Here is a 55,103-nt window from a genome sequence, read left to right as displayed (position 1 = left end):
CGGGCAGGCTCTCCCCGGGCTTGAGCGTGACGAGGTCCTCGGGGCGAGCAAGGAGCGGCGCCGAGAAACGATCCGTGCGCGCGAGGGCCCCGTCGAACTCGGGCTCGTAATATCCGGTGAGAAAGCCCTCCCCGTCGGGCAAGACCACGGCGTGCGGCATGAAATGACGCTCGAAGAAGGCTCTCGCCGTGGCAGCGTCAGGTGCCGCGGGCAGCGTCACGGCCGCCCGGCAGACGGCCTGCAGCCGCTGCGACGCGGCGAGCCCCCGGCGCAGGGCCGCCCTGCCGGCGACGATGGCCTCGCAGGTGCGGCGGAAGGCGCGGAAGGCAGCCCCGTGGTCGTCCGCCGCCCAGCCCGCAAGCGCACCGAAGGAGGAGGCTTCGAGCCGGGCAGCGCCGACATGCGTCGGTGCGTCGGCGAAGGCGGGCGGGGCGCTCGTCACGGTTGCGGCCGACATGAGGGCGAAAAGACCGGAACACCAGATGTTCCGGCGTCGTGCGGTCATTGGCCGGATTCGGTCGCCACGAGCTGCCAGTTCGGGTCGCGGCTTCCGAGCACACGCGAGAAGGTCCACACGTCAGTGACGTCGACCACTTCGCCGGGATTACCGTCGACGACCGCGCCGGTGGCATTGCGCGTGGCCGTGATGAGCTTCGACAGGAAGCGTACTGTCACCTGCGCCGTCTTGCCCCGCAGCTCGACATGGGTGATGTCGGCGGTGTCGATCGACACGAAGGTCGTCTCCACCTTCTCGCCGCGCCTGTCGCGCTCGCTGATGGCGCGCTCGAAGCCTTCGTAGACCTCCTTTGACAGGAGGTTCTTCAACGTCTTGCGGTCGCCCGAGGCGAAGGACATGACGATCATTTCGTAGGCCATCTTGGCGCCGTCCAGGAAACTGCGCGCGTCGAAGGCGGATTCGATGCGGGCGATGCCGTCCAGCCCCGCCGCGACAGGCGAGCCGGGCTCGGCGATCCCCTTCCAGCGGTCGGCGAGCACCACCTGTTCAGCCGGCGCGGGGGTGGCGCGATCGTTGGCCGCACCGGGCAGGCGCACCACGTTGTCCTCGCCCCGGCGCGCGTCGGCTCCGGGCTTCATCGGCGGATCGCGGCGCGCGAAGGGATCGTACGGTGGCCGTTCATTGCCGGTCTTCTGGCCGAGCACAGAACGCAACCGCCAGATCACGAACACGGCAAGCGCGAGAAAGACGATCGTCGTTATGTCGAATGAATCTTGCATGGCTGTCCAGGTCGTCTCGCGCTCCGCCGCCGGGCCCCGGGAGCTCGGCGGCGACGAAGGGATCATCGATGGCCCCTGCGATATGGGTTCTTGCGCTCGTAACATCCACCTCATGGGCGAACAAGGCCGCCGCCCGGTGCAGGCGCCGCCGCGGCCCCATCCCGCGGTGCGCGCCGGACCCCTTCCGGCATCTGCGCCTTGTCGCTAACCCGCCTTCCGTGCTAGCCCCGCGGGCTGCCGGGTCGCGGCGGATTGCGCGGCGGCCGACGGCATCGATGGTTCTCACCTGCGCGGACCCGGCCCGAGGCGACCGGCCGTTCGGCAGAACCGGTCGACGGACCGCGGATGTCCGTTGAGCTCAGGTCCGTACATTTCCAGCGATCCGGAGGACGCGCTTCACATGACCGACACCACCGCGAACGGCGGCGCCGCCGAGGACAACGCTCCGTCTCTCAACGCGCTCGCGCAGTATATCAGGGATCTATCCTTCGAGAACCCGAATGCGCCGCGCTCGCTCGCGCCGCAGCAGCAGGGCCCGCAGATCTCGATCCAGGTCAATGTCGGCGCCAACCAGCTTGCCGACAACGACTTCCAGGTGGAGCTGACCCTCGAGGGCAAGGCCACTTCCGGCAATGACACGCTCTTTGCCTTCGAGCTCGTCTACGGCGGCGTCTTCCGCATCCGCAACGTGCCCCAGGAACAGCTGCATCCGATCGTCATGATCGAGTGCCCGCGCCTGTTGTTCCCCTTCGCCCGCCAGATCGTGGCGGACGCGGTGCGCAACGGCGGCTTCCCGCCGCTGTTCATCGACCCGATCGACTTCGCCGCACTCTACCGCCAGAAGCTCGCCGAGCTGCAGGCGGCCGAGACGCCCGCCACGGTCTCCTGATCCGACTTGTGATCCGACTTGCGCAACGATGTCGCGGCCCGGTGGCTCACGCTTCCGGGCCGCTGTCGTTTTCGCCGAGATAGTCGCGCCAGATCGCCTGCGGGCCGAGGGTCGCGACGAAGGCGGCGTGGGCCGCTCGCTCGGCTTCGGTGAGGCGCGGGGCGAGCGGCAGGGGCCGCTGCGCCGCGCGTTGTCCTTTCGCCACCGCGACGGTGAGCACGCGCGCGCTCGCCGGGCCCACGAGGCCGAGGTCGGCCTGCTTGCCGCCGATCAGCTCGATATAGACCTCGGCCAGGATCTCGGCGTCGAGCAGCGCGCCGTGCTTCGTGCGGCGCGAGTTGTCGATGCCGTAGCGGGCGCAGAGCGCGTCGAGGCTGTTCAAGGCACCCGGATGCTTGCGGCGCGCCAGCGCCAATGTGTCGACCACCAGCTCCGGCTGGATCGGGCTGTGGCCGAGCCGCTTGAGCTCCATGTCGAGGAAGCCGACGTCGAAGGCGGCATTGTGGATGACGAGGCGAGCGTCGCGGGCGAAGGCGATGAAATCATCGGCGATGGCCGCAAAGACCGGCTTGTCCGCCAGGAATTCGTCCGAGAGGCCATGCACCTCGAAGGCCCCGCGCGAGACGGGGCGCTCGGGATTGATGTAGACGTGGAATGTGCGCCCTGTCGGGATGTGGTTGAGCAGCTCGACGCCGCCGATCTCGATGATGCGGTCGCCCCTGGCGGCGTCGACGCCGGTCGTCTCCGTGTCGAGAACGATCTCCCTGAGCACCTTCAATCTCCCGTTCCGGCAAGGATCCGTGCCGCGGCCGTGCCATTGCGCCCGCTCAGGGCGCGCAGGATATCGCCGACCTGCCGCTCGGCGGCAGCGAAGCCGCGGCCGGTATCCACGAGGAAATGGGCACGGGCACGCTTTTCGGCATCGGGCATCTGTTTCACGTGAATCAGCCGAAATCGCTCCTCGGTCATACCCGGCCGGGCGAGCACGCGGGCACGCTGCACCTCGGCCGGAGCGGTGACGACGACCACCGCGTCGCAGCGACCCTCGCCTTGTGTCTCCAGGAGAAGCGGGATGTCGAGAACGGCGACCGGCCGGTTCGCGGCGACGGCGCGACGCACGAAATCCCGCTCGCTTTCCCTGACCAGCGGATGCACGATCGCCTCGAGGCGGGCGATCTTCTCCGCATTGCCGAGCACAGCAGCGCCAAGCTTGGCACGATCGACCACCCCGTCGACGGTCGTACCGGGAAAGGCCGCCTCGACGAGCGGAGCCGCCTCGCCGCGATAGAGGGCGTGGACGGCGGCATCTGCGTCGTGCACCGGCACCCCGAAGGCACGGAACATGGCCGCCGTCGCCGACTTGCCCATGCCGATGGAACCGGTGAGGCCGATGAGAAAGGTCACGGGTTGGTCCTGACTATGTCGGCGACGATATGAGCGCGCAGGGCCGCCGAAACCTGAGGGCGGACACCGAACCAGCGTTCGAAACCCGGCACCGCCTGATGCAGGAGCATGCCGAGCCCGTCCACCGCGAGCAGGCCCCGGGCGCGGGCAGCGGTGAGGAGCGGCGTCTCCAGAGGCACGTAGACGATGTCGTTGACGACGGCGCCGGATGGCAGGGGCTCGAGGTCGATCGCAAGCGGGGGCTGGCCGCTCATCCCGAGCGAGGTGGTATTGACGAGGAGCTTGGTTTCGCCGAGGAGGGCGGGCAGGGCTTCCCACGGAGCCGCCAGGACGCGCGAGCCGAAGCGCTCGCGCAGGGCATCAGCCCGCTCAAAGGAGCGGTTGACCACGGCGACGCGCTCCATGCCGCGCTGCAGCAGGCCGTAGACCACGGCCTTCGCCGCGCCGCCCGCGCCGAGCACGACCACGGTCCGCGTGCGGGCGTCCCAGCCCGGCGCACCTTCGTCCAGATTGGCGAGAAAACCGACGACGTCGGTGTTGTCGCCGCAGAGCCTACCGCCTTCGAACCACAGCGTATTGACCGCGCCCATGGCCTGCGCCGTTTCGGTCACGGCATCGAGGCAGGCCATGATGCTCTCCTTGTGCGGCACGGTGACATTGCCGCCCACGTAACCCTTGCCCGCGAAGCCGGCCATGAAGGAGGCGAGATCTTCGGGCGCCACTTCTGCCCGTTCGTACGCGCCATCCAGCCCGTACTCGTGCAGCCAGTGCCCGTGCAACAGGGGCGACCGCGAGTGCTTGACGGGATAGCCGATGATGCAGGCCTTGCGCAGTTGCAGCGTCATGATCCTCTCACGCAGCGAGGCAGCGCTCGCGGCGAAGCGCCGCGAGGAGCGGAATGAGGGGCAGGCCGAGGATGGTGAAATGATCACCCTCGATCCGCTCGAAGAGGTGCACGCCGAGCCCCTCGAGCCGATAGGCCCCGACGCTCCCCGTCACTGCAGGACCGACGGCGGCGACATAGCGGCGCACAGAGCTTTCGTCCAGCGGCCGCATGGTGAGAGCGGCGCTCGTCACGGTCTCGAAGAGGACGTCGCCGTCACGCGTCAGGGCGACCGCCGAGTGAAGGTAGTGCGTGCGTCCGGCGAGCGCCAGGATCTGCGCCACCGCTCCCTCCGCATCGGCGGGTTTTGAGAAGGCGCGGCCCTCGCAGTCGAGTGTCTGGTCGGCGCCGACGACGAGGCGCCCGACCCGCCGACGGCTGACAGCCAGGGCCTTCTCGCGCGCAAGAAGCGCGGCGATGCGATCCGGAGCGGCGCCGGCGGCGCGATGCGGCGCCTCCACCGCCCGTTCGTCGAGGCCGGGGTTCTCCGTCTCGACGGGCAGGCCCGCGGCCTCCAGCATGTCACGGCGCGTCTGGCTGGTCGAGGCGAGGAGAAGAGCCTGTTCGGCGATCCACAGTCCGGCTGTCATGGCGCTTCAAGTCGGCTGGTCGTCAGGTCAGATGGCGATGAACTTCATGCGGTGGTCGCGATAGAGATCGATGATCGCCGCGGCTGTCTCCTCGATGGAGCGGCGCGTCACGTCGATCACCGGCCAGCTGTTGCGCGCGAAGAGGCGCCGCGACTGGGCGATCTCGTCGGCGACGGCGTCGCGGTCGACATAGGGCGATGCATCGTCGGCACGCAGGCTGAGCAGCCGGTTCTGGCGGATCTGAACGATGCGTTCGGGCGAGGCGACGAGGCCGACGACGAGCGGCTTGCGCACTTCGTCGAGCTGCGGCGGCAGTGGCAGGCCGGGCACCAGCGGGATATTGGCGGTCTTGATGCCACGGTTCGCCAGATAGATCGAGGTCGGCGTCTTGGACGTGCGGCTGACGCCGACGAGCACCACATCGGCCTGTTCGATGTCCTCGGCCATCTGGCCGTCATCGTGCAGCAGCGTGAAATTCATCGCGTCGATGCGCTTGAAGTACTCGGCATTGAGGACATGCTGAGCACCGGGGCGCGCGGTGGAGGCGGCGCCGAGGTAAGACTGGAACAGGCCGAGCACCGGCTGCAGCACCGACAGGCAGGGCGATCCGGATGTGCCGCAGGCCGCTTCCAGGCGCTCGGCGAGGTCGGGTTCGACCAGCGTGTACAGCACGATGCCCGGTGCGGCCTCGATCTCGCTGATGACGCGCTCGAGCTGGGAGTCGGAGCGGACGAGCGGATAGACATGCTCGATGGCCGAGATGCCCTCGTACTGCGCCGCAGCCGCACGCGCGACGGCAATCAGCGTCTCGCCCGTGGCGTCCGAGACGAGATGGAGATGGAAATAGCTGCGGCCCAAGAGAGGCTCCAGAGGCTCCGGATCCGTGGGACGGGGAGTCGAGAGATGTGGACAAACGCGCACCCGGCCGGCGGCGTCGGGCGGCACTGTGACCTGTGGCGCGTCCGCGATCAACAGGCGAGCCCCTGTGCGGGAATTGCGCCTGCCAGCAGCGGCATCCGTGGATGGTTACGATCCCTTAACCATTCCCCCACGGAACGACGGCCATGGTTAACAAGCCATAAATCTTAAGGATTCGTTAAGGTCCCGCGAAGGGGCGGCGGCGACCGTCGCCCGGGCAGTGCGTCCGCCCACCCGCTGCCTGCGACTCCGGGACCACCTGTTGAACGATTGTGGATGGCGTTGGGGCGCGGTAATCCGCAGCTCAAACAAAACCAACAGAGTCCTTTTCCAAGAATCTTAGATCTTTGAGGGAGCCTCCGTGGACGGGACTGCCCAAACCCGCGCCGTGATGCGCGTACTCGCCGGCGAGGCGCTTCCCCGTCCGCCGGTCTGGCTCATGCGACAGGCGGGCCGCTACCTGCCCGAATATCGTGCCGTGCGGGCGCAGGCCGGATCCTTCCTCGACCTTTGCTACAACCCGGCGCTCGCCACCGAGGTCACCCTGCAGCCGATCCGCCGCTTCGGCTTCGATGCGGCGATCCTGTTCAGCGATATTCTCGTCGTGCCGCATGCGCTCGGGCAGGACGTGCGCTTCACCGAGGGCGAGGGCCCGCGCCTCGATCCGGTGACGGGCCTTGCCGACCTGGCGCACCTCGACGAGGAGCTCGACCTCGGCCGCCTTTCACCCGTCTTCGAGACGCTGCAGCGGCTGCGCGGCGATCTGCCGGGCGAGACGACGCTCCTCGGCTTCTGCGGTGCACCGTGGACGGTGGCGAGCTACATGATCGCCGGCAAGAGCACGCCAGACCAGGCACCGGCGCGGGTTCTCGCCTATCGAGATCCGGTCTTCATCGAGCGGCTCATCGACCGGCTGGTCACAGCCTCCGTCCGCTATCTCGTAGCCCAGATCGATGCGGGTGCGGACGCCGTGCAGATCTTCGAGAGCTTCGCCGGCGCCCTGCCCCCGGCACTTTTCGACCGCCTGTCGCTCGATCCGGTGCGGCGCCTCGTGGAAGGCGTGCGTGTCGCCCGGCCGCAAGCCCGCGTCATCGTTTTCGCGCGCGGGGCCGGCCCGCGTCTCGAGGTTCTGGCGAAGAGCGGCATCGCCGATGCGGTGGGCCTCGATTGGGCCGTCGACCCCGCTTGGGCGCGCGACGTGCTGCAGCCGCTCAGGCCTGTTCAGGGCAATCTCGACCCGCTCGCGCTCGTCGCCGGCGGGCGCGCCCTGGACGAGGCCGTCGACGCCATTCTCGCCGCTTTCGCGGGGCGGCCGCACATCTTCAATCTCGGCCACGGCATCCTGCCGGAGACGCCGATATCCCATGTCGAGCGGATGCTGCGGCGCGTGCGCGGCGATTGAGGGACGAACCATGCTCTACGACTGGCTCAAGGCCCTGCATGTCGTCGCCGTCATCGCCTGGATGGCGGGTCTGCTTTATCTGCCGCGTCTGTTCGTCTATCACGCCGATGCCGCTCCCGGGTCCGACAAGTCCGAAACCTTCAAGGTCATGGAGCGCCGGCTTCTCAAGGCGATCATGACGCCGGCGATGGTGGCTGCCTGGGTTCTCGGTCTGGTGCTCGCCTGGCAGGCAGGCTGGTTCAAGGCGGGATGGTTCCACGCCAAGATGGCCCTCGTTGTCGCCCTGTCCGGCGTTAACGGCTTCCTCGGGGCCACCGTGCGGCGCTTCGCCGAAGATCGCAACACGCGTCCGGCAGGCTTCTATCGCGTTCTCAACGAGGTCCCGACGATCCTGATGATCGGCATCGTCGTGCTCGTCATCGTGAAGCCGTTCTGACGGTCCGACGCATCATGGGGGGTTGAGCCCCACAGGAAAAGACGTTACGAAAGGAAGCCTTCCCGACAACAGGCTCGCGCAGCGGTTTCTTCCAGCCGACCTCGCGCGCAGCGGTGGCGGCCGGTTCGCCCGCGTGCTGCCTCGGCCTGTTTTCCCGCCTCGTTTTCCCGGCCGCTCACCGCGGCCTTCGCAGGATCAGCCTCAAGAGAGTCCCCATGCGGGAGATCAAGCTCCAGGACCTCAAGTCCAAGTCGCCGACCGAGCTTCTCACCTTCGCGGAGGAGCATCAGGTCGAGAACGCGAGCACCATGCGCAAGCAGGAGCTCATGTTCGGGATACTGAAGCAGCTCGCGGCGGTCGAGACCGAGATCATCGGCGAGGGCGTCGTCGAGGTGCTGCAGGACGGCTTCGGGTTCCTGCGGTCCTCCGATTCGAACTATCTGCCGGGACCCGACGACATCTACGTGTCCCCCTCGCAGATCCGGCGCTTCGGCCTGCGCACCGGCGATACCGTGGAAGGGCCGATCCGGGGGCCGAAGGAGGGCGAGCGCTATTTCGCCCTGCTCAAGGTCAACACCATCAATTTCGAGGACCCGGAGAAGATCCGGCACAAGGTCCACTTCGACAACCTCACGCCGCTCTACCCGGACGAGCGCCTGAAGCTCGAAATCGAGGACCCGACGAAGAAAGACTACTCGGCGCGCGTCATCGACATCGTCTCGCCGATCGGCAAGGGCCAGCGCGCGCTCATCGTGGCGCCACCGCGCACCGGCAAGACGGTTCTCCTGCAGAACATCGCCAAGTCGATCACCACCAATCATCCCGAGTGCTATCTTATCGTGCTGCTCATCGACGAGCGGCCCGAGGAGGTCACCGACATGCAGCGCTCGGTGAAGGGCGAGGTCATTTCCTCGACCTTCGACGAGCCGGCCGCACGACATGTGCAGGTGTCGGAGATGGTGATCGAGAAGGCGAAGCGCCTCGTCGAGCACGGCCGCGACGTCGTCATCCTGCTTGATTCGATCACCCGGCTCGGACGCGCCTACAACACCGTGGTGCCCTCGTCGGGCAAGGTGCTCACGGGCGGTGTCGACGCCAACGCCCTGCAGCGACCGAAACGCTTCTTCGGCGCGGCGCGCAATATCGAGGAGGGCGGCTCGCTGACCATCATCGCGACCGCGCTCATCGATACCGGCAGCCGCATGGACGAGGTGATCTTCGAGGAATTCAAGGGCACGGGCAATTCCGAGATCATCCTCGACCGCAAGGTCTCGGACAAGCGCGTCTTCCCGGCGATCGACATCACCCGCTCCGGCACGCGCAAGGAGGAGCTCCTGGTGCCGCCGGACGTGCTCAAGAAGATGTACGTGCTGCGCCGCATCCTCAATCCGATGGGCACGGTGGACGCGGCCGAGTTCCTGCTCGACAAGCTGCGGCAGACCAAGACGAACGGCGACTTCTTCGAATCGATGAACACCTGAGCCGGAGCCTCGCGAACTCGGCAAGGGAATGGCGATCAGACGGGCGGGGGTACCCCCGCCCGTTCTGCATCGACGGCCGCGTGCAATCGATTCGGGTCCGTTACGGGCAGGGAGCAGCGGTCTCCGGCACAGACGAAGGCGGTCGCTGTTCCCGGACTTGCGGAAATCTGGGCCTGTCGTACTTCGTCGAACGAGGCGCCGCTCGCAGGATCGAGATCCAGCACCGTTCGATTCGGGTACGGAACGCTGCGCGCCGCGCGTAGCATCGTCTCTCGGCCCGACCCGGTGACGACGATGGAGGCCCCGCAAAGGTGCAGATCAAGGGCATTGAGGATTGATCCGTGCGCGACGGGGGCGGCGCGCGCCCGGCGCGTGAGAGCGGCGAGGAGGCGGTCAGCCCGCTCACGGTCATCCGCCCGCCCGCTGAGCAGGGCGAGCCGTACGACATTCTCGGCATGCATGCCGTTGGCGTTCGGTACCGCGTCATCGTGCAGCGGCTGCGGGCGCAGGAACAGATCCGCGGCGTCGGCGGCGGTCATGAAGAGGATACCGTCGGCATCGGCGAAATCCCGTTCGGTGACACTGACCCAGAGGCGTGCCCGCTCGAGCCAGCTTGCATCGCTGGTTGCTTCGTAGAGTGCCATGGCTGCGCGCGCCATCGCCGCATGGTCGCTGGCGAGTCCGGGAAACAGCAGGCGTCCGGCGCGCCAGGAATGTCCGAGACGATCCTCTCGCATCATCGATTCGGTTATGAAACGAAAGGCCCGCTGGGCGGTGGCGAGCCAGTCCGGCCGGTCGAGGAGCACGGCTGCGCGCGCCAGTGCGGCGATCATGAGGCCATTCCAGTCGCAGAGCACCTTGTCGTCGCAGGCCGGCCGCGGACGCTTCCCGCGATGCGCCAGGAGCCGCTGCCGCAGTTCGGCGAGCCGCGCTGCCGTCGGGGCGTCCGGATCGGCTGAGTCGAGGCGGTTGAGGATGACCCGGCCTTCCCAGTTGCCGTCGGGCGTGACCCCGTAGTGCCGTGCGAAGAGGTCGGCATCGGCGCCGAGGAGGGCGCGGATCTCGGCATCGCTCCAGACGTAGAAACGCCCCTCCTCGCCCTCCGAATCGGCATCGAGGCTGGCGGCGAAGGCTCCCTCCGGCGTGAGCATCTCGCGCAGCGCCCAGGCGACGATGCCTTCCGCCGCCTCGCGCAGGATGGGCCGGCCGGTCTCCGCCGCCGCAAGGGCATAGAGCTCGAGGAGCTGGGCGTTGTCGTAGAGCATCTTCTCGAAATGCGGCACGAGCCAGCGTGCATCGACGGCGTAGCGGGCGAAGCCGCCGCCGAGATGATCGTGGATGCCGCCGCACGCCATGCGCTTGAGGGTGTGGAGAAAGGCACTGCTGGCCACCGCGTCGCCGCAACGGTCGGCCTGACGCCAGAGCAGTTCCAGGAGCGGAGGGTTGGGAAACTTCGGTGCGCCCGGCAGCCCGCCATCGACGGCGTCGAAGGTGCGGGCAAGCTGGGTGCCGATGCGGTCGAGCTCCGGCCGGCCGATCGCCTCCTGGGCCGCGGCCTGCCCTTGCCGGGCAAGGCCCGCCGCGAGGACGCGGCGGTTGTGCTCGATGCGTTCGGGCTCGTCTCGGCAGAGGCGGGCGACTTCGCGCAGCACGGCGACGAATCCGGGGCGGCCGAAGCGCGGCTCCTTCGGGAAATAGGTACCGCCCCAGAACGGTTCGCCGGTCGGAGTGAGGAACATGGTCAGAGGCCATCCGCCGGCTTCGCCAAGCGCATGCAGGGCCGACATGTAGAGGTGGTCGACGTCGGGGCGCTCCTCGCGGTCGACCTTGATGTTGATGAAGAGGTCGTTCATGACGCGGGCGGTGGCTTCGTCCTCGAAGCTCTCGTGCGCCATGACGTGGCACCAATGGCAGGCAGCATAGCCGACAGACAGGAGGATGGGCTTGCGCGAGCGGCGCGCCTCGGCGAGTGCATCCTCGCCCCAGGGCCACCAGTCGACCGGATTGGCACTGTGCTGCAGCAGGTAGGGGCTTGTTTCCTGGGCCAGTCGATTCATGGTGCTGCCCTCCCGCGCCTTGCTCCGAGCTTGGCATTGGAGCCGCCCGCTGGCCAGCCCGCAGACCCACGAGCGCGTGTCCGAACGGGGGTCAGGGAGATGCACAAGATGAAGTCACGGGGCACGCCGGTTGACATGCGACGTCTTGCCGCGAAACGGCTGCCTGTCGTCAGAACGGCGCGCGGCATCGATTCGGATCCGTCTCAATGACCCGTTCCACGGACACCATCGCGGCACTTGCGTCGGGCTTTGGCCGATCCGGGGTCGCCGTCGTGCGCATCAGCGGCGCAGGGAGTCGATTCGTTCTCGAAACGATGGTGGGCGGCCTGCCGGAGCCGCGCCGCCTGAGCCTGCGCCCGATCAGCGATCCCGCAACGGGTGAGCTGCTCGACCGGGGGCTGGTCGCCTGGTTTCCGGGGCCGCACAGCTTCACGGGCGAGGACGCCGCGGAGTTCCACCTGCACGGCAGTCGTGCCGTGATCGCCGCGGTGCTCGCCGCCGTCACGGGGCTGCCGGACTGTCGCGTAGCCGAGCCGGGCGAGTTCACCCGGCGGGCATTTCTCGCCGGCAAGCTCGATCTGAGCTCTGTGGAAGGCCTCGCCGACCTCATTGACGCCGAGACCGAGGCGCAGCGCCGGCAGGCGCTGCGGCAGATGGACGGAGCGCTCGCTCAACGGGTGGAGAACTGGCGGGGCCGTCTGCTCCATGCCCTGGCCTTGGCGGAGGCAGAACTCGATTTCGTCGATGAAGCCGACGTGCCTGAGGATCTGTTGGGCGAAGCCCTGGTCGATGCGGCGTCGGTGCGCGGAGAGATCGCGGTGGAGCTCGCCAAGGGTCGGGGCGGCGAGCGCCTGCGGGAGGGCTTCACCGTCGTCATTACCGGTCCACCCAATGCCGGCAAGTCGACCCTGCTGAATGCGCTCGCCCACCGTCCGGCGGCCATCGTCTCGCCGATTCCCGGCACGACGCGCGACATCATCGAGGTGCACTGCGACCTCGGCGGGTTGCCGGTCGTGCTTGTCGATACCGCCGGGCTGCGCGACACGCGAGACCCGATCGAGCAGGAGGGTGTGGATCGCGCCCGCGCCCGCGCGGCGACCGCTGATCTCGTCTTGCGGCTATCGGCGATCGATTCGCCTCCGGAACTTCCTTGCCAGGACGATGCGGGCGTCCTCCACGTGTGCACGAAGGCCGACCTCGGCACGACGACCGATGGGAGGGGCCTCGTCATCTCCGCGCTCACGGGAGCCGGTCTCGATGAGCTGCTTGCCGCCATTCGCGAGCGCGCGGCGGGGGCACTCGGCGGCGGACAGGCGCTCATCACCCGCGAACGTCACCGGCATGCCCTCACCGATACCGTCGAGGCCCTCGATCGTGCGGCGTCGGCAGCAGAGCAACGGCTGCCGGCCGAGCTGATTGCCGAGGACCTGCGCCTTGCGGCTCGCGCGCTGGGCCGCGTCACCGGACGGGTCGACGTCGACGACGTGCTCGATCGCATCTTCTCCTCCTTCTGCATCGGCAAGTGACCCACGCCATGCCAATGGCGCACGGCAGGCGTTGAGCAGGAACATGGCGCCGGCGATGGAGTCCGCGTGACGATGCCCATTCCTGTTTCATGTGAAACGTCGGGTAAAAACAGCCATTCAGGTTTGCCGGCATTTGACCCGGGTTGCGTCGTGCGCTAGCCACTGACCACTCCGAGAGGTAAGGCGATGGACGCCAGATACGATGTCATCGTGGTCGGCGGGGGACACGCCGGCACCGAGGCGGCTGCGGCTGCAGCCCGCGTCGGGGCGCGCGTGGCGCTCCTGACGCACCGCTTCGATACGGTCGGAGCGATGTCGTGCAATCCAGCGATCGGTGGCTTGGGCAAGGGCCATCTGGTGCGTGAAATCGATGCGCTCGACGGCCTGATGGCTCGCGTTGCCGACCAGGGCGGCATTCAGTTCCGCGTGCTCAACCGACGCAAGGGGCCAGCGGTGCGCGGCCCTCGGGCCCAGGCCGACCGCAAGCTCTATGCGGCCGCCATGCAGGCCGCCTTGCGCAGCATCGACAATCTGACGGTCGTCGCGGCCGAGGTGGACGATGTGGTCGTGGCCGATGGACGCGTGACCGGGGTGGTGACGACGGATGGGCGTCGATTCGGCGCCGGTTCGATCGTGCTGACCACAGGTACCTTCCTGCGCGGCGTCATCCATATCGGCGAAGTGAGGATTCCAGCCGGACGCATGGGGGAGGCGCCGGCGAGAGGCCTGTCCGCCACCCTGGAGCGGTTCGGCTTCACCCTGGGGCGGCTGAAGACGGGGACGCCGGCACGGCTTGACGGCCGCACCATCGACTGGGCTTCGCTCGAGCGCCAGGCGGGCGAGGAACCACCCGAGCCCTTCTCGACGATGACCGAGCGGATCACCAATCCGCAGATCGAATGCGGCATCACGCGCACGACGCCGGCGGTGCATGATCTCATTCGCGCCAATCTTCATCGAACGCCCATGTATTCCGGCGCCATCGAAGGGCGCGGGCCGCGCTACTGCCCCTCGATCGAGGACAAGGTGGTGCGTTTCGGTGACCGGGAGGGGCACCAGATCTTCCTCGAGCCGGAAGGGCTCGATGACCATACGGTCTATCCGAATGGCATCTCCACCTCGCTGCCGGAAGAAGTGCAGCGGGCCATGATCGTGCAGATCCCCGGCTTGGAACGGGCAAGCGTTCTGCGGCCTGGTTATGCCATCGAGTATGACTATGTCGATCCGCGCAATCTCGAGCCGACGCTGGAGAGCAAGGCCGTGCGCGGGCTATTCCTCGCCGGCCAGATCAACGGCACGACGGGCTACGAAGAGGCCGGGGCGCAGGGGCTGGTGGCTGGCCTGAACGCGGCGCGGAGCGCCGCCGGGGCCGACGGCGCGGTCTTTGACCGGGCCGAATCCTATATCGGCGTGCTGATCGACGACTTGGTGACGCGCGGCGTCAGCGAGCCCTATCGCATGTTCACCTCGCGGTCGGAATATCGCCTGTCCCTGCGCGCCGACAATGCCGATGAGCGTCTGACCCCGCGGGGGGAGTCGCTCGGCTGCGTCGGACGGGAGCGCAGCGCGCATTTCCGCAAGCGTCTGGCGGCGCTCGACGCGGCGCGCACTCAATTGCTGCAGCGGTCCCTGACGCCGAGCGAGGCGGCGCGGCACGGCCTGCAGCTCAACCGCGACGGACAGCGGCGCACGGCATTCCAGCTTCTGTCCTATCCGGACATCGATCTGGCGCGGCTCGCGGCCATCTGGCCGGAGCTCGCGACCATCCCGGCGCCGCTTGCCGAGCGGCTGGAGACGGATGCCACCTATGCCGTCTATCTCGACCGGCAGGCGGCGGATATCGCCGCCTATCGTCGCGACGAGGCTATCGCCCTGCCCCTTGATCTCGATTTCGGCGGTCTGGCCGGCCTGTCGGCGGAATTGCGCGGCAAGCTCGCCGCCGTGCGGCCGCGTAATCTGGGGCAGGCGGCCCGCATCGAAGGGATGACGCCGGCGGCGATGACCTTGCTCGCGGCGCAGGCCAGGCGCATGAACCACGCGCCGGCGGACGACCGATTCGGCTCCGTTCCGGATGAGGCCCTGTGATGGGGCGGCCGATCGCAGGGGCAGATGATCGGGCGGCAGCGCTCGCCCTCATGTCCGTTTCACGTGAAACGGAGGAGCGTCTGGCCCGATTCGTCGATGAGCTTCGCCGCTGGCAAGCTGTGAAGAACCTCGTCGGACCGGCGACGCTCGATCGCGTGTGGACCCGGCATATCGCCGATTCGGCCCAGCTCGTGGCGCTCGCGCCGCAGGCGCGGCGCTGGCTCGATCTCGGCTCCGGAGCCGGCTTTCCGGGCCTTGTCGTCGCGATCCTGCTCGCCGATACGCCGGGCGCGCAGGTCGATCTCGTCGAGAGCAACGGCCGCAAATGCGCATTCCTCCGCGCTGTGTCACGGGCCACGGGCGCGCCAGCGCGGGTGCACAACGTGCGCATCGAGGATGTGATCCCGGAATTCGTTGGCAAGGTGGACGTGGTGAGCGCCCGAGCACTGGCGCCGCTGACCGTGCTGCTCGGCATGACGAAAGATCTGTTGAGAACCGGGACCCTTGGCCTCTTTCCAAAGGGACAAGATCTAGAGGTCGAATTGACCGAGGCTTCTAAATCTTGGAGAATCCAGGCCGATGCGGTAGCCAGCAAGACGGATCCGCAGGCCCGCATCCTCGTCGTCCGGGAACTGAGCGAGCGGCAGGCTCATGACTGACAACGGCAATCCTCTCCACCGCCCCTTGCGGGGGGGCGCCCCGCGCGTCCTGGCGCTCGCCAACCAGAAGGGCGGCGTCGGCAAGACCACGACAGCGATCAATCTCGGGACGGCGCTGGCCGCCATCGGCGAGCGGGTGCTGATCGTCGATCTCGACCCGCAGGGCAATGCCTCGACGGGATTGGGCATCGACCGGCGCAGCCGCCGCATCTCCACCTATGACGTGATGATCGGCGCTGTCAGCCTGGGGCAGGCGGTGCTCGAGACCGCGGTTCCCTGCCTGTCAGTGGCGCCCTCGACTCTCGACCTCCTCGGCGTCGAGCTGGAGATCGCGGCCGACAAGGACCGGGCCCACAAGCTGCGCAAGGCGATCGACGACCTGATGCAGCATGCGGATGAGGGCGAGGCCTTCACCTATATCCTCATCGACTGCCCGCCGTCGCTCAACCTGCTGACGATCAACGCACTCGCCGCATCGGACGCGGTGCTCGTGCCGCTGCAATGCGAGTTCTTCGCGCTGGAAGGCCTCAGCCAGCTCCTGACCACCGTCGAGCAGGTGAAGACCGCGCTCAATCCGCGTCTGACCATCCACGGCATCGTGCTGACGATGTACGATCCGCGCAACAACCTGTCAGGCCAGGTCGTCGCTGACGTGAAGCAGTTCATGGGCTCGAAGGTCTACGACACCATCATCCCGCGTAACGTGCGTGTCTCCGAGGCGCCGTCGCACGGCAAGCCGGTCCTGCTCTACGACCTGAAATGCGCTGGAGCGCAGGCCTATCTGCGGCTCGCCTCGGAGATCATCCAGCGCGAACGCGCCCTGCGCGCTGCCTGACCCGCTCGTTTCTCACAAGGTTCATGATCTGTTCGCGTTCGGAGGTGTCGCCCATGGCCGAAGAACTGGCCCGTTCCCGCCTCGGCCGAGGACTTGCCGCTCTCATCGGCGACGTCGGTGACGAGGTCGCTGCCGTCGGCCGCGCCCGCGGCCAGCGCCAGGTGCCGATCGAGTTCCTGCGTCCGAACCCGCGCAATCCACGCAAGAGCTTCGCCGAGGCCGAGCTCGAGGATCTCGCGGCCTCGATCCGCGAGCGCGGCATCATCCAGCCGATCATCGTGCGCACGGTGCCGGGGCTCGCCGATGTCTACGAGATCATCGCCGGCGAGCGCCGCTGGCGGGCGGCGCAGCGCGCCGGCCTGCACGAGGTCCCCGTTCTGCTCGTGGAGGCAGACGACCGCGTGGCGCTCGAGATCGCCATCATCGAGAACGTGCAGCGGGCGGACCTCAATGCTCTCGAGGAGGCGGCGGGCTATGAACAGCTCATTGCCGAGTTCGGCTATTCGCAGAACGATCTCGGTCAGGTCATCGGCAAGAGCCGCAGCCATGTGGCCAATACGCTGCGCCTGCTCAAATTGCCCGAGCCCATCAAGGTCCTGGTGAACGACGGACAGCTCTCGGCGGGCCATGCCCGCGCCCTGCTTGCCGTCGCCGATCCGATGGCCGTCGCCCGGAGGGTCATCGAGCAAGGTCTCAACGTGCGCGATGTCGAGCGCATCGCGCAGGAGGAGGCGCAAGGCGAGGCAACGGCACAACCCGCCACCCGGCGCACGAAAAAGGAGAAGGACCCGGATACGCGCGCCCTCGAACAGGCGCTTGAGGATGTGCTCGGGCTCGTGGTGAACATCGACCATCGCGGCCAGGGCGGCGAAGTGCGTGTGCGCTACAAGACCCTCGAGCAGCTCGACGGGCTCTGCCGGCGCCTGCGGGCCTGAGCGAAGGCGCCCGCGGGCGGGTTAAGGGTCGGAGCATCGGTGCCAATGACGGCGGGGCCGCCTCGGACAGGGGCGGCCCCGCGCCGTTCAGGCCCGACGGAACAAGCCTCCCGGCGAAGTCTCGCCGGCGTCCGGAGTGTCGGGGGCAGGGGTATGGAAGCCGAGTCAGCGCCCGCCGCGGCGGGCGAGGAGCGCTAGGCCCCAGAGCGCCTTGAGCGCCAGCTGGTTGCCGAGGGCCGCGTTGCGGCGCGTGGCCGTCACGGCCTCGCCCAGATTGACGACGGCCTGCCGCAGCGCCTCGCTCGTCCACAGGCGCAATTGCCGCTCGACGGCGCTCTTGCGCTTGAAATGGAGCGTGCGCAGGCCCTCGACCGCCGCCTGCGGGCTTGCCCCACGATCAATGCCGCTGCGCGCGCGCGCCAGTGTGAGAGCGTGCCGCAGGGCGGAGCCGAGAAGCACGCCGGCATCCATCCCCTCGGCGCAGAAGCGGCCGAAGGCGCGGTCGAGGGCGGCAAGATCGCCGAGGAAGGTCGAATCCACGACCGCGTCGATGGCGAGTCTCGAGACGTCGCCGACCACGGTCTCGACGTCCTCGGCGGTGACCTCGCGCCGTCCGTGGGCATAGAGAGCGAGCTTGGCGAGTTCGTTCCGGGTTGCGATTCGATCGGCGCCGAGGAGGCCAACCAGCATCTCCCGCGCCTCCCGGCCGATAGCGAGCCCGGCGGCGCGCATGGTTTCGTCGACGAGCCCCGCGATGTCGCGCGCCTCGTCGGCATAGCAGGGGAGCGCAAGCGCCACAGGCGACTTCTCGCAAAGCGTGCGCAGCGGCGATGACCGCTGCAGTTCCCCGGCTTCTATGACGACGATGGCATCGCGGGGCGGGGCAGCGATGAGAGGCGAGAGCGCCGGCACGAGATTGCGGCTCGTCGGCTTGATCCAGATGGCGCGCCGGCCGCCGAAGAGCGGCACGGTGTTGGCCTCGTCAGCCAGACGAAGAGGATCGGCGGCGACCGCATCGCCATCGAGCTTCACGAGCTGGAAGGGATCGGCCGGATCCTCGACAGCGCCCTCGGCGAGTGCCTTTGCCCGCTCGCCGACGAGGCCCGTGTCCGGCCCATAGAGCAGGTAGACGACGATGCGCGCGTCCCGCCTGCGCAGGACCGCATCCACCTCTCCCGCCTTGACTGCGACCATGGACCGTCCGGCTGAGCTGATGACGAATTCGAGATCCGCTCCGTGCGGCGGAGGAGCGTGCGACCGCTCGGGCCGAGCAGCCCTCCGCCCCGGGGGCCGGGCTATTCGTGCTGCCCCCTCGTTGCAACCGCGATGGTGCTTGCACCGCCGCATGGCTGCGCCGTGAGCGCGCCTCCTGTTTACGAGCGCGTCGCAAGCATGGCGGCGATGCGTGTCTTGATTTGCTCGGCGAGCAGGCTCGCGACGCGGATCTCAGCGTCGCGAGCAGCCCGCAGGGTGGTGAAGCGCTGGGACGAGCGGTCGTAGGAGGCCGAGGCGATGGCCTTGCCGGTGGTGACGGCCGGGCCGTCGCCGAGCGGCTTCAGCGTATAGGTCGCCTCGGCGATCAGCGTCGCGGAATCGGCGCGACCGGTCTGCGTGTCCACGATGGCCGTCTGCACGCGTTCGGTCGTTGTGATCTCGAGCCGGTAGCGCTTGGCCTGCACCGGGGCACCGCCGCCGAGGTCGAAGGCGAGCTCGTTGCGCAGGTAGTGGCCGAGGCGTCCCTCGTTGGGCGATCTGATCTGCGGCACGTCGATGGCCGCCAGCGTGTCCTGCACGGACGTGCCGGCCGCTGTGGTGCCGTAGAGGGGCCGGAAGCATCCGGCGAGGCCGAGGGCGAGCGTGCCGACGACGGCGAGTGAGAGTGCCCGGCGGCGCAGGCTGACGTGATCAGGCGACGACATTCACGATCCTCTGCGGAACGACGATGACCTTGCGCACGGGGCGGCCCTCCGTGGCGCGCTGCACGGCCTCGAGCGCAAGCACGGCCGCCTCGATCGTGGCGGCGTCGGCGTCGCGGGCGACCGTCACGTCCGCCCGCTTCTTGCCGTTGACCTGCACGGGCAGGGTGATCTGGTCCTCGACGAGCAGGGCGCGCTCGACCGCGGGCCAGGGCGTCTCGGCGACCAGTGTCGTCGCGCCAAGGGCGGCCCAGCATTCCTCGGCGAGGTGCGGCATCATGGGGGCGATGAGCTGCACGAGGACGGTGGCCGCTTCGCGCAGCGCGAAGCGCATGTCGGCCGACACCTCGCCCTGGCGCGCGCCGGCGAGCGCCGCCTGCAGGGCGTTGGCGAGCTCGTAGATCTGCGCGACGCAGCGGTTGAAGCGCAGGCGTTCGATGTCCTCCTCAACCCCGGCAAGGGCCCGGTGGGTCGCCTTGCGCAGGAGGAGGGAGGGCTCGTCCAGCGTCGTCCCGACGGCGCCGTTGCCGGTGCCGGCCACCTCGACCACCTCGTTGACGAGGCGCCACAGGCGCTGGACGAAGCGGTAGGCGCCCTGCACGCCCTCCTCCGTCCACTGCACGTCCCGCTCGGGCGGAGAGTCGGACAGCATGAACCAGCGGGCCGTGTCGGCGCCGTAGGTGCCGATGATGTCGTCCGGGTCGACCGTGTTCTTCTTCGACTTCGACATCTTCTCGACCGGCCCGATCTCGACCGGGGCCCCGCTCGCGGCGTGCACGGCCCGCCGGACACCGCTGTCGGTCTCGATGCGGACCTCGGCGGGCTGCAGCCAGGCGCCGTTCGCAGCTCGGTAGGTCTCGTGCACCACCATGCCCTGGGTGAAGAGGCCGGCGAAGGGCTCTTCCAGGCTGCAATGGCCGGTCACCTTCATGGCGCGGGTGAAGAAGCGTGAATAGAGAAGGTGCAGGATCGCGTGCTCGATGCCGCCGATGTACTGGTCTACCGGCAGCCAGCGGTCGACGACGGCGCGGTCGGTCGGCGCGGCGGCCAGATGCGGATCGGTGAAGCGGGCGTAGTACCAGGACGAATCAACGAAGGTGTCCATGGTGTCCGTCTCGCGGCGCGCGGGCTTGCCGCAGGACGGGCAGGCGACGTGCTTCCACGTCGGATGCCGGTCGAGCGGATTGCCCGGCACCTCGAAGCTCACATCCTCCGGCAGGGTGACCGGCAGCTGATCGTCCGGCACCGGCACGACGCCACAGGCGTCGCAGTGGATCATCGGGATGGGGCAACCCCAGTAGCGCTGGCGGGAGATGCCCCAGTCGCGCAGGCGGAAGTTAACCTTGCGCTGGGCGACGGGCCGGCCGGCGCGCAGCTCGCGCTCGAGGCGGCGCGCCACCTCCTCCTTCGCCTCGGCCACTGTCATGCCGTCGAGGAAGCGCGAATTGATCATCCGGCCTTCGCCGTCATAGGCGGTGTCGGTGATCGTGAAGGTGGCGGGGTCGGTGCCGGGCGGGCAAACAACCGGCGTCACGCCGAGGCCATGGGCATTGACGAAGTCGAGGTCGCGCTGGTCGTGTCCTGGGCAGCCGAAGATGGCGCCGGTGCCGTATTCCATGAGCACGAAATTCGCGACATAGACCGGCAGGGTCCAGGAGGGGTCGAACGGGTGCACAGCGCGCAGCCCTGTGTCGAAGCCCTTCTTCTCCGCCTTGTCGATCAGCTCCTGGGCCGTGCCGGTGCGCCGGCACTCCTCGACGAAGGCGGCAAGCATCGGATTGGCGGCGGCCGCGGCCCTGGCGAGGGGATGGTCGGGCGCCAGCGCGACGAACTTGGCGCCGAACAGCGTATCGGGCCGCGTCGTGTAGACCTCGATCTCGCTGATCGTTTCGGCGCCGGTCAAACCATTCGATTCGAGTTCGAAACGAACGGTCAGCCCCTCCGACCGGCCGATCCAGTTCTTCTGCATCAGCCGGACCTTCTCCGGCCAGCGATCGAGACCATCGAGCGCGGTGTAGAGCTCCTCGGCGAAATCAGTGATCTTGAGGAACCACTGGGTCAGTTCGCGCTGCTCCACGAGCGCGCCCGAGCGCCAGCCGCGACCGTCGATGACCTGCTCGTTGGCGAGCACGGTCTGGTCGACCGGGTCCCAGTTCACCTTGGCCGTCTTGCGGTCGACGAGCCCGGCGCGGAAGAAGTCGAGGAACATCTTCTGCTGCTGGCGGTAGTAGGCCGGATCGCAGGTGGCGATCTCACGGCTCCAATCGAGGGACAGGCCCATCGACTTCAGCTGCGCCCGCATGGTTGCGATATTGGCGTAGGTCCATTCCTTGGGATGAACCTTGTTGGCCATGGCGGCGTTCTCCGCCGGCATGCCGAAGGCGTCCCAGCCCATGGGATGGAGGACGTTGTACCCCTTGGCGCGCATGAAGCGCGCCACGACGTCGCCCATCGTGTAGTTGCGCACGTGGCCCATGTGGATGCGCCCCGACGGATAGGGGAACATCTCGAGGACGTAATACTTGGGGCGCGGATCATCGTTCCGGGTGTGGAACAGCCCGCGCTCGTCCCAGGCCGTCCGCCATTTCGGTTCGGATTCCTTGGGGTTGTAGCGCTCGACCGTCATGGCTCGTCGTGTTCGGATCGGATGAGAAGGGCTCGCGCGCGAGCCGGCTCGGACGCAACGTCACCGCGCCGCCGTTCACTGCGGGTGAACGACGCAGCACGGTTGTCTTGCGCGTGTCGGGCGGACTAGGGCACGAATGCCGTTGTCGGTCAACGGTCGCCCGCCACGCGAGAGGCAATGCGTCGCGGCCGCGCCAAATCCCGGAGCCGAAATCTTGTCCGATCTGCCAGACGTGTCGCTCGAAGCCTCTTCCGCCGTCGATCGCCTCGCCGCCGTCAGGGCGGCCATCGCCCGCGCCGCCCGCGAAGAGGGGCGCGATCCGGCCGAGGTCACGCTCGTCGCGGTGTCGAAGACCTTTGCGGCGGGTCAGATCGAGCCGGTGCTCGCGGCTGGCCAGCGTGTCTTCGGCGAGAACCGCGTGCAGGAGGCCAAGGCCAAGTGGCCGGCGCTCAAGGCGCGCTATCCGGACGTGGAGCTGCATCTCATCGGCCCTCTGCAGTCGAACAAGGCGCAGGAGGCTGTCGCTCTCTTCGACGTCATCCATTCGCTCGACCGGCCCTCCCTCGCCGCGGCGCTCGCGAAGGAGATCGCCAGGGAGAAGGCGAAGAGCGGCCGGCAGCCGCGCCTCCTCGTCCAGATCAACACAGGCGAGGAGCCGCAGAAGGCCGGTGTCGTGCCGGCCGAGGCGGATGCCTTCATCGCCGCCTGCCGCGGCGTCCACGGCCTCGTCATCGACGGTCTCATGTGCATCCCGCCCATCGACGAGCCGCCGTCGCCGCATTTCGCGCTTCTCGCCCAGATCGCCCGGCGCAACGGCCTGAGCATGCTCTCCATGGGAATGAGCGCTGATTTCGAGCAGGCCATCATGCTCGGCGCCACGCATGTGCGCGTTGGCAGCGCCATCTTCGGCCATCGCGGCTGACGTCCGTCAGGCCGCTTCGGCAGCCGCGAGGCGCGTCTCCAGGAGGGCGTAGATCCGGGGATCGATGTAGTTGCTCGCCGCGAAGGAGGCGCCGGCGGCGAGCAGCGGCTCGGCGGCGAGCGACGTTGTCAGGCCGACGACGGGCAGTCCCGCAGCTGCAGCCGAGGTGACGCCCGATATCGAGTCCTCGAAGGCCACCGAGCGTTCCGCCGCCGCGCCGAGCCGCTCCAGGCCGGTGAGATAGGGCAGCGGATCGGGCTTGGCACGTCCGACCTCGTCGCCGATGACCAGTGTGCGGAACCGGCCCTCCAGGCCGAGCGCGGCAAGCATCGCCTCCGCATTGGCACGCGGTGCGTTGGTGACCAGGGCGCAGGGCACCTCCCTCCGGTCCGCCCAGGCGAGGAGATCGAGCAGCCCCGGCATTGGCTGCACCTTGCCCGCGGCGCGCTCGCGAAAGGCCGCCTCCTTGCGGTCGGCGATGCGCCGGTGCTCGCTCTCCGGCAGATCGGGAAAGAGCGTCTGCATGATGACGCTGTTGGCGCGCCCGAGCACGGTCGTCTCATAGGTCGCCATGTCGAGGTCGCGGCCAAATTCGGCCATCAGCGCCCGGAAGGTCTCGAAATGCAGGTGGTCGGTCGCCGCGAGCGTGCCGTCGAGATCAAACAGCAGGGCGGGGGCCGTCGGTATGGCGGTCATGCGATCTCCGGTTCGAGGGGGAAGTCGGAGGGAGGAAGCCCTCTCCGCTAGCCGATGATCAAGGTCGTTTCGGGGCCGAGCAGGGCGAGGAGCCGCCGCGCCGCACGGGGTGCTATGGCAATGCAGCCGGCGGTGGGCGCGAAATCCTGCCGTGCGAGATGCAGGAAGATGGCGCTGCCGCGCCCGCGCAGGATCGGCCCGCGGTTGAAGCTGATGTCGAGGACGAGGTCGTAGAGGTGATCATCGCGCCACAGCCGCTCGTGCCCCGCCCGATAGGGCAGCTTCACGGGACGATTGTAGCGAGTGTCGGCGGGATCGTCGCACCAGCCGTCGTTCGGGCGGAGCGGCAGGAGCGGCAGACGGGTGCGCGGCCGGCGCAGGCGGTCCGCGCGGAAATAGAGAGCACCCAGCGCGAAACGGCCGATCGGCGTGCGGCCGTCGCCCTCGCGCCGGGTGCGGCCCGTGCCGGAACGGCCGAGGGCACAGGGCAGAGCGAGAGGCCCGGCGAGGATGACACCGCGACGCCGGTCGCCCGGGCGCGGCAGGACGCGGATGCTGCGCAGGGTCGTTCGTTTCATAGCGAGTGGGCGCCTTTCCTCGACGATCAACGCCGCGCTTGTTGCCGTTCGTGGGGCGCGTAGTCTAAGCAAGGCGACGCAACCCCGCCACGCGTGGCGGGGCTGCAAATCCTGCAAGACTCTCGGGGTCCTGCAGGTCCGCCTCGGTCGGGTCGCGCGGCCCGAGCGAAGCGAGCCTGTCCTGACCTCTCCAACCGAGGGACAGCCGGAGAATCAAGACGCATGGCCAATGCCCGCCATATCCTCGTCGTCGACGACGAGCCGGACCTGCGCGACACGCTGTCGGAACAGCTGGCGCTGACAGAGGAATTTGCTGTCTCCACCGCAGAAACCGCCACTCAGGCGCTGTCGGTGTCCAAGGGCGAGCGCATCGATCTGGTCGTCATGGACGTGGGCCTGCCCGACATGGACGGGCGCGAGGCCGTAAAGCTTATGCGGCGCAGCGGCTTCAAGAGCCCCATCATCATGCTCACAGCCCACGCGAGCGACGCCGATACCGTGCTCGGCCTCGAGGCCGGCGCCAACGACTACGTGGTGAAGCCGTTCAAGTTCGCGGTGCTGCTCGCACGCATCCGGGCGCAACTGCGCCAGCACGAGGCGAGCGAGGATGCGGTCTTCAACATCGGCCCCTATACCTTCAGGCCGAGCGCCAAGCTCCTCGTCAGCGACAAGGGCTCCAAGCTCAAACTCACCGAGAAGGAGACGGCCATCCTGCGCTTCCTCTACCGCGCATCGCAGCGCGTCGTGACGCGCGACGTGCTGCTCGCCGAGGTGTGGGGCTACAACGCGGCGGTCACCACCCATACGCTGGAGACGCACATCTACCGCCTGCGCCAGAAGATCGAGAAGGATCCCTCCAACGCCCAGATCCTCGTAACCGAGGCCGGCGGCTACAAGCTCATTCCCTGATCGTCCACGGCATGTCGCTCAACGATGACATCGCGCTTCTCGCCGGGGTCCCGACGCTCGCAATCTTCGATCGCGAGGCCCTGCGCCTCATCGCCTTCGCGGCCGAGACGCGCAACCTCAGGGCGGGCGACGTGCTGTTCCGCCGAGGCGAGCCGGCGAATGCCGGGTTTGTGGTGGTGCGGGGCTCCATCGCCCTTGACGCACGCGACGACGGATCGCCCGCCGGCTATGTCGCGGGCCCCGGAACGCTGATCGGGGAACTCGCCCTCATCGTGCGGACCGATCGGCCGGCGACGGCGATCGCGCGCGAGCCCTCAACGGTGATGAAGCTGACGCGCAATGTCGTTCACCGCGTCCTCGGCGAGTTTCCAGAGGCGGCGGTCGCGCTGCGCCGCGTCATGGCCGAACGGCTGTCGACGATGACGCATGATCTCGCGCGTGTGCGTGGCGCGCTCATGGCCATCGACGAGCGGCGGTAGCGAAGGAAGGACGCGGAAGCGGCGGCGCCTCAGAAGTCGAGCGTGACCGTCACTGGCGCGTGGTCGGAGGGCCGCTCCCAGCCGCGGGTGTCTCGGGTGACGTGCGCCTCCTGCAGGGTCGACTGCAGAGAGGGCGCAAGCCACACGTGGTCGAGCCGGCGGCCCTTGTTTGCCGCCGCCCAGTCGGGTGAGCGGTAGCTCCACCAGGTGTAGACGGGCTCCGGCTCGGGCTTGAGGTGGCGCACGGCGTCGACCCAACCGGCGGTCTGCCGCCATTCCTCGAGCCGCGATGTCTCGATCGGCGTATGGCTGACGACGCCGAGCAGCGCCTTGTGATTCCACACGTCCGTCTCGTAGGGCGCGATGTTGAGGTCGCCGACGAGGATGCTCGGCTCCGCCGCCGGCCTTTCGCGCCCGGTCCAGGCCATGAGCTCGTCGAGGAAGGCGAGCTTGTGGGCGAAGCGCGGGTTGACCGCCGGGTCCGGGATGTCGCCGCCCGCCGGCACGTAGAAATTATGGATGGTGATGCCGGCGGCCTGTTTTGCCTCCTTGCCGAGCGTCACGGCGATGTGGCGTGCGTCGTTCTTGTCGCAGAAGCCCATAGCCCGCGTCTCGGCGAAGGGCAGGCGCGAGAGCACGGCGACGCCGTGGTAGCCCTTCTGGCCGTTGATGGCGATATGTGCGTAGCCGAGGCTGCGGAAGGCCGAAAGCGGAAAGCGGTCGTCCGGGCACTTCGTCTCCTGCAGGCAAAGCACGTCCGGCTTCGATTCGGCGACGAAACGAGCCACGTGGTCAAGGCGCAGGCGGACCGAGTTGACGTTCCAGGTGGTGACGACGAGCTGCACGTGGCTCACTCCCGCAGCGCGGCGTCCCCTCGCGAATCGGTGGGACCCCGGCAGGCCCGAAGGTGGGCTCTCGGCCCGGCAGACGCAACCCGCCGGGCCGGTTATCGCACCTTCCTGATCTGGAGTACGACGCTCAGGGGCGACCTCAGCCAGCGCTGGAGCCCCGCCGGCCCTGGCGAGACGGAGTGTGCGGCCCTCGGGATCAGCCCTTGGCCTTCTTGGCGCGATCGATGGCTTCCTCGATGAGCCGGCGGGCCTCCTCGGCGTCGCCCCAGCGCACAATCTTCACCCACTTGCCGGGTTCGAGGTCCTTGTAGTGCTCGAAGAAATGCTCGATCTGCTTCAGCGTGATCTCGGGCAGATCGGCATAGGACTCCACCCGGTCGTAGCGCTTCGTCAGCTTGCGCGACGGCACGGCGATGATCTTCTCATCCTGGCCGGCCTCGTCCTCCATCACCAGCACGCCGACGGGGCGGCAGGACATGATGGCGCCGGGTACGATGGCGCGCGTGTTGGCGATGAGCACGTCACAGGGGTCGCCGTCCTCCGACAGCGTGTGGGGAATGAAGCCGTAGTTCCCCGGATAGCGCATGGCCGTATAGAGGAAGCGGTCGACGACGAGGGTGCCGGCCTCCTTGTCCATCTCGTACTTGATCGGCTCGCCGCCGATCGGCACCTCGATGACGACGTTGACGTCGTGGGGCGGATTCTTGCCGATGGCAACGGCGTCGAGACGCATCGCGCTGACCTTCTTCTGTGCTTCTGTGCGAGGAAATTGCTGCACCGCATCGCGGCGGGGCCTCTGTAAGCGCGCCAGTCCTGCACGGCAAGCGCGCTTTTCGGCGAAAGCCCGCACCATCGCGGCAGAGGAGGACGCAGGACGGGGGGTGGTGCCGCAGGCTCAGCGGAAGACGTAGGCAACCTTCTGCAGGGTCACGCCGCCGAAACGGGTCTCGGCGGTGGCCCGCAGCTCGCCGCCAAGCCGCTCGTAGAAGCGACAGGCGCGCGTGTTGTCGGCGAGCGCCCAGACGACGAGCCCCTTCAGGCCACGGCCTGCGAGCTCGCGGCGGGCAGCGGCGAAAAGCCGGGTACCGAAGCCGAGGCCCTGCACCACGGGATCGAGGTAAAGCTCGTCGATCTCGCCCTGTTGCGGCAAGGCGAGCGTGCGGCTCGGCCCGAAACTCGTGTAGCCGCCGATGCGCTCACCGAGGTCGAGAACGCTGACCGGCCGGCCGCGCCGGACGGCGGCCTGCCACCATGCCGGCCCGCGCTTGGCGATCATGCGCTCTAGGGCGATGCCGGGGATGATGCCGCGATAGGCCTCACGCCAGGCCGCGTCGTGCACGGCCGCAAGCCCCGCGGCGTCGGCGGGGCGGGCCCGGCGGATGCTGATGACGAGCTCGCTCACAACCTACAGCGTATGGAGCGCCGCACGTCGGCACAAGGGCCGGGCCATCACAGAGTCGCGCAGCCCGGTGTCGCAGTGGCCGGGCGTCGCCACGCGCCGTTGCCCTCGGACGGCGCGGCTGCTATGGCCCCGCGATGGCGCGTGCGCCGGGGTACGGTGCCGGACAGTGGACGCGGTTTTCGGCAGCGATCGGCTCCGGCTTCGCGCGGATCCAGGCATCCGTTCCGAGACACCGTGATCAATCGCTTTCGCAAGCCCGAGATTCGCTACGCCCGCCGCATGGCCCGCATCGCGCGCTGGGACCGCCCCGTGGGCGGCAGGCTCCACCGCTTCGCGGCATGGGCGAACATGGTGCTCGCCGACCACGGCATCTTCCGGCTCATCTATCTCAACCGGCACAGGGTGACCGAGCGCTTCTGGCGCTCGGCGCAGCCGGCGCCGCATCAGATCCACGCCCTGGCGCGCGCCGGTGTCCGCACCATCGTCAACCTGCGCGGCGGGCGTGAGCACGGCTCCTGGCCGCTCGAACGCGAAGCCTGCGAGGCTGCGGGAATTGCGCTCGTCGATTTCATCGTGCGCTCACGTGGCGCACCGGAGCGGCAGGCGGTCCTCGCTGCGCCGGCATTCTTCGCCGGGCTCGACTATCCGGCGTTGGTGCATTGCAAATCGGGCGCCGACCGGGCCGGTTTCATGGCAGCTCTCTATCTCATCGTGCACGAGGGGCGGCCGGTCGAGGAGGCGATGAAGCAGCTCTCCCTGCGCTTCGGCCATTTCCGCTTCGCCAAGACCGGTATCCTCGACGCCTTCTTCGAGATGTACCGGCGCGAGGGCGAGGCGAGGGGCATCCCCTTCCTGACCTGGGTCGAGAAGCACTACGACCCGGACCGGCTGGAACGCGAATTCAAGCCGGGCTTCTTCTCCGACCTCCTCGTCGACCGCCTCATGAGGCGCGAATAGGGGCGGCCGGCGCCTCGCGCGTATCGTCGGCGAGCTGCAGCCGGTGCAGCTTGGCATAGAGACCGCCTGCGGCGACGAGCGCCTCGTGCCGGCCAGTCTCGACCACACGGCCCTGGTCGAGCACGACGATGAGATCGGCGTCGCGCACGGTGGAGAGCCGATGGGCGATGACGAGCGTGGTGCGCCCCTTCATCAGCCGGCCTAACGCCTCCTGCACGAGCCGTTCCGATTCGGTGTCGAGGGCGCTCGTCGCCTCGTCGAGCAGAAGGATGGGCGCATCCTTGAGGATGGCGCGGGCGAGCGAAACGCGCTGGCGCTCGCCGCCGGACAGGCGCGAGCCGCGATCGCCGACGCGCGTGTCGTAGCCCTCGGGCAGGCGAGCGATGAAGTCGTGCGCCGCCGCGGCCTTGGCCGCCGCGACGATCTCCTCGTCGCTCGCGCCGGGGCGGCCGAAGGCGATGTTGGCGCGGATCGTGTCGTCGAACAGCACCACCTCCTGGCTGACGACGGCGATGTTGGCGCGCAGGCTCGCGAGCGTGACGTCGCGCACGTCCTGGCCGTCGATGGCGACACCGCCGCCCGTGACGTCGTAAAGGCGGGGCACCAGGGCCATCAGCGTCGACTTGCCCGAGCCGGAACGGCCGACAAGGGCGGTGGTGGTGCCGGCGGGCAGATCGAGGTCGATTCCCTCGAGGGCCGGGTGGTCGTCGCGGTAGCGGAAACGCGCGTCACGGAAGGCGATGGCCCCGCCGCGCACGGCGAGCGGCGCGGCACCCTGGCTGTCGACGATCGTGGGCTGCGTGTCGACGATGGCGAAGTAGCGCCTGAGCGCCGCCATGGCCTCCTGCACCACCGCATGCAGCTTGCCGATGGCCTGCAGCGGCTGGGCTGCAAGCAGCAGCGCCGAGACGAAGCCCGTGAACTCGCCAACCGTACTCTCGCCGCGCATGATGCGCCAGCCGATAAGGACCAGCACGGCTGCGACGGCAAGCCCGCCGCCGATCTCGAGCAGGGGGTCGAGCTTGGCGCGGGCATTGGCGGCCTTCATCTTCAGCCGGCGGATCGTCTCGAAGGCCTCGCCGGCGCGGCCCTTGAGATAGCCCTCGAGGGCAAAGACCTTGGCGACGCGGGCGCCGGCGAGGCTCTCCGACACGTGGCTCGCCATGGCACCGATCTCCTCCTGTGTGGAGGTGGCGACGCGGCGCAGCTTCTTGCCGAGGCGGGTGATGGGCAGGCTGACGAAGGGCGCCACCAGGGCGGCCACCAGCGTGAGGAAGGGGTCCATCCAGAGCATCGCCGCGATCAGCGCTGCGATGCTGGCGACATCGCGCAGGAAGACGGTGAAGATGCGCGTCAGCGCCTCCTTGATGAAGGCGAAATCCGTCGTGAAGCGCTGGGTCAGGGCAGCCGGGCTCTCGCGGCCGAGCTGAGCGAGGTCGGAGTCGATGAGATGCGCATAGAGTGCCGTCTGCATGTCGGCCTCGATGCGCGTGATGACGCGGTTGGTCAGCACGGCCTGGGCATAGAGGGCGAAGCCGCGCACAGTCGTTACGGCGATGACGAGCAGCGGGCCATAGAGCACGGCGCGCTCGTCGCGGGCGGTGAAGGCGTCGTAGGCCTTGTTGATCAGAACCGGATAGAGGCCGGTGGTGCCGCCGGCGACGCCGATGCAGACGAGAACGAGTGCGAGCTGCGGCCAGTGCGGCCGTACCCACGTGCGCCACAGGCGCAGCACCATCGGTACCGTGTCGCCGGAAAGAAGGGCTTTGTTCATGGCCGGCAGGCGCTAGCACGGGCTGCCGGCCGGCACAATGAGGGGCATGGCCGGGATCGTCGATGTGCGACCGGTCACGTCGCCGGAAGGCTACTTCGCCTTTCCCGCCCCGTGGGCTTGCCGGGACGGGCGGGCATCCCCGCTGCCCGATCCGCCTGCCCGAAGGCGCGCGCCCTGCGTTCGAAGGGGGCGGCCACCCGCTCGCAAACGATAGATCTCGTCATCGCTTCGTAGCGGGAGGAAGGCTACGCTGCCGGCCATTGGCGCCGGCGAGCCGTTCTCACCGGCGCGGATCCAGTCGCGGTGGCCTCGTTTCTCCTCTTCCTCGCGGATGCCATGCGCCTCGCCTGTCTCGCCCTGGCCCTGTTCGGCCTCGTCGGCTGTGCCTCCGTCGTCGACGTCGAGCCCGTCAACATCGCGACCAGCGTTCTTCCCAAGCAGTCCCCCATCATCGGCGATGCCGGCTCCGACGACATGGTGCTCGGCCTCGCCTTCTCCGGCGGGGGCACGCGGGCGGCAGCCTTCGCCCACGGCGTGCTCGAAGAACTCGAGGCGACGCGGATCGGGCGCGGGCGCAGCCTCGTCGAGACGGTGGATGTGGTTTCCGGCGTGTCGGGCGGCTCGGTCACGGCGGCCTATTTCGCGCTCAAGGGGCGCGCGGCGCTCGCCGACTTCCGCGAGCGCTTCCCGCTGCGCAACGTGGTGGCCGACCTCAAGACCGACATCGACCTCGCCAACATCCTGACCGCATGGCGTTACGGCGTGGTCAACGACCGCAAGGGCCTGCCGCGCTGGCTCGACGCCAATCTGTTTGACGGCGCGACCTTCGGCACGCTGGGTGCCCGACCGGGGCTGACGCTGCTCGTCAACGCCTCCGACATCTACAACCGCATTCCCTTCGTCTTCTCCTATGAAACCTTCAACGCCCTGTGCTCCGACCTCGACCGCTATCCCCTCGCCGATGCGGTCGCGGCTTCGGCGGCCGTGCCCGTGGCCTTCACGCCGGTCGTCCTGCGCAGCTATCCGCAGGCCTGCGATTACGCCACGCCCTTCTGGATGGAGCGCACGCTCGCGGCCACCGATCCCGCCTCCCTCGGGCTGCGCGCCCTGGCCGAGGGATTGAAGCGCTACCGAGATGCGGAGGTGATGCGCTACGTGAAGCTGGTCGACGGCGGCGTGACGGACAATTTCGGTCTGCAGGGCTTCATCCTGTCGCGGGCGGCGGCGAAGAACGCCTATCGGCCGCCGACGCCCGGGCGGGCCGTGCGGCTGCGCCGCTTCGTCTTTTCGTCGTCGACGCCGGGCGTGGGCCGCGCGGCGAGTGGGCGAAGGAGACCCTCGGCCCCTCCGGCCCGGTGATCGCCCAGGCCGTGACCGACACGGCGATCGACGCCAATGTGCGCCAGAGCTACGACAACCTGCGCCTGATGCTCGAGAAGTGGCGCGGTGAACTGGTGAACTGGCGTTGCCGCCTGTCCCCCGCCGAGGTTGCGCGCCTGCGCGGCGGGCTCGGGGGATGGGATTGCCGGGACGTGACGATCGAGGTCGATCTCGTCGATTTCCGCGGGGCGGGAGAAGAGGTGAGGCCCCGGCTCGACGCCGTGCCGACCAGCCTGAACCTGCCGGCCGAGCAGGTCGATTTTGTCATCGCCGCCGAGCGGCAATCCCTGCGCCGGAATGCAGCCTTCGGACGTCTCGTCGCCGCAATCGGCGACCGATTGCACCCGGATCGACTGGCGGCGCGCTGACGGGGGCCGCTGCCCATTCCCGGTGGGAACGCCGACGCGTTTCGCCGCGGCTGCTGCAGGCGGCTGCGGGCGGGCGCCAGCGCCCGCCCTTCGCGACGGTCAGGGTCGCTTCAACGCTCGATCATCTTGTTCCAGCGTGCGTTCCATTCCGGGCGCTTGGCGTTGATCGCATCCCAGTCGAGGGTGACGGCCGCCTTCATGAAGGTGTTCATCTGCTTCACCTTCTCCTCGGTGCCCTCGGGCGGGACCACCTTGGTGTTCGACGGCATCTGGTTCGCGTATTGCAGGGCCTTGGCCTGCGCGCCGGCGCTCAGGAGATAGGCCGCGAGCTTCTGCGTGAGCTCGGGCTCGCTGTTGTTGGCAATGGCGCACTGGGCCACCATCAGCACGACGGAGCCTTCCTTGGGCTGGGCGTACTCGACAGGCACGCCCTTACCCTTCAGCGTCGCCACCTGGGTGGGGGTGAGCGGGAAGAGGGCGGCCTCGCCCGTCTGCACCATCTCGGCGATCTTGGCCGAGCTCGGGATATACTCGAGCACGTTCGGCCCGACGGTGCCGCCCCAGGCCTTGAAGCCCGGCTCGACATTCGCGTCCGTGCCGCCCTGGATGCGGTTGAACATCAGGAAGCCGTGCAGGCCGAAGCTCGACGAGGAGATGGACTGGAAGACGACCTTGCCCTTGAACTTCGGATCGGAGAGGTCGGACCAGGACGTGGGCGCCGCCCATCCCTTCTCGTCGAACATCTTCTTGTTGTAGGCGAGGCCGGTCATGCCCATGTCGATGCCCACCGCCATGTCGCCCTTCAGGCGGGCGGCCGGGTAGACCTCCGAGAGCTCGGGGCTGTCCTTCAGCTTCTCGCAGAGCCCCATGCCGATGGCGCGGTACATCACGCCGTCGTCGAGGAACATGAGGTGCATGATCGGCTTGTCCTTGTTGGCCTGGGCCTTCGCCAGGATGTCCGAGGAGGTGCCGGGAACGACGACGATCTTGACGTCGTGCTCCTTCTCGAAGCTCGGGAAGATGTACTGCGTATAGCCCTTCTCCATGACGCCGCCGTTCATGCCGACGTAGAGCGTCTTGGTCTGTGCGGTGGCAGGGGTTCCGGCGAGGAGGCCGATGGCCGCGCTCGCAAGGAAACCCGCGGCGAGGGTGGCGGGGAGCCCGTGGTTTCGGTCAGTCATCATCTGCTTCTTCCTCTCTGTACGGTGCTTGGCGACGGCTCCGGCGAGCTCTTGGGTCTTGGCGGCCCGCGCCCTCAGCGGGGCGCGGCTGCGGCGGGTTGGGCTGCGCGTTCAGCCCCGGTGAAACGCGTGATGGAGAAGGCTGCGATCGGTGTGGGGGTGGCGCCGTCGCGCACGAGCTCGGCGAGCACCTCGCCGACCGCCGGGCCGATCTGGAAGCCGGCGCCAGCGAAGCCGAAGGCATGGACGAGCCCGGGCGTCGTCGTGCTGAAGCCGATGACCGGGTCGCGGTCGGGGAGGTAGCCCTCCGTGCCGCTCCAGCTGCGGATAACGTGGGCGTGGCGCAGTTCGGGGAAGAGCTCGGCCGCCTGGACGAGGAGCGCGAAGATGGCCTCGCGCGCCGGGCGCGCCCGTTCGGCGTCGAGGCCATAGCCCTGGCCGCCGCCGATGACGCAATTGCCGCGCGCCACCTGCCGTCCGTAGATGCCGCCGCCCTCGACGCCGATATTGACATCCATGAACAGCGGCAGCGGTTCGGTCACGGCCATGTTGGGATGGCCGGACGTCATGGGCACGGGCTCGCCGAAGCGCTCGGCGATGGCACCCGCCCAGGCGCCGGCGCAGTTGAGGAGGAAGCGGGCGCGCACCTCAAGCCGGTCACCGCAGCGCAGGACGAAGTCCCGGCCGTCGTGGGCCACCTCGTCCACGCGCGTCTGCTCGCGCACGTCGGCGCCGAGGCGGGCGGCGGCGCGGGCGAAGGCCGGCGAGACGAGGCGCGGGTTGGCGTGGCCGTCCTCGGGCGAGAGCGAGCCCGCGAGTGCGCGCTGGCCGAGCCACGGGTATCGCGCCCGGAAGGCATGGCCCGCGACGATCTCGAGGTCGAGGCCATGTTCGCGCGCACGCTCGCGATAGGCTTCGAGGGAGGCGAGATCCTCCTCGCTGCGGGCGAGCTTGAGGTGGCCGGAGCGCACGTATTCGCCGTCGATACCGATGAGTTCCGGCAGGCGGGCCCAGATGCGGTGGGCGCGCTCGGCGAGCGGCAGCTGCGCCATGGGGCGCCCCTGGCGACGCACGCCGCCGTAGTTGACGCCGCTCGAACGGGAGCCGCAGAAGTCCCGCTCGAGGAGCACGACGGCAAGGCCCATGCGTCGCAGGGCGAGCGCCGCCGACGCGCCGACGATGCCGCCGCCGACGATGGCGACCGGCGTGACGAGCCGCTCGATCATCGGCCAACCTCCTCGGGCTCGACGTGGCGGGCGAGGGCGACGGGCAGGGGCTTGACCGGCGGCTGGCCGCGCAGGCGGCCGACCGCCTCCGGGGCGGTGTCGCAAGCCTGCGCCAGAATCTCGGCCGCGGCCGTGCCGCACATGCGCCCCTGGCAGCGCCCCATGCCGACGCGCGTCAGCGCCTTCAGGCGGTTCATCTCGCGGGCGCCCGCCTCGCGTGTCGCCGCCCGCAGCTCGCCCGCCCGTACCTCCTCGCAGCGGCAGATGACGAGGTCGTCGGGGACGTTCGCCGCCCAGTCGGCTGGAACGGGGAAGGCGCGCTCGAGGGCGCGGCGGAAACCCTGGATGCGGCCGAGCTCGCGCTCGAGGTGAAGGGCGCGTGCGCCGTCGACCGCGGTGCCGATGTCCTGCAGCAGGGCGAGCGCCGCCCGCTCGCCGGCGCGCTCGGCCGCGTCCGCCCCCATGACGCCCGCGCCGTCGCCGGCGACATAGACATGGGGCACGGAGGTGCGGCCGGCGGCATCGCGCACGGGGAGATAGGCCCGGTCCAACGCGTCGAAGGCGAAGCGGCAGCCTAGAAGGTCGGCGAGCTGCGTCTCCGAGCGCAGCCCATAGCCGAAGGCGACGGCATCACACGCCACACGGCGCTCGCGGGTCCCTTCACGCCACAGGAGGCCGGTGGCGCGCGCCTCGCCCTCGACCTGCAGGGGACGGACGCCGCTGCGGACGGGGATGCCCCGTGCCTTGAGCCAGGCGAGATACCACAGGCCCTTGGCGAAGACCGCGGGCAGGCGGAGCATGCCGGGCGCAGCCTGAAGCTTGGCTGTAAAGGGGGCCGTGTCGAGCACCGCCGCCACCGCGGCGCCCGCCCGCGCGTACTGGTAGGCGACGAGATAGAGGAGCGGTCCGGTACCCAGGAAGGCGACGCGCCGGCCGATGCCGCAGCCCTGGAACTTCAACGCCACCTGCGCCCCGCCGAGGGTATAGACGCCCGGGGTCGTCCAGCCGGGGAAGGGCAGCACGCGGTCGGTTGCGCCTGTGGCGAGGATGAGATGCGTGTAGGTGAGCGTGGCCGCCCGCCCGTCGCTCAGGAGGTCGAGGCGCTCGCCCTCGGCGTTCCAGACAAGGGTGTGCGGGCGGTAGTCCACCCTGTCTCGGATGGCCGCCATGGCGGCGTGCACGGCCTTGGCGCGTGTCACCTCGAAGCCGTAGAGCGCGCGCTTGGGCCGGGTGAAGCCGGGTGGCTGCTGGCGGTAGATCTGGCCGCCCCAGGCGGGCGCTTCGTCGACGACGACGGGGCGGAGACCGGCGGCGACGAGCGTCTGCGCCGCGCGGACGCCGGCAGGGCCCGCGCCGACGACGACGGGTCGGATGGACGCTGTCATGGCGCCGCTCCCGGGTCGGTGAGGAGGCGCATGCCCTCCGCGAGGAAGGTGGTGCAGGCGCGCAGGCACTCGCCGGTCTCGGTCGCGATCCAGCAGTCCTGGCAGGCGCCCATCAGGCAGAAGCCGGCGCGCGGGGCACCGCTGAACTCGCTCAGGCGCAGGCGCTCGGCCTCGGTCAGGACGGCGGTGAGGACGGTATCGCCTTCGCGCCCGATACAGGGCCGCCCGTCGAGCATGAAGCGCAAGGGGCGGCGGTCGTGCTCGGCGAGCCTCGTGAGGATCGGCATGGCGGGGCTCAGTTGTGGCCGACGAGGATCTTGTCGAGGCCGTAGACGCGGTCGAGGAGGAGCATCGCGACGGCCGTGAGCGCCACCATCAGGGCGGAGATCGCCGCCATCATCGGGTCGATGGACTCGGTCGCGTACATGTACATGCGCACCGGCAGCGTGACGGTCGCCGGGGAGGTGACGAAGATCGACATTGTCAGTTCGTCGAAGCTGTTGATGAAGGCGAGCAGCCAGCCGCCCGTGATGCCCGGCAGGATCATGGGCAGGGTGATGCGGCGGAAGACGGTGGCCTCGCTCGCGCCGAGCGACAGCGCTGCCTGCTCGGCGCTGCGGTCGAAGCCGACGACCGCGGCGATGACGAGCCGCAGCGCATAGGGCGTCACGACGAGCACGTGCGCCAGTACGAGCCAGGGAAAGCTCCCCGTGGCGCCGATGAGGGCGAAGAGGCGGAGCAGTGCGACGCCGAGCACGAGGTGCGGCACGATGAGCGGCGACAGGAAGAGCGCGTTGAGGAAGTCGCGCCCGGGAAAGTCGTGGCGCGCGACGGCAAGGCCGGCGGGCACCGCCACGGCGACCGAGATCGTCGCCGCAAGGGCCGCGAGCCGCAGGCTGTTCCAGAACGACTGGACGAAGTCGGGATGCACGAAGATCGCCCGGAACCAGCGCAGCGAGAAGCCGGTGGTCGGCAGGCTCAGCGTGTCCCCGGGCGTGAAGGCGACGAGACACACGATGACGAGCGGCGCCAGCATGAAGGCGACGACGAGGGCGTGGAAGGCGAGGGCCACGGGGCCGTTGCGGGTCATGGCGCTCAGCCCAGGCGCTTCCTGTACCGGCCCTCGAGGAGCCGGTTGTAGGACAGCATGACGACGAGGTTGGCGAGGAGGAGGACGATGGCAATGGCGGCGCCGAGCGGCCAGTTCAGCTCGTGCAGATATTCGTCGTAGACGACGGTCGCGACCATCTTCAGCCGCCGTCCGCCGAGGAGGCCGGGGATGGCGAAGGAGCTTGCCGAGAGGCCGAAGACGATGAGGCTGCCCGAGAGGATGCCCGGCAGCACCTGCGGGAGCACGACGCGGGTCAGCGCCGTGAAGCGCGAGGCGTTGAGGGAGAGCGCCGCATTCTCGACCAACGGATCGAGTTTCTGCAGCGACGTCCAGACGGGGATGACCATGAAGGGCAGCATGACGTGGACGAGGGCGGCCACCACGGCAACCGGCGTGTAGAGGAAGCGCACCGGCCCGAGCCCGAGGAGCGCGAGCGCCTTGTTCACCGGCCCCTCGGGGCCGAGCAGCATGCTCCAGCCGAAGGCGCGCACGACGACCGAGACGAGGAGCGGCGCGACGACCACGAGAAGGAAGATGGAGCGCCAGGGATTGCGCATGCGGCTCAGCACACAGGCTTCCGGCGCGCCGATCAGGACCGTGATCAGCGTCGTCAGGCCCGCCATCCAGAAGGTGCGGAAGAAGACGGTGAAATAGTAGTCGTCGGTGAGAATCGCGGCGTAGTGGGCGAGCGTCAGCTCGTTCTTCACGCCCGTGGTGTGGTCGAAGGCGTTGAAGGAGAGGACGGCGGTGAGCGCCAGCGGCACGACGAGGAGCGTGCCGAAAAGGAGAAGCGCCGGGGCCGTGAGGAGGTAGGGCCGCACCGCGACGCGCGGCGCGGCGGCCGGGGCGAGGGCGCTCATGCCTGCGCTCCCGGTTCTGCCGGCGCCTTCAGCACGCGCACGTGCTCGGTCGGCCAGTCGATGCCCACGATGGTCGCTTCCGCCACCGCGGGCAGGCCGTCGTTGGGGCGCGTGAGCACGAGGTCCCCGAGCTCGGTGGCGACGCGATAGAGCCACTGGCTACCGAGGAAGAAGCGCTCGACGACAGTCCCGTCGAGCCGTCCCCGCCCCGGGGCAACGAAGGTGAGCTTTTCCGGCCGGATGCCGAGGATGATCTCCTCGCCCGGGGCGAGGTCGGCAGCCGGCAGCGCCAGCTTCGTGGCGCCGAGATCGGCGACGAGGTCGGCGCCCTCGGCCCGTACGCGCCCGGCGACGAGGTTCGCCTTGCCGACGAAGGTGGAGATGAAGCGGGTGCGCGGATGCTCGTACATCCGGTAGGGTTCGTCGACCTGGGTGACGCGGCCGGCCTGCATGACGACGATGCGGTCGCTGATCGACAGGGCCTCGGCCTGGTCGTGGGTCACCATGATGGTCGTGGTGCCGACCTTGCGCTGGATCTGCCTGAGCTCGAACTGCATCTCCTCGCGCAGCTGCGCGTCGAGGTTCGACAGGGGCTCGTCGAGCAGGAGCACCGGCGGCTCGATGACGAGCGCGCGGGCGAGCGCGACGCGCTGGCCGCCGGAGAGCTCGCGCGGATAGCGGTCGGCGTGGGCATCAAGGCGGACGAGCGCGAGCGCCGCGTTGACGCGCTCGCGTCGCTCGGCCTTGGGGACGCGGCGCATCTCGAGGCCGAAGGCGACGTTGTCGAACACGCTCATGTGGGGGAACAGCGCATAGCTCTGGAAGACGATGCCGAGGCCGCGCTTGTTCGGCTTGGCCCGCGTGATGTCCCGCCCGTCGAGACGAATCGTGCCGCGCGAGGCTTCGACGAAGCCTGCGATCATCTGCAGCGTCGTCGTCTTGCCGCACCCCGACGGGCCAAGCAGGGAGACGAACTCGCCCTTCTCGACCGCAAGGTCCATGTCGATCACGGCGCCGACCGGGCCATAGAACTTCGAGACGTTTTCCAGCTTCAGGAACGACATGGGCGGGCAATCGGGGCGAACGGTGCGGGTCAGCCGGTATCGCCTTCCGTGGCACGGAAGGCGGGTTGATCGGGTGCCTCCCCGAAGCCCCTTTGCCCGCGGTCGATCGGACCGACCTCACCGGCGGTTGCCCCAGGAAGCACGGCTTCTCCTTCCACTCCCCCCGAGGTTTTCGGGCTGGGGGGTGACCACGGATCGTGGATGGCCGATTGGCGGCCATTCAAGCGTGCTGACGAGATGCGTCAACGAATAATTCCAGTATGCGAGAGAAAATGTTGACTTATTCCGATATACGGAATGAATGTGAGCCGTTGGCCTCACTCGTTCCGATTTCAGGTGGTTCATGTCTGACAGGGAAGCGCAGCAGGGTACCGGCCTGCACCGCGCCTTCGCCATCATCCGCGTCCTCGCCGCCTCGGACGGGACCGGCATGCGGGTCACCCAGATCGCGCGGGAGTCGGGACTGACCCAGGCCACGGCGCACCGCCTTCTGCAGGCGCTGATGGCCGAGGGCGTCGTCGTGCAGGGCGAGGGGTCGCGCCTCTACCGGCTGAGCGTCGAGTTCTTCGCCCTCGCGGCAAGCGCCGGCAATCCCGGGAACCTGCGCGACCTGTGCCGGCCGGCGCTGCTTCGCCTGTCGGCGAGCCTCGGTGACACCATCTTCCTCCTCGTGCGCAGCGGCTTCGACGCTGTCTGCCTCGACCGCAGCGAAGGGCCGTTCCCGATCCGCTCCTTCACCGGCGACGTCGGTGGGCGCGTCGCGCTCGGCGTGGGGCAGGGCAGCCTCGCCATCCTCGCCTTCCTGCCGGAGGCAGAGCGCGAGGAGGTCATCCGCTTCAACCTGCCGCGCCTGCGCGACTTCGGCGTCTTCGACGAGGTCTATCTGCGCACGGAGATCGCCCGCGTGCGCGAGCTCGGCTATGCCGGCCGCAACACGGGTCTCCTGCCCGGCATGGCGGGTGTCGCCGTCCCGGTTCTCGACCGCGACGGGCGGGCGGTGGCGGCGCTCAGCGTCGGCACCATCGCCGAGCGGCTGAGCCCCGAGCGCCTGCCCACGGTGGTCGAGCTCCTCCGCCGCGAGACGGTCGCGATCGGGCCGGGCATCAACCCCTTCGACGTGGTTCTGCGTCGGCCGGCGCAAGGGCTCGGCGGCATCAACGGCCCAACGCGCATCGAAACCTCCGACAGTCGCACAGGCCAACAGGGCAGGCTGCCACCAGGCGCTGCTCCCCGATCGTGAGCGGGCGACCAGCGGCCACCTTCCCACGTGGCAAGGGCAATTCGTCGCGATTGTGCGAGAGTGATTTGCCGGGCCCGCGCCGATCACCTATTTTGCAGCCATGCACGGTCGCCTGCACAGCCGTCTGGTTGCCATCCTCGCCGTCCTGGCTCTGAGCCTGAGCCTCGTGGCGCAGAGTGTCATGTCGACGGACATGGCCATGGCTGGCCTGGGCGCGAGCGACAGGGGCGCGACCATGGCGACCGTGGCGGCCGTTGACGACATGTCGGCCTCCGAGGGCTGCGATGCCTGCGGGGGCAGCGGCGACCATGGCATGCCGATGGGTTCCTGCTCGACATTGTGCAGCGCGAGCGCGGCCGTCGTAATGCCCTTCGTGCCGATGGCCCGGGTCTCGACCACGCGGGTCGGCGGGCGGGACGAGCCGTTGCTCGTCGGTCGCCACGGCTCACCTGATCCCCATCCTCCCAAGTCCTCCACCCTCGGCTGAGGCGGCTTCGCGCGCGGGCGCAAGTGCGTCTCCCGTCGCATGCGGGTGGCTTGTCGCCCCCGCTTGCGCATCGAAAGGCGGCAGCGCCTGCCGTGCGGCGGCGCTTCCCCCAACAGAGGACGACGGATTCATGGTTACATCCCTTGGTTCGGCGCCGAGCCGGCGGTCGGTCATGATCGCAGGCGCCGGCCTGATGCTCGCGGCGGCCATGCCGCGGCGGGCTCGCGCCGCTTCGGCCGGCACCGTCGAACGCCGCCTCGTCGCGGCCCCGGCGCGGCTTCCCCTGGTGGGGCGGGGCCATCCCGATACGGACGTCTGGAGCTACGACGGCTCGGTCCCGGGCCCGGAAGTCCGCCTGCGCCAGGGCGAGCGGCTCAAGGTCACGGTGGAGAACAGGCTGCCGCAGCCGACCACCATCCATTGGCACGGCGTGCGCGTGCCGAACGCCATGGACGGCGTGCCCTATCTGACCCAGAAGGCGATCGAACCCGGCACGACCTTCACCTACGAGTTCGACCTGCTCGATGCGGGGACCTTCTGGTACCACCCGCACCACCAGAGTTCGGAACAGGTAGGGCGCGGCCTCTCCGGCCCGCTCATCGTCGAGGAGCGGGACCCCGTCGCGGTGGACCGCGACGTCGTCTGGATGTTGGGCGACTGGCGGCTCAATCGGGACGCCTCGATCAGCGACGACTTCGGCAACCTGCACGACGTGATGCATGCGGGCCGCCTCGGCAATACGGTGACCGTCAACGGCCGCATTCGGGAGAGCTTCGCCCTGCGGGCGGGCGAGCGCCTGAGGCTGCGTCTGGTCAACGCGGCGAACGCGCGCATCTTCGGGCTTGTCTTCGAAGGGCACGATCCGCAGATCATCGCGCTCGACGGCCAGCCCGTCGATCCGCACGCGCCGGACGGCAACCGCGTCGTCCTCGGCCCGGCGCAGCGGATCGACCTCATTCTCGACGCCACGGCGAAACCGGGCGCGCGCTTCCGCGTGCTCGACACCTTCTATGAGGGCCTCGAATACCGGCTTCTCGATCTCGTCTACGGGAGCGAGCCGCCGCTGCGCGATCGTCCCTTGGACGCGCCGATGCGTCTGCGGGACAATCCGCTCGCCGAGCCCGATCTCGCCGCCGCGGAGCGTCATGAAGTGGCTTTCAGCGGCGGCATGATGGGCTCGATGTCGGGAGCGATCGTGGACGGCGAGCGCCTGTCGATGGCCGCCATGATGCGGCGCGGCCTGGGGTGGACCCTCAACGGCGTCGCGGCCGGCGAGCACAGCAGCAAAGCGTTGTTCACGATCGGGCGTGGCCGCTCCTGCGTGCTGGCGCTTGCCAATGATACCGCCTGGCATCACCCGATCCATTTGCATGGGCACAACTTCCGGGTGATCAGCCGCGATGGCCGGCCGACGCGCCGTCGCGAATGGCTGGACACCCTCCTGATGGCCCCGCGCGAACGCGCCGAAGTCGCCTTCGTCGCCGACAACCCCGGCGACTGGATGATCCACTGCCACGTCCTCGAGCACCAGGCGGGTGGCATGTCGGGTGTGATCCGGGTGGCCTGACCGGGGGGCGGCATGACGACGATGATGCAAGACCACCTGGGCTGCCGCCGCGGCCACCCTCGCTGCTGCGGCACTGCTCCACGTCCTGTCGCAGACGCCGGGCAGCGGCGCGACGACGGGCCTGAAGGAGCAGATGCATGCCGTGATGACGGGTCAAGCCCAGGCGATGCGGGGTTTCGCAGGCGGCGCGGTGCCCAACGGGCAGTGGCGCGCCGCGCCGCGGTCGCGGGACGGGATGGCGGACTGAGGAGCGGCCGGAAGGGCCGGCGGACATGGCGGACGGCGGCCAGCAGTGTGGTGCGGCCGATCCCGCAACCGATCCTGCAACCTCTGGGGACACCAGGTCTTGAAGGAAGGAAAGCATCCATGAGATCCAGGACCATCATCCGTGCCGCCCTCGGCACGACTGCCACGGCGATCATCGGCGGGCTTCTCGCCAGTTTCCCGGCGGCGGCTGCCGAGACGACGGTGGCCGCTCTCGCCAGGGAGACGCATCTCCACGGCATCTCGGTCGATCCAAGCGATTCCACCCGCGTCTATCTCGCAACGCATCACGGTCTCTACCTCGCCGCCTCCGACGGACGGGCAACCCAGATCTCCGTGACGCGCGACGACTTCATGGGCTTCACGCCGCATCCGAGCGATCCGGCAATGCTCTATGCCAGCGGCCATCCGGCGCGCGGCGGCAATCTCGGCTTCATCGCCTCGTCCGACGGCGGCAAGTCCTGGGTGAAGCTCGGTGACGGCTTCGGAGGGCCGGTCGATTTCCACCAGATGGATGTGAGCAAGGCCGACCCGAAGGTGATCTACGGCGTTTACGGCGACCTGCAGAAGAGCACCGACGGCGGCCGCGGCTGGCAGCGGGTGGGCCCTGCGCCGGACGGCCTGATCAGCCTTGCAACGTCCAGCAGATCCGCGGAGCGCCTCTACGCGGCGACGCAGGGAGGGCTCCTCGCCAGTGCCGACGGCGGCAGGAGCTGGAACGCGGCTCATCCGGTGCGGCAGCCCGTGACCGCCGTGCACGTGACGCAGGGTGGCACCGTCTACGCCTTCATCGTCGGGGTCGGCCTGGTGCGGGCGGCGGAGCCCGATCTGAACTGGCAGACGGTTGGCGGCAATGTCGGCAACCGCTACCTGCTGCACATCGCCGTCGAGCCGCGGGGCGAGCGCACGCTCTATGCCGCCATGGTCGACGCCGAAAAGCGCACGACGACGATCGTGTCGAGCCGGGACGGCGGGGCGACCTGGGCTGCGCTCGGCGGTGACGGCGGCTGAGCGGCAGGCCCGCCGCAGATCGAGGGGGCGGCGGACGGCACCGGTCCCGCGTCACCCCGAACCCGTGGCACGGGCTCTGGCGGGAGGGCGTCACCGACGAGGCCGGGGTGCTCGCGGCGCCGGCCGCAATCGGGCTCGATGTCGACCGCCTTGAGGCGGACATCAAGGACCCCGCCACCCGGGCGGCGATCGACCGGAACCGCGCCCTGCCCGGGCTCCCAGGATCACAGGACCGCCGAGTTCCGTCGCCGGGGATCAGCTCCTGCGCGGCGCTACCGGTCCGGGCACGCTGCAACATCTCATCGAACGGGCACGGCAGCGGCAGTGATATTCTGGCAGGACGGGAGCCTATGCTGCAAATCTCGAACATCGGCCTGATGACCGCCTTTGCGGCGGGGATCGTCTCGTTCCTCTCGCCCTGTGTCCTGCCGCTTGTTCCCAGCTAGGTCTCTCATGTCGCGGGCAGTGCCGCGGGCGGCCGGGCGGCCGGGCGGCCCGCGGCGGGCTTCCCCTGCAGGCCATCGGGCTGAGCCTGTGCCTTGTGCCCGGCTTCTCGACGGTCTTTGTGCTGCTCGCTTTGTGCTGCTCGGCGCGGGCGCGATCCTGCTGGGCGGGCTGCTGAATGCCTACCGCTACGAGCTCAATGTCGTCGGGGGCGCCATCATCATCCTGTCCGGCTTCTTCCTCACGGGCCTGGCGCGGCCGGCACGGCTCATGCGCGACCATCGCTTCCAGACCACGATCCCCGGGGGGCGGCCGGGCTCGGCCTATGTGCTGGGGCTCGCCTTTGCCTTCGGCTGGACCTCCTGCATCGGCCCGATCCCGGGTGCGATCCTGACGGTCAGCGCCAGCTCCGTCACGCTCACCGATGGCATGGCGCTGCTTGCCGTCGACTCGGCAGGGCTGGGGCCCTTCGTCGTGGCGGCTGCCTTCACGCACGGCCTCGCCGCCAAACTCGAGGCGGTCCGCCGCCTCGGGGGGCTCCACTGGGTCGCGGGTGGCGTCATGATCGCGATGGGCTTCGCCATGATCACCGGGCGGCTGGCGGGTTTCGCCCTGTGGCTGCTCGAGACTTTTCCCGTGCTGGCGACCATCGGCTGAGCGAGCGCGTCGCCACGCGCTACGACAAGAGCAAGGCGTCCTATCTCGGCTTCGTCACCATCGCCGCTGTCAAGCTGTGGCTACCTTCTGCCCACAAGGACTAAATGATGGCTAAACGCCCCGAAAACGAAAAGCCCACCAAAGCGGTGGGCTTTCGTATGTCTCTCTAATTATTAAGAGATTTTGGAGCGGGCGAAGGGATTCGAACCCTCGACCCCAACCTTGGCAAGGTTGTGCTCTACCCCTGAGCTACACCCGCATCCGAGAAAGAGCAGCGCCGCAGCGCCGTCGTGGGGCGCTTATTGCCGCAAAGGCGCTCACAATGCAAGAGGGGTCGAGCAAGGAAAATGCAACAATGCGCGATCGGCGCGGCAAGGCCTTGGGGCGCCTTGCGAATTTCGTCGCTGGCGCAGCGCAAGACCAATTTGCAACCGGCTCTCGCGCCGGCCGGGGGAAGCGCATTTTCTGCGCCGGCACCGGTTTCCCCGTCGCCGGAGAATGGTAGAAGCCGGTCATGGCTGCCACACCGCCCGACCTCTTTGCCTTTCTCGCCGGCCTCGGCATCTCCGTGCGCACGGTCGAGCACGCGCCGCTCTTCACCGTCGCCGATTCGCAGAAGCTGCGCGGCGACATACCGGGCGGCCACACCAAGAACCTGTTCCTCAAGGACAAGAAGGGACGCATCTTCCTCGTGGTCCTGCTGGAGGATGCGGTTGTCGATCTCAAGCGCCTGCATGACGCGATCGGCGCCTCGGGGCGCCTCTCCTTCGGCAGCGCCGAGCTCCTGCGTGCGACGCTCGGCGTCGAGCCCGGCTCGGTGACGCCCTTCGCGGCGATCAACGATGAGGCCGGCGTGGTGACCGTCGTGCTCGACACCGACATGCTGGCCTGCGAGCAGCTGAACTATCATCCGCTCGTCAACACCATGACGAGCGGCATCGCTCGGGAGGACCTGATCGCCTTCCTCCGCGCCACCGGACATGAGCCGCTGATCCTGCCCGTTGCACGGCCAGCCGGGCGCGCCGATGCGGAACGCGATTGCCACAGCGCCGGAGCGACCCCATCTTGAGGGCCACAGACGGCCCGTCGCCCCGGCTCCCGGGGCGACCGAACTGCCGACAGAGGACACGATGCTGAACGACATGGCCGCACCAGGAACGCCCGGCGAGGGCGCGACCGACCCGTCCGCCGCGCTGGTGAGGGACACGACGACGCAAGGCTTCCGCCAGGATGTCATCGCCGAATCGATGAAGCAGCCGGTGCTCGTCGACTTCTGGGCGCCGTGGTGCGGGCCGTGCAAGCAGCTCACACCCGTCATCGAGAAGGTGGTCAGGCAGGCGCGCGGCAAGGTCAAGCTCGTCAAGCTGAACATCGACGAGCATCCGCAGATCCCCGGCCAGCTCGGCATCCAGTCGATCCCGGCCGTCATCGCCTTCCAGCGCGGTCAGCCGGTGGACGGTTTCATGGGTGCGCTGCCGGAAGGGCAGATCAAGGGCTTCATCGAACGTCTCGTCGGCCCGCTCGGCCCTGGCGCCGTCGAGGAAATCCTCGCCGCGGCGGATGCTTCGGCGGCGGCAGGCGACGCCGGCGGTGCGGCCGAGCTCTACGCCTCCGTGCTGACACAGGAGCCCGGCAACACGCGGGCGATCGGGGCGCTCGCGAAGCTGCACGTGGAGCTCGACGATCTGGACGGCGCCAAGCGCTTTCTCGCCATGGCCCCGGCGGACAAGGCGAATGATCCCGCGATCGCGGCGGCACGCGCCGCCGTCGAGCTCGCCGAACAGGCCGCCTCGCTCGGTGACGCAGCAGAGCTCGAGCGCAAGGTCGCGGCCGACCCGCGCGATCATCAGGCCCGCTACGATCTTGCCCTCGCGCTCAACGCGCGCGGCAAGCGCGAGGCGGCGCTCGAGCACCTCCTCGAGATCGTGCGGCGCGATCGGACGTGGAACGACGACGGCGCGCGCAAGCAGCTCGTCCAGCTGTTCGACGCCTGGGGGCCGATGGACGAGCTGACGATTGCCGGCCGTCGGCGGCTCTCGTCGCTCCTCTTCGCCTGAGCCGCGGGCGCCGAACGCGCACGGAAGGAAAGGGTGACGGCGATGGTGATGAACCCGGTTTATCGCGCTCCGTCGGACTGCCCGGCCGTCATTCCGCTCTTTCCCCTGTCGGGAGCCCTGCTCCTGCCGCGAGGGCAGATGCCGCTCAACGTTTTCGAGCCCCGCTATCTCGCCATGGTGGACGACGCGCTCGCCGGCCGGCGCGTCATCGGCATGATCCAGCCCGACGCCGATGTTCCGGGGTCCGCGTCGGTGCCGAAGCTCTACAGCGTCGGCTGCGCCGGGCGCATCACGCAGCTCGCCGAGACCGGTGACGGCCGCTACCTCATCACGCTTTCGGGCATCGCGCGCTTTCGCGTGGCGGAGGAACTGTCCGTCCTGACGCCCTACCGGCAGGCCCGCGTCGACTACCGCCCCTTCGCCACCGACTTCACGGCCCGCGCGGGAGAGGAGGCCGTCGATCGCGAGGGCGTCATCCGCGCCCTGCGCGATTTCGCCAAGGCGAACGACCTGCGCATCGACTGGCAGGGCATCGACGAAGCGCCGAACGAGGCGCTGGTCAACGCCCTGTCGATGATGAGTCCCTTCGGCGCCAGGGAGAAACAGGCGCTGCTCGAGGCACCCGACCTGAAGTCGCGCGCCGAGGTGCTCATCGCCATCACGCAATTGGAGCTCGCGCGCGAGACGGGCGGGCCCGAAACCACGCTGCAATGAGCAGAAGCGAGGACATCATGAGCGACGAGACGACGGTGCAGCACGAAGCCGGGCGCATCGATCCCAAGCTCCTCGAGCTCCTCGTCTGCCCGCTGACCAAGGGCACGCTGGAATATGACGCGGCGCGGCAGGAGCTGATCAGCCGGCAGGCCAAGCTCGCCTATCCGATCCGCGACGGCATCCCGATCATGCTCCCCGAGGAGGCGCGCCCCCTCGAATAGCGGACCCAGTTCGCCGCGGCCCTGGCGGCCCTGCGGGCAAGGGCCGAGTCCATTCTGCAGCGGCTGCGTCCGGGCGAAACCGTCGAGGATGTCGACGCGGACCTCGCTCCCCTGTTCCGGCTGAGCATACAGGCGCACCGGCGTTCGCCGATGCCGATCGATCCGGCGGCCGAGGCGGCGCTCCTCGTCCCGGCCCGGGGACGCGACCTGCAGACCGGTGCCGCGGAGACGAGCGCTTTCTTCGGCGGCCTGCCGCGCCGGCAGATCGAGGTGCTGCCGTCGATGAACCACGTTCTCAAGGATGTCGGCGAGGACCGGAGCGGCAATCTCGCTGCTTACCACGATCCGCGGCGGCCGCTCGCCGTCGGCTTGGTCGATGCGATCGACGCTTTCGTGCGCCGGGAGATCGGGGCGTGACCGAGGCCGCAGCCTGCCTCACGCCAGGGCATCACCCCAGCCCAGGCGGCGTGCCGTCCTGAAGACCTCTCCCTCCCGCCGGGTGAGGCGTCGCTCCTCGATGCGGCCGTCCTGCGTGCACAGTTTCAGGTCGATGCGGCCGCTGCCCGAGCGCGGCGGGGCGAGGATGCGCGCCTGTGAAGGCGGCGCCGACGGCGGCCGTCGCGAGACGGCGACATAGGCGAATTTCTCGTCTTCCCACGGCACCTCCGCGGCCTTCGCCAGGCGATGCAGGCGCGAGCGCGCGACGCGGCGCGAGAAATGGCACCAGTCCTGCTCCGGCAGGGGACAGGCGGCGGCGTGCGGGCAGGGGGCTATGAGATGAGCGCCCGCTGCGATCAGCCTGTCCCGCAGGGCCAGCATGCGGGCCGAGCCCGCGGGCGTGCCCGGCTCGACGATGACGAAGACGCCGGCCGTACGCGACCACAGAGCGTCGACGAGGCGTCCCCGGGCCTCCGGCGCCAGTTCGTCGAGCACATAGGCGAGGGTCACGAGGTCGCGCGGCGCAAGCTCCGGCAGGTCGGCGGCGATGTCGGCCTCCTGCCAGGCGATGCGCGACGGCGTGGCCGCCGCCGCGAGCTTCTCGCCCCAGGCGCGGATCGCGGGGCTCCCCTCGACGAGGAGGGCGTCATCGATTCCGGGCCAGCAGGCGGCGGTAGCCCACAGGGCCGAGCCGGGGCCGGAGCCGACATCGAGCAGGCTGTGCGGCGCGAAGTCGGGCCGTGCCGCCGCCACTGCATCGAGGCTCGCGCGGATCGCCGCGAAGGTCGCGGGCAGGCGCGTGGCGAGATAGGCGCGCGCCGCGAGGTCGTCGTCGATGTGGAAGCGCCCGTCGCGCAGCTCGGCGCGATAGCGGCGCGACAGGCGCTCGGCCGCCCGGGCGAGCTCCGCGACGGGCACGCCGTCGAGGGCGCGGTCGACGGCCTGGCGCAGCGCAACCGGGAGCTCCATGCGCGTCGCGTCCGGAGAGGGTCAGAGCGCTTCGCCGCGCATCAGCCGCGGCACGGCGCCCACCATCCCGGCGGCCTCGCGGATGAAGAAGCGCTTCAGGTCGGGCATGCGGTCGACCAGCCCGAGCCCGAGATCGCGCACCAGTCGCAAGGGCAGCAGGTCGTTCGAGAACAGGCGGTTGAGGCCGTCGGTCATCACGCCCATGGTCACCGTGTCGAAGCGCCGGGCCCGCTCGTAACGGGCGAGCGCCTCCTCGTCGCCGGGAGGAAGGCCCAGGCGCACGGCCTCCGTCACCGCCTCGGCGAGCGCAGCCACGTCGCGCAAGCCGATGTTGAGCCCTTGGCCGGCGATCGGGTGGATGACATGGGCGGCATCGCCGACGAGTGCCAGGTGGTCGCCGACGAAGCGGCGGGCAATGCCGATGCCGAGGGGGAAGGCCTGGACACGGCCTTCGAGGGCGATGCCGCCGAGTTCGAGGCCGAAGCGCCGCTCGACCTCGGCGAGGAGATCCTCCGCGGCGAGGCCGAGGAGGGCGGGCACGTCGCGCTCGCGCTCCGTCCACACGATGGAGGAGCGGTGGGCGCCGTCCTTGTCCTTCAGCGGCAGGATGGCGAAGGGGCCGGCGGGCAGGAAATGTTCGACGGCGCGGCCCTCGTGCGGCCGCTCGTGGCGGATCGTGGCCACGAGGCCGGACTGCCCGTAGGAGCGGCCGATCCACTGGATGCCGGCCATGCGGCGGATGCGCGAGCGCGCGCCATCAGCGGCGACGAGGAGCGCCGCATCGCACGTGCCGCCGGTCTCGAGCGCCACAGCCATCCCGTCGGTCGTGCGGGCGAATCGCGCGACGGCGGACGGCGCGAGCGTCACACCAGCGGTGCCGCAGGCGTCGCGAAGGGCGCCGATCAGGGCGGCGTTCTCGACCATGTGGGCGAAGGGTTCGCCCGGTTCCACCTCGCCGTCGAAGGTGAGGAAGACGGGCCGCACCGGGTCCTTGAGGCGGCTGTCGGTGACGATCATGTCGAGCATCGGCTCGGCGCCGGCCTCGGCCTGCCGCCACACTCCGAGCACCTCGAGCATCCTTCGCGCTCCGGCCGCAATGGCGGAGGCGCGCGGATCCACGCCGGGATCGCGTCCGATTCCGGGGTCGCAGACCGTGACGGCAAGCGCGTCGCCCGCGCCGTGCTTGAGGGCAAGTGCCAGGCTCAGGCCGGCGATGCCGCCGCCTGCGATCACGACCTCATGCCCCTTCGACCGTGCGGTGCGCGCCATGGCCGGTTCTCCTCGCTCACCCGGGCGATCTGCCGGGACGGGTTTGCCAGGGCGCTTGACGCGGTGCAACACCGCGGGCCTCATGCGGGACGCCGGCCGGCTGCTTCGTCACGCCCGCCGCCGGTTACTCCGCCATGCCGCCCGCGAAGGCCACCCCATGACGAGCGCCATCGACAATCTTCTTGCGATACTCGATCTCGAGCCCCTGGAGCACAACCTCTTTCGCGGTCGCAGCCCCCAGGTCGGGTGGCAGCGCGTGTTCGGCGGGCAGGTGATCGGCCAGGCGCTCGTGGCGGCGACCCGCACCGTGGACGGGCGGCGGCCGCATTCGCTGCACGCCTATTTCCTGCTGCCCGGCGACCCCAAGGTGCCGATCATCTATGAGGTCGACCGCATCCGCGACGGCAAGAGCTTCACGACGCGGCGCGTCGTCGCCATCCAGCACGGGCAGGCGATCTTCTCGATGTCGGCCTCGTTCCACGTCCAGGAAGCGGGCTTCGACCACCAGATGGAGATGCCCGACATGCCGCCGCCGGAGGCGCTGCCGAGTGACGAGGAGATCAAGACGCGCGTCCTGCCGCTGATGCCCGATCCCGTGCGCGCCTACTACGAACGCGAGCGGCCGATCGAGCTGAAGCCCGTCGAATTCAAGCGCTACCTGTCGCGCGACGGCATGGCGCCGTCCTTCAACGTCTGGATCCGCACGACGGGCAGGCTGCCGGACGATCCGGCGATCCACCAGTGCGTCCTTGCCTATGCCTCGGACATGACGCTGCTCGACACGTCGCTGGTGCCGCACGGGCGCACGGTGTTCGAGCGCTCGATCCAGGCCGCGAGCCTCGACCACGCCCTGTGGTTCCATCGCCCTTTCCGCGCCGACGACTGGCTGCTCTACACGCAGGATACGCCGTCAGCCGGCGGGGCGCGGGGCTTCGCCCGCGGCCTCATCTACGACCGCGCCGGCCGGCTCGTCGCCTCGGTGGCGCAGGAAGGCCTCATCCGCGAGCGCCCTGACCTCGCCTGAAACCGCGCAGCTCGCCTGTTCCGCGACCATTCTGCCTAATTTTTAGCCGTTCGTGCCCACTGCCCTGCTGCAGGCGCAGGCGGAGTGCGTGGTTTTTCGCCCGCTCGCATCGCTCGCGACATCGTGCTGCGCGCCCGTGCAGGGGGCCCTGCGGCTGCAAGGCGCCGCAAATCCTTGCCCCTGCGCTCCTCATCGTGCCAGCTGGCTGCCGCCGGCGCGGAAACGGCCCTTCGCGGCGGCGGCTTCCCATCTGGCACGCTGCTTGATTCCCCACGTCCCGGCAACTGGGCCGGCCGGCCGTTCCGACGGCGGCGCGAACGGGGAACCGAGTCATGAAAATCGTGATGGCCATCATCAAGCCGTTCAAGCTCGAGGAGGTGCGCGACGCGCTCACCGCCATCGGGGTGCACGGCCTGACAGTGACCGAGGTGAAGGGCTACGGCCGCCAGAAGGGTCACACGGAGATCTATCGCGGCGCCGAATATGCGGTGAGCTTCCTGCCGAAGCTCAAGATCGAGGTGGCCGTGCCGAGCGACCTCGCCGACAGGGTGGTGGAGGCGATCATCGCTGCCGCCCGCACGGGCCAGATCGGCGACGGCAAGATCTTCGTCTCATCCATCGAGAAGGCCGTGCGGATCCGTACCGGCGAGACCGATCTCGACGCCCTCTGATCCCGCCCGAATCGACGATACAGGGAGTTTGTCCATGACGCTCAAGCGTTTCCTCGGGGCGGGGGGCATGGGGCTCGGCCTCGCCGCCCTCCTCGCCTCCGCCGCCCTGGCGCAGGGTGCGGCCGCAGCACCAGTGCCCAACAAGGGCGACACCGCCTGGATGACGGTCGCGACGCTGCTCGTGCTGATGATGTCGGTGCCCGGCCTCGCCATGTTCTACGGCGGCCTTGTGCGCACCAAGAACATGCTCTCCATCCTCACCCAGGTCTTCGCCATCGTGTCTCTGGCGGCGATCCTGTGGGTGTTCTACGGCTATTCGCTCGCCTTCACCAACGGCGGCGGCCTCAACGACTTCGTCGGCGGCTTCTCCAAGGCCTTCCTGCGCGGCGTCGATGCCAATTCTGTTGCGGCGACCTTCTCCAACGGCGTCGTCATCCCCGAATATATCTACATGGCGTTCCAGGCGACCTTCGCCTGCATCACGCCGGCGCTCATCGTGGGCGGCTTCGCCGAGCGCATGAAGTTCTCGGCGATCCTGCTCTTCGTGGCCCTGTGGCTGACGCTCGTCTATTTCCCGATCGCGCACATGGTCTGGTACTGGGCCGGCCCCGACGCCATCGCCGAGGCCGCCAAGGCGGTCGCCTCCGCCGCGGACGCGGCGGCCAAGACCGCGGCGGAAGCCAAGCTTGCCGAGGTGCAGGGCGACGCCGGCCTCATCTTCAAGTGGGGCGCGCTCGACTTCGCCGGCGGCACGGTGGTGCACATCAACGCGGGCATCGCCGGCTTCGTCGGCTGCCTGATGGTCGGCAAGCGCATCGGCTACGGCAAGGACCTGCTTGCCCCGCACTCGCTCACCTCGACGATGATCGGCGCGTCGCTGCTGTGGGTCGGCTGGTTCGGCTTCAACGCCGGCTCCAACCTCGAGGCCAACGGCACCACGGCGCTCGCCTTCGTCAACACCTTCGTCGCCACCGCGGCGGCGGCGCTCTCCTGGCTCTTCGTCGAGTGGGCGGTGAAGGGCAAGCCGTCGCTCCTCGGCATGGCCTCGGGGGCCGTCGCCGGCCTCGTCGCCATCACGCCGGCTTCCGGCTTCGCCGGCCCGATGGGTTCGATCGTGCTGGGCCTCGCCGCCGGCGCCGTCTGCTTCTTCTTCTGTTCCACGGTGAAGAACGCCTTCGGCTACGACGACTCGCTCGACGTGTTCGGCGTGCACTGCGTCGGTGGCATCCTCGGCGCCATCGCCACGGGCATTCTCGTCAGTCCGGCCCTCGGTGGCGTCGGCATCGCCGACTATGTGTCGAAGCCCGGCGAGCTCGCGGCCGGCACCTACGAGTTCGGCACGCAGGTCATGGCCCAGCTCAAGGCCGTGCTGCTGACGCTGGCGTGGTCGGGCATCGGCTCTGCAATTCTCTACAAGGTGGTCGATCTGCTTGTCGGCCTGCGCGTCACGCAGGAGGAGGAGCGTGAGGGCCTCGACATCGCCGAGCACGGCGAGCGGGCCTACAACTACTGAGCGACGACACGCCGTGGCGCGAAGCCCGGCGCCGACAAATCGCGGGAAGCCCCGGCCTTGGCCGGGGCTTCTTTGACTCCCAGGCCGGTGCGCGATCCCGGGCCCGCCGGCGCCGACAAGGTTAATCGTGTCTTAACTTCGCGATCGCTATGCTCGGAGGGAATCCATCCGTCCGTGGACCACCCGACGCCCTCCAACGCCAGCCGCCGCGACGCCGCCCATGCGCACCACCCGCCGGACATCGTCCCCTGCCGACGACCTCTCCGATGCCCTGCGCCGCTTTCTGGCGCGGCGGGCGGCCGAGTTTGTCGGCCTCGGGCTGATCGCGCTCGCGGCAGCGGCGGCGGTGGCGCTCGCGAGCTGGTCGGTGGACGACCCGAGCTTCACCCACGCCAAGGACGGGCCGGTGGTCAACTGGCTCGGCATGTCGGGAGCGGTGGTGGCCGACATCGGCATGCAGATCCTCGGTCTCGGCTCCATTGCCCTCGTGGCGCCCCTGGCGGTCTGGGGCATGCGCCTGATCTCGCGCCGCGCCCTGCCGCGACTCCCCCTGCGCCTCGGGCTCTGGATCGCCGGCACGGCGGCGGCGGCGGCGGTCGCGAGCGCCATGCCGCCGACGGCGCGCTGGCCATTGCCGACCGGCCTCGGCGGCGTCGTCGGCGATGCGCTGCTCTTCGGGGCGCGGGGCGTTCTCAGCCTCGGCAGCGGTCCGGGCGCTGCGATCGTCGGCTTCGTCTATGCGGGCGTCGCGATCCTCACCCTCACGGCCGCCTGTGGCTACGGCCTCGTGGAGGATGGCGACGAGGCGGCCGATGGTGCCCGCGCCGGGCGCGATCCCTTCGACGAGGAGGAGGACGGCCGGGACGAGCCGGGCTGGGGAATCATCTCGCTCGGGGCGCTCGTGCACGGCCTCATGACCGTCAAGGCAGCGCTCGCCCGCCGGCTCGCCGGCCGCGCGGCGCAGCCCCTGGCGGCCGCAGCCGGACGTGGCTTCGACGCTCACCGCTATGCCGACGATCCCTTCGCCGGCCTCCCGCGTCCAGTGGCACGCGGCCGGCGCGACCCGGTCTTCGACGGTGCTGCCCCGATGCCGGCCGACGATGCGCCCCATGCGCCCTACGACGAGGACGATGACGGGCCCGAGATGCCCGTGCGGCCGCGCTCGGTGCCGCTGCCCCCGCAACGCGGCCCTGCGTCGCGCGCGGCGCGCTCCGGCCGCGTGGGGTTGGCGGCGCCCTCGGCTGAGGCGGATTTCGTCTCGAGCCGTGTGATGCCGCCCGCGGCCGCGCCGCGGCCGGGCAAGCGCCTCGCCCGCGAGCAGCAGCCCTCGCTCCTCGACGGGGAAGGCTATCAGCTGCCGCCGCTGACGCTGCTCGCCGAACCGAAGAAGTCGCCTGCCGCCGCCGTCTCTCCCGAGGCGCTCGAGCAGAACGCCGCCATGCTCGAGAGCACGCTCGAGGACTTCGGGGTTCGTGGGGAGATCATCAACGTGCGTCCGGGCCCGGTGGTGACCTTGTACGAGCTGGAGCCGGCGCC

Annotated in this window: 56 protein-coding genes and 1 tRNA gene (1 of these 57 running past the window's edge); 30 read left to right on the top strand and 27 right to left on the bottom strand. The window is 69.2% G+C overall.

Features of this window, described 5'->3' with window-relative positions; genetic code table 11:
* A protein-coding gene (gene mltA, locus QNA08_RS10810) for a murein transglycosylase A (RefSeq protein WP_283740721.1) crosses the window boundary here: on the bottom strand, nt 1–457 show its beginning. 707 nt of this gene lie to the left of the window's left edge; the window shows 457 of its 1,164 coding nt (coding positions 1–457); its start codon is at nt 455–457; its stop codon lies off the left edge, out of view.
* 44 nt (nt 458–501) lie between these two features.
* Nucleotides 502–1,236, bottom strand: a complete 735-nt coding sequence (locus tag QNA08_RS10805; RefSeq protein WP_283740720.1) for a Tim44/TimA family putative adaptor protein — start codon at nt 1,234–1,236, stop codon at nt 502–504.
* 400 nt (nt 1,237–1,636) lie between these two features.
* On the opposite strand from QNA08_RS10805, the gene secB reads away from it, so the two are divergent.
* Nucleotides 1,637–2,125, top strand: a complete 489-nt coding sequence (gene secB / locus QNA08_RS10800) for a protein-export chaperone SecB (RefSeq protein WP_283740719.1) — start codon at nt 1,637–1,639, stop codon at nt 2,123–2,125.
* 46 nt (nt 2,126–2,171) lie between these two features.
* On the opposite strand, the gene dnaQ is transcribed toward secB, so the two are convergent.
* From dnaQ to QNA08_RS10775, 5 genes are read right to left on the bottom strand one after another with little or no spacing between them, the layout of a single operon-like run.
* Nucleotides 2,172–2,897 carry a DNA polymerase III subunit epsilon gene (dnaQ, locus tag QNA08_RS10795; RefSeq protein WP_283740718.1) on the bottom strand — a complete coding sequence of 242 codons (726 nt, stop codon included), beginning with the start codon at nt 2,895–2,897 and terminating at the stop codon, nt 2,172–2,174.
* Between the two features lie 2 nt (nt 2,898–2,899).
* Nucleotides 2,900–3,529, bottom strand: coding sequence for a dephospho-CoA kinase (coaE, locus tag QNA08_RS10790; RefSeq protein ID WP_283740717.1), 630 nt, complete (start codon nt 3,527–3,529; stop codon nt 2,900–2,902).
* The gene (locus tag QNA08_RS10785) at nt 3,526–4,374 is read right to left on the bottom strand and encodes a shikimate dehydrogenase (protein WP_422679901.1); all 849 of its coding nucleotides are present in this window, start codon (nt 4,372–4,374) and stop codon (nt 3,526–3,528) included. The genes coaE and QNA08_RS10785 overlap by 4 nt, the downstream gene beginning before the upstream one ends.
* A 7-nt stretch (nt 4,375–4,381) precedes the next feature.
* Nucleotides 4,382–5,002, bottom strand: a complete 621-nt coding sequence (locus tag QNA08_RS10780; protein WP_283740716.1) for a Maf family protein — start codon at nt 5,000–5,002, stop codon at nt 4,382–4,384.
* Nucleotides 5,003–5,029: 27 nt separating this feature from the next.
* Nucleotides 5,030–5,860, bottom strand: coding sequence for a pyruvate, water dikinase regulatory protein (locus tag QNA08_RS10775; protein ID WP_283740715.1), 831 nt, complete (start codon nt 5,858–5,860; stop codon nt 5,030–5,032).
* Nucleotides 5,861–6,311: 451 nt separating this feature from the next.
* Between QNA08_RS10775 and hemE the strand changes: the two genes are divergently transcribed.
* The 3 genes from hemE (at nt 6,312) to rho (ending at nt 9,239) form a co-directional block, all read left to right on the top strand.
* Nucleotides 6,312–7,322: a uroporphyrinogen decarboxylase gene (hemE, locus tag QNA08_RS10770; protein ID WP_283740940.1), complete on the top strand. Its 1,011-nt coding sequence runs from the start codon at nt 6,312–6,314 to the stop codon at nt 7,320–7,322.
* 10 nt (nt 7,323–7,332) lie between these two features.
* Nucleotides 7,333–7,758, top strand: a complete 426-nt coding sequence (gene hemJ / locus QNA08_RS10765; RefSeq protein WP_283740714.1) for a protoporphyrinogen oxidase HemJ — start codon at nt 7,333–7,335, stop codon at nt 7,756–7,758.
* A gap of 215 nt (nt 7,759–7,973) precedes the next feature.
* On the top strand, nt 7,974–9,239 hold the full coding sequence (rho, locus tag QNA08_RS10760; RefSeq protein ID WP_283740713.1) for a transcription termination factor Rho: 1,266 nt from the start codon (nt 7,974–7,976) through the stop codon (nt 9,237–9,239).
* Nucleotides 9,240–9,274: 35 nt separating this feature from the next.
* Here rho and QNA08_RS10755 read toward each other — a convergent pair whose 3' ends face one another.
* On the bottom strand, nt 9,275–11,296 hold the full coding sequence (locus QNA08_RS10755; protein ID WP_283740712.1) for a thioredoxin domain-containing protein: 2,022 nt from the start codon (nt 11,294–11,296) through the stop codon (nt 9,275–9,277).
* Between the two features lie 206 nt (nt 11,297–11,502).
* On the opposite strand from QNA08_RS10755, the gene mnmE reads away from it, so the two are divergent.
* The 5 genes from mnmE to QNA08_RS10730 all read left to right on the top strand — a co-directional run bounded on the left by mnmE (nt 11,503) and on the right by QNA08_RS10730 (nt 17,336).
* On the top strand, nt 11,503–12,822 hold the full coding sequence (gene mnmE, locus QNA08_RS10750) for a tRNA uridine-5-carboxymethylaminomethyl(34) synthesis GTPase MnmE (RefSeq protein ID WP_283740711.1): 1,320 nt from the start codon (nt 11,503–11,505) through the stop codon (nt 12,820–12,822).
* Nucleotides 12,823–13,008: 186 nt separating this feature from the next.
* Nucleotides 13,009–14,907 carry a tRNA uridine-5-carboxymethylaminomethyl(34) synthesis enzyme MnmG gene (gene mnmG, locus QNA08_RS10745; protein ID WP_283740710.1) on the top strand — a complete coding sequence of 633 codons (1,899 nt, stop codon included), beginning with the start codon at nt 13,009–13,011 and terminating at the stop codon, nt 14,905–14,907.
* Nucleotides 14,907–15,566, top strand: coding sequence for a 16S rRNA (guanine(527)-N(7))-methyltransferase RsmG (rsmG, locus tag QNA08_RS10740; protein ID WP_283740709.1), 660 nt, complete (start codon nt 14,907–14,909; stop codon nt 15,564–15,566). Before mnmG ends, rsmG begins: the two co-directional genes overlap by 1 nt.
* Nucleotides 15,559–16,401: a ParA family protein gene (locus tag QNA08_RS10735; protein ID WP_283740708.1), complete on the top strand. Its 843-nt coding sequence runs from the start codon at nt 15,559–15,561 to the stop codon at nt 16,399–16,401. Before rsmG ends, QNA08_RS10735 begins: the two co-directional genes overlap by 8 nt.
* A gap of 53 nt (nt 16,402–16,454) precedes the next feature.
* A complete protein-coding gene (locus QNA08_RS10730; RefSeq protein WP_283740707.1) occupies nt 16,455–17,336 on the top strand; it encodes a ParB/RepB/Spo0J family partition protein in 882 nt (293 codons plus the stop codon).
* A 165-nt stretch (nt 17,337–17,501) separates the two neighbouring features.
* Here QNA08_RS10730 and holA read toward each other — a convergent pair whose 3' ends face one another.
* The 3 genes from holA to leuS form a co-directional block, all read right to left on the bottom strand.
* Nucleotides 17,502–18,530 (bottom strand): DNA polymerase III subunit delta, encoded by a 1,029-nt coding sequence (gene holA, locus QNA08_RS10725; protein ID WP_283740706.1) that lies wholly within the window; start codon nt 18,528–18,530, stop codon nt 17,502–17,504.
* A gap of 179 nt (nt 18,531–18,709) precedes the next feature.
* Nucleotides 18,710–19,255 carry an LPS assembly lipoprotein LptE gene (locus QNA08_RS10720; RefSeq protein ID WP_283740705.1) on the bottom strand — a complete coding sequence of 182 codons (546 nt, stop codon included), beginning with the start codon at nt 19,253–19,255 and terminating at the stop codon, nt 18,710–18,712.
* Nucleotides 19,242–21,878: a leucine--tRNA ligase gene (gene leuS / locus QNA08_RS10715; protein WP_283740704.1), complete on the bottom strand. Its 2,637-nt coding sequence runs from the start codon at nt 21,876–21,878 to the stop codon at nt 19,242–19,244. Before leuS ends, QNA08_RS10720 begins: the two co-directional genes overlap by 14 nt.
* A 223-nt stretch (nt 21,879–22,101) precedes the next feature.
* Here leuS and QNA08_RS10710 point away from each other — a divergent pair, with 223 nt between their 5' ends.
* Nucleotides 22,102–22,800 carry a YggS family pyridoxal phosphate-dependent enzyme gene (locus QNA08_RS10710; RefSeq protein ID WP_283740939.1) on the top strand — a complete coding sequence of 233 codons (699 nt, stop codon included), beginning with the start codon at nt 22,102–22,104 and terminating at the stop codon, nt 22,798–22,800.
* Between the two features lie 6 nt (nt 22,801–22,806).
* Here QNA08_RS10710 and QNA08_RS10705 read toward each other — a convergent pair whose 3' ends face one another.
* Together QNA08_RS10705 and QNA08_RS10700 are read right to left on the bottom strand one after the other, a co-directional pair.
* Nucleotides 22,807–23,496 carry an HAD family hydrolase gene (locus QNA08_RS10705; protein ID WP_283740703.1) on the bottom strand — a complete coding sequence of 230 codons (690 nt, stop codon included), beginning with the start codon at nt 23,494–23,496 and terminating at the stop codon, nt 22,807–22,809.
* Nucleotides 23,497–23,543: 47 nt separating this feature from the next.
* The gene (locus QNA08_RS10700) at nt 23,544–24,074 is read right to left on the bottom strand and encodes a L,D-transpeptidase family protein (RefSeq protein ID WP_283740702.1); all 531 of its coding nucleotides are present in this window, start codon (nt 24,072–24,074) and stop codon (nt 23,544–23,546) included.
* 222 nt (nt 24,075–24,296) lie between these two features.
* Here QNA08_RS10700 and QNA08_RS10695 point away from each other — a divergent pair, with 222 nt between their 5' ends.
* Together QNA08_RS10695 and QNA08_RS10690 are read left to right on the top strand one after the other, a co-directional pair.
* On the top strand, nt 24,297–24,983 hold the full coding sequence (locus QNA08_RS10695; protein ID WP_283740701.1) for a response regulator transcription factor: 687 nt from the start codon (nt 24,297–24,299) through the stop codon (nt 24,981–24,983).
* 11 nt (nt 24,984–24,994) lie between these two features.
* Entirely contained in the window at nt 24,995–25,462 is a 468-nt protein-coding gene (locus QNA08_RS10690) for a cyclic nucleotide-binding domain-containing protein (RefSeq protein WP_283740700.1), read from the top strand.
* A 29-nt stretch (nt 25,463–25,491) separates the two neighbouring features.
* Here the strand turns inward: QNA08_RS10690 and xth are convergent, their stop codons facing one another.
* The 3 genes from xth to QNA08_RS10675 all read right to left on the bottom strand — a co-directional run bounded on the left by xth (nt 25,492) and on the right by QNA08_RS10675 (nt 27,715).
* Nucleotides 25,492–26,307, bottom strand: a complete 816-nt coding sequence (gene xth / locus QNA08_RS10685) for an exodeoxyribonuclease III (RefSeq protein WP_283740699.1) — start codon at nt 26,305–26,307, stop codon at nt 25,492–25,494.
* Between the two features lie 202 nt (nt 26,308–26,509).
* Nucleotides 26,510–27,046, bottom strand: a complete 537-nt coding sequence (ppa, locus tag QNA08_RS10680) for an inorganic diphosphatase (RefSeq protein WP_283740698.1) — start codon at nt 27,044–27,046, stop codon at nt 26,510–26,512.
* Between the two features lie 162 nt (nt 27,047–27,208).
* The gene (locus tag QNA08_RS10675; RefSeq protein WP_283740697.1) at nt 27,209–27,715 is read right to left on the bottom strand and encodes a GNAT family N-acetyltransferase; all 507 of its coding nucleotides are present in this window, start codon (nt 27,713–27,715) and stop codon (nt 27,209–27,211) included.
* Between the two features lie 234 nt (nt 27,716–27,949).
* Here QNA08_RS10675 and QNA08_RS10670 point away from each other — a divergent pair, with 234 nt between their 5' ends.
* The gene (locus QNA08_RS10670; RefSeq protein WP_283740696.1) at nt 27,950–28,672 is read left to right on the top strand and encodes a protein tyrosine phosphatase family protein; all 723 of its coding nucleotides are present in this window, start codon (nt 27,950–27,952) and stop codon (nt 28,670–28,672) included.
* Here QNA08_RS10670 and QNA08_RS10665 read toward each other — a convergent pair.
* Nucleotides 28,656–30,446: an ABC transporter ATP-binding protein gene (locus QNA08_RS10665; protein WP_283740695.1), complete on the bottom strand. Its 1,791-nt coding sequence runs from the start codon at nt 30,444–30,446 to the stop codon at nt 28,656–28,658. The genes QNA08_RS10670 and QNA08_RS10665 overlap by 17 nt on opposite strands.
* 303 nt (nt 30,447–30,749) lie before the next feature.
* On the opposite strand from QNA08_RS10665, the gene QNA08_RS10660 reads away from it, so the two are divergent.
* Both QNA08_RS10660 and QNA08_RS10655 read left to right on the top strand, forming a co-directional pair.
* Nucleotides 30,750–31,805 carry a patatin-like phospholipase family protein gene (locus QNA08_RS10660; RefSeq protein ID WP_283740694.1) on the top strand — a complete coding sequence of 352 codons (1,056 nt, stop codon included), beginning with the start codon at nt 30,750–30,752 and terminating at the stop codon, nt 31,803–31,805.
* A gap of 11 nt (nt 31,806–31,816) precedes the next feature.
* On the top strand, nt 31,817–32,194 hold the full coding sequence (locus tag QNA08_RS10655) for a hypothetical protein (protein ID WP_283740693.1): 378 nt from the start codon (nt 31,817–31,819) through the stop codon (nt 32,192–32,194).
* A gap of 110 nt (nt 32,195–32,304) precedes the next feature.
* Here the strand turns inward: QNA08_RS10655 and QNA08_RS10650 are convergent, their stop codons facing one another.
* The 7 genes from QNA08_RS10650 to QNA08_RS10620 all read right to left on the bottom strand — a co-directional run bounded on the left by QNA08_RS10650 (nt 32,305) and on the right by QNA08_RS10620 (nt 39,021).
* Complete coding sequence (locus tag QNA08_RS10650) at nt 32,305–33,375, bottom strand: ABC transporter substrate-binding protein (RefSeq protein ID WP_283740938.1); 1,071 nt, start codon at nt 33,373–33,375, stop codon at nt 32,305–32,307.
* Nucleotides 33,376–33,449: 74 nt separating this feature from the next.
* A complete protein-coding gene (locus QNA08_RS10645; protein ID WP_283740692.1) occupies nt 33,450–34,601 on the bottom strand; it encodes an NAD(P)/FAD-dependent oxidoreductase in 1,152 nt (383 codons plus the stop codon).
* Complete coding sequence (locus QNA08_RS10640) at nt 34,598–35,986, bottom strand: FAD-dependent oxidoreductase (RefSeq protein WP_283740691.1); 1,389 nt, start codon at nt 35,984–35,986, stop codon at nt 34,598–34,600. Before QNA08_RS10640 ends, QNA08_RS10645 begins: the two co-directional genes overlap by 4 nt.
* Nucleotides 35,983–36,273, bottom strand: a complete 291-nt coding sequence (locus QNA08_RS10635; protein WP_283740690.1) for a (2Fe-2S)-binding protein — start codon at nt 36,271–36,273, stop codon at nt 35,983–35,985. The genes QNA08_RS10640 and QNA08_RS10635 overlap by 4 nt, the downstream gene beginning before the upstream one ends.
* An 8-nt stretch (nt 36,274–36,281) precedes the next feature.
* Nucleotides 36,282–37,076 (bottom strand): ABC transporter permease, encoded by a 795-nt coding sequence (locus tag QNA08_RS10630; protein WP_283740689.1) that lies wholly within the window; start codon nt 37,074–37,076, stop codon nt 36,282–36,284.
* A 5-nt stretch (nt 37,077–37,081) separates the two neighbouring features.
* Complete coding sequence (locus QNA08_RS10625; RefSeq protein WP_283740688.1) at nt 37,082–37,957, bottom strand: ABC transporter permease; 876 nt, start codon at nt 37,955–37,957, stop codon at nt 37,082–37,084.
* Nucleotides 37,954–39,021: an ABC transporter ATP-binding protein gene (locus QNA08_RS10620; RefSeq protein ID WP_283740687.1), complete on the bottom strand. Its 1,068-nt coding sequence runs from the start codon at nt 39,019–39,021 to the stop codon at nt 37,954–37,956. Before QNA08_RS10620 ends, QNA08_RS10625 begins: the two co-directional genes overlap by 4 nt.
* Nucleotides 39,022–39,364: 343 nt before the next feature.
* Here QNA08_RS10620 and QNA08_RS10615 point away from each other — a divergent pair, with 343 nt between their 5' ends.
* The 6 genes from QNA08_RS10615 (at nt 39,365) to QNA08_RS10595 (ending at nt 44,691) form a co-directional block, all read left to right on the top strand.
* Complete coding sequence (locus tag QNA08_RS10615; RefSeq protein ID WP_283740686.1) at nt 39,365–40,261, top strand: IclR family transcriptional regulator; 897 nt, start codon at nt 39,365–39,367, stop codon at nt 40,259–40,261.
* 100 nt (nt 40,262–40,361) lie between these two features.
* Nucleotides 40,362–40,748 carry a hypothetical protein gene (locus tag QNA08_RS10610; RefSeq protein ID WP_283740685.1) on the top strand — a complete coding sequence of 129 codons (387 nt, stop codon included), beginning with the start codon at nt 40,362–40,364 and terminating at the stop codon, nt 40,746–40,748.
* Between the two features lie 130 nt (nt 40,749–40,878).
* Nucleotides 40,879–42,315 carry a multicopper oxidase family protein gene (locus tag QNA08_RS10605; RefSeq protein WP_283740684.1) on the top strand — a complete coding sequence of 479 codons (1,437 nt, stop codon included), beginning with the start codon at nt 40,879–40,881 and terminating at the stop codon, nt 42,313–42,315.
* Nucleotides 42,316–42,681: 366 nt separating this feature from the next.
* Complete coding sequence (locus QNA08_RS10600; RefSeq protein ID WP_283740683.1) at nt 42,682–43,590, top strand: WD40/YVTN/BNR-like repeat-containing protein; 909 nt, start codon at nt 42,682–42,684, stop codon at nt 43,588–43,590.
* 107 nt (nt 43,591–43,697) lie between these two features.
* Nucleotides 43,698–44,036, top strand: coding sequence for a thioredoxin domain-containing protein (locus QNA08_RS19050; RefSeq protein WP_422679900.1), 339 nt, complete (start codon nt 43,698–43,700; stop codon nt 44,034–44,036).
* Between the two features lie 133 nt (nt 44,037–44,169).
* Nucleotides 44,170–44,691 (top strand): cytochrome c biogenesis CcdA family protein, encoded by a 522-nt coding sequence (locus tag QNA08_RS10595; protein WP_422679899.1) that lies wholly within the window; start codon nt 44,170–44,172, stop codon nt 44,689–44,691.
* 184 nt (nt 44,692–44,875) lie between these two features.
* Here the strand turns inward: QNA08_RS10595 and QNA08_RS10590 are convergent.
* Nucleotides 44,876–44,950 (bottom strand) — tRNA-Gly (locus QNA08_RS10590).
* 255 nt (nt 44,951–45,205) lie between these two features.
* Here QNA08_RS10590 and QNA08_RS10585 point away from each other — a divergent pair.
* The 5 genes from QNA08_RS10585 (at nt 45,206) to QNA08_RS10565 (ending at nt 48,100) form a co-directional block, all read left to right on the top strand.
* On the top strand, nt 45,206–45,760 hold the full coding sequence (locus QNA08_RS10585) for a prolyl-tRNA synthetase associated domain-containing protein (RefSeq protein WP_283740682.1): 555 nt from the start codon (nt 45,206–45,208) through the stop codon (nt 45,758–45,760).
* Between the two features lie 61 nt (nt 45,761–45,821).
* A complete protein-coding gene (gene trxA, locus QNA08_RS10580; RefSeq protein ID WP_283740681.1) occupies nt 45,822–46,748 on the top strand; it encodes a thioredoxin in 927 nt (308 codons plus the stop codon).
* A gap of 42 nt (nt 46,749–46,790) precedes the next feature.
* Complete coding sequence (locus QNA08_RS10575) at nt 46,791–47,462, top strand: LON peptidase substrate-binding domain-containing protein (protein WP_283740937.1); 672 nt, start codon at nt 46,791–46,793, stop codon at nt 47,460–47,462.
* A gap of 17 nt (nt 47,463–47,479) precedes the next feature.
* The gene (locus tag QNA08_RS10570) at nt 47,480–47,683 is read left to right on the top strand and encodes a Trm112 family protein (RefSeq protein ID WP_283740680.1); all 204 of its coding nucleotides are present in this window, start codon (nt 47,480–47,482) and stop codon (nt 47,681–47,683) included.
* A 150-nt stretch (nt 47,684–47,833) separates the two neighbouring features.
* Entirely contained in the window at nt 47,834–48,100 is a 267-nt protein-coding gene (locus QNA08_RS10565; RefSeq protein ID WP_283740679.1) for a hypothetical protein, read from the top strand.
* Between the two features lie 18 nt (nt 48,101–48,118).
* Here the strand turns inward: QNA08_RS10565 and QNA08_RS10560 are convergent, their stop codons facing one another.
* Complete coding sequence (locus tag QNA08_RS10560; RefSeq protein ID WP_283740678.1) at nt 48,119–49,090, bottom strand: small ribosomal subunit Rsm22 family protein; 972 nt, start codon at nt 49,088–49,090, stop codon at nt 48,119–48,121.
* A 21-nt stretch (nt 49,091–49,111) separates the two neighbouring features.
* Nucleotides 49,112–50,359, bottom strand: a complete 1,248-nt coding sequence (locus tag QNA08_RS10555) for a ubiquinone biosynthesis hydroxylase (RefSeq protein ID WP_283740677.1) — start codon at nt 50,357–50,359, stop codon at nt 49,112–49,114.
* A gap of 157 nt (nt 50,360–50,516) precedes the next feature.
* On the opposite strand from QNA08_RS10555, the gene tesB reads away from it, so the two are divergent.
* The 4 genes from tesB to QNA08_RS10535 all read left to right on the top strand — a co-directional run.
* A complete protein-coding gene (gene tesB / locus QNA08_RS10550; RefSeq protein WP_283740676.1) occupies nt 50,517–51,383 on the top strand; it encodes an acyl-CoA thioesterase II in 867 nt (288 codons plus the stop codon).
* A gap of 332 nt (nt 51,384–51,715) precedes the next feature.
* Complete coding sequence (locus QNA08_RS10545; protein WP_283740675.1) at nt 51,716–52,054, top strand: P-II family nitrogen regulator; 339 nt, start codon at nt 51,716–51,718, stop codon at nt 52,052–52,054.
* 34 nt (nt 52,055–52,088) lie between these two features.
* A complete protein-coding gene (locus tag QNA08_RS10540) occupies nt 52,089–53,567 on the top strand; it encodes an ammonium transporter (protein ID WP_283740674.1) in 1,479 nt (492 codons plus the stop codon).
* 220 nt (nt 53,568–53,787) lie between these two features.
* Nucleotides 53,788–55,103 (top strand): DNA translocase FtsK 4TM domain-containing protein (locus QNA08_RS10535; protein ID WP_283740673.1); only part of this gene is annotated, 1,316 nt, incomplete at its 3' end.

This window comes from Chelatococcus albus (assembly GCF_030067675.1).
GTDB lineage: Bacteria > Pseudomonadota > Alphaproteobacteria > Rhizobiales > Beijerinckiaceae > Chelatococcus_A > Chelatococcus_A albus.
This window is presented reverse-complemented; position numbering and strand designations above follow the sequence as displayed.

Bases quoted from the DNA above. Each gene is read 5' to 3' on its own strand.
- QNA08_RS10560 (WP_283740678.1), bottom strand. From the start codon at position 49,090: ATGGAGCTCCCGGTTGCGCTGCGCCAGGCCGTCGACCGCGCCCTCGAC.
- QNA08_RS10600 (WP_283740683.1), top strand. From the start codon at position 42,682: ATGAGATCCAGGACCATCATCCGTGCCGCCCTCGGCACGACTGCCACG.
- QNA08_RS10570 (WP_283740680.1), top strand. From the start codon at position 47,480: ATGAGCGACGAGACGACGGTGCAGCACGAAGCCGGGCGCATCGATCCC.
- tesB (WP_283740676.1), top strand. From the start codon at position 50,517: ATGACGAGCGCCATCGACAATCTTCTTGCGATACTCGATCTCGAGCCC.
- QNA08_RS10630 (WP_283740689.1), bottom strand. From the start codon at position 37,076: ATGACCCGCAACGGCCCCGTGGCCCTCGCCTTCCACGCCCTCGTCGTC.
- QNA08_RS10555 (WP_283740677.1), bottom strand. From the start codon at position 50,359: ATGGCGCGCACCGCACGGTCGAAGGGGCATGAGGTCGTGATCGCAGGC.
- QNA08_RS10650 (WP_283740938.1), bottom strand. From the start codon at position 33,375: ATGACTGACCGAAACCACGGGCTCCCCGCCACCCTCGCCGCGGGTTTC.
- QNA08_RS10625 (WP_283740688.1), bottom strand. From the start codon at position 37,957: ATGAGCGCCCTCGCCCCGGCCGCCGCGCCGCGCGTCGCGGTGCGGCCC.
- QNA08_RS10645 (WP_283740692.1), bottom strand. From the start codon at position 34,601: ATGATCGAGCGGCTCGTCACGCCGGTCGCCATCGTCGGCGGCGGCATC.
- QNA08_RS10755 (WP_283740712.1), bottom strand. From the start codon at position 11,296: ATGAATCGACTGGCCCAGGAAACAAGCCCCTACCTGCTGCAGCACAGT.
- mnmE (WP_283740711.1), top strand. From the start codon at position 11,503: ATGACCCGTTCCACGGACACCATCGCGGCACTTGCGTCGGGCTTTGGC.
- QNA08_RS10605 (WP_283740684.1), top strand. From the start codon at position 40,879: ATGGTTACATCCCTTGGTTCGGCGCCGAGCCGGCGGTCGGTCATGATC.
- QNA08_RS10785 (WP_422679901.1), bottom strand. From the start codon at position 4,374: ATGACGCTGCAACTGCGCAAGGCCTGCATCATCGGCTATCCCGTCAAG.
- QNA08_RS10610 (WP_283740685.1), top strand. From the start codon at position 40,362: ATGCACGGTCGCCTGCACAGCCGTCTGGTTGCCATCCTCGCCGTCCTG.
- rho (WP_283740713.1), top strand. From the start codon at position 7,974: ATGCGGGAGATCAAGCTCCAGGACCTCAAGTCCAAGTCGCCGACCGAG.
- hemE (WP_283740940.1), top strand. From the start codon at position 6,312: ATGCGCGTACTCGCCGGCGAGGCGCTTCCCCGTCCGCCGGTCTGGCTC.
- QNA08_RS10635 (WP_283740690.1), bottom strand. From the start codon at position 36,273: ATGCCGATCCTCACGAGGCTCGCCGAGCACGACCGCCGCCCCTTGCGC.
- QNA08_RS10730 (WP_283740707.1), top strand. From the start codon at position 16,455: ATGGCCGAAGAACTGGCCCGTTCCCGCCTCGGCCGAGGACTTGCCGCT.
- mnmG (WP_283740710.1), top strand. From the start codon at position 13,009: ATGGACGCCAGATACGATGTCATCGTGGTCGGCGGGGGACACGCCGGC.
- QNA08_RS10695 (WP_283740701.1), top strand. From the start codon at position 24,297: ATGGCCAATGCCCGCCATATCCTCGTCGTCGACGACGAGCCGGACCTG.
- leuS (WP_283740704.1), bottom strand. From the start codon at position 21,878: ATGACGGTCGAGCGCTACAACCCCAAGGAATCCGAACCGAAATGGCGG.
- QNA08_RS10575 (WP_283740937.1), top strand. From the start codon at position 46,791: ATGGTGATGAACCCGGTTTATCGCGCTCCGTCGGACTGCCCGGCCGTC.
- QNA08_RS10585 (WP_283740682.1), top strand. From the start codon at position 45,206: ATGGCTGCCACACCGCCCGACCTCTTTGCCTTTCTCGCCGGCCTCGGC.
- QNA08_RS10735 (WP_283740708.1), top strand. From the start codon at position 15,559: ATGACTGACAACGGCAATCCTCTCCACCGCCCCTTGCGGGGGGGCGCC.
- QNA08_RS10700 (WP_283740702.1), bottom strand. From the start codon at position 24,074: ATGAAACGAACGACCCTGCGCAGCATCCGCGTCCTGCCGCGCCCGGGC.
- QNA08_RS10545 (WP_283740675.1), top strand. From the start codon at position 51,716: ATGAAAATCGTGATGGCCATCATCAAGCCGTTCAAGCTCGAGGAGGTG.
- holA (WP_283740706.1), bottom strand. From the start codon at position 18,530: ATGGTCGCAGTCAAGGCGGGAGAGGTGGATGCGGTCCTGCGCAGGCGG.
- QNA08_RS10540 (WP_283740674.1), top strand. From the start codon at position 52,089: ATGACGCTCAAGCGTTTCCTCGGGGCGGGGGGCATGGGGCTCGGCCTC.
- QNA08_RS10640 (WP_283740691.1), bottom strand. From the start codon at position 35,986: ATGACAGCGTCCATCCGACCCGTCGTCGTCGGCGCGGGCCCTGCCGGC.
- secB (WP_283740719.1), top strand. From the start codon at position 1,637: ATGACCGACACCACCGCGAACGGCGGCGCCGCCGAGGACAACGCTCCG.
- QNA08_RS10780 (WP_283740716.1), bottom strand. From the start codon at position 5,002: ATGACAGCCGGACTGTGGATCGCCGAACAGGCTCTTCTCCTCGCCTCG.
- ppa (WP_283740698.1), bottom strand. From the start codon at position 27,046: ATGCGTCTCGACGCCGTTGCCATCGGCAAGAATCCGCCCCACGACGTC.
- QNA08_RS10565 (WP_283740679.1), top strand. From the start codon at position 47,834: ATGCCGATCGATCCGGCGGCCGAGGCGGCGCTCCTCGTCCCGGCCCGG.
- QNA08_RS10720 (WP_283740705.1), bottom strand. From the start codon at position 19,255: ATGTCGTCGCCTGATCACGTCAGCCTGCGCCGCCGGGCACTCTCACTC.
- hemJ (WP_283740714.1), top strand. From the start codon at position 7,333: ATGCTCTACGACTGGCTCAAGGCCCTGCATGTCGTCGCCGTCATCGCC.
- QNA08_RS10620 (WP_283740687.1), bottom strand. From the start codon at position 39,021: ATGTCGTTCCTGAAGCTGGAAAACGTCTCGAAGTTCTATGGCCCGGTC.
- trxA (WP_283740681.1), top strand. From the start codon at position 45,822: ATGCTGAACGACATGGCCGCACCAGGAACGCCCGGCGAGGGCGCGACC.
- QNA08_RS10665 (WP_283740695.1), bottom strand. From the start codon at position 30,446: ATGAACAAAGCCCTTCTTTCCGGCGACACGGTACCGATGGTGCTGCGC.
- QNA08_RS10705 (WP_283740703.1), bottom strand. From the start codon at position 23,496: ATGACCGCCATACCGACGGCCCCCGCCCTGCTGTTTGATCTCGACGGC.
- QNA08_RS10805 (WP_283740720.1), bottom strand. From the start codon at position 1,236: ATGCAAGATTCATTCGACATAACGACGATCGTCTTTCTCGCGCTTGCC.
- rsmG (WP_283740709.1), top strand. From the start codon at position 14,907: ATGGGGCGGCCGATCGCAGGGGCAGATGATCGGGCGGCAGCGCTCGCC.
- QNA08_RS10615 (WP_283740686.1), top strand. From the start codon at position 39,365: ATGTCTGACAGGGAAGCGCAGCAGGGTACCGGCCTGCACCGCGCCTTC.
- QNA08_RS10690 (WP_283740700.1), top strand. From the start codon at position 24,995: ATGTCGCTCAACGATGACATCGCGCTTCTCGCCGGGGTCCCGACGCTC.